The following is a 57671-nucleotide window of genomic DNA, read 5'->3' on the forward strand; positions in this document are numbered from 1 at the left end:
CACAAGGTGGTGGTTTTGACCAAGAAATGAATCGTCTACCGACTTACGCGCCCATCACCAATGAAGCGACTAATGGCTTAAGCAATAAAACCGCTACCATCGCGATGGCGCGCACCAACGACCCTAACTCGGCGACTCGTCAGTTTTATATCAACCTTGTCGATAATAACTTTCTTGACTACAAACAGCGTCCGCCAGGTTACGCAGTATTTGGTGAAGTAACCCAAGGGTTTAATGTCATTCAGAATATGGCTAAAAAACCAACGACTGCGAAGCGAGGCATGCGAGATGTGCCAGTCGAACCGATTATCATCACTGCGGTTAGCGTAGAAAAATAAAACTTATGGGCTCTACTTTGTAGAGCCTTATTCATCTTAAGGACCATGCATGTCATCTAATCCTTCTCATCTATCGTGGGCCGAGACCTTCCGTAGTTACCTCGATCGCCGCCTACTATGGGTTTTGATGCTTGGTTGCTCAAGTGGCTTTCCTTGGGTATTAATTGGCTCAAATATGTCGGGTTGGCTAACCGACGCAGGGCTCAGCCGTACTGCAATTGGCTATTTTGGTAGCGTATTTGCCGTTTATAGTATTAATTTTCTCTGGGCTCCTTTGGTTGACCGAGTAAAACTGCCCTTTCTGCATTCATTACTGGGCCAGCGACGCAGTTGGATCTTCTTCTGCCAAGCCATCATCTTAGCCTGCACATTAGTGATCGCAGGGATAGACCCACGTCATGACTTGATGTTTGCGTCTATGGTGGCTCTTGGAATCGCCACCGCTTCGGCAACTCAAGATATCGCCATCGATGCCTTTAGGATTGATACCTTTCCTCGTTCTCAATCGGAAAAACTGCCACAGGCGTCTGCCATGGCTGTTATCGGATGGTGGACGGGGTACTCCCTTCCGGGTTATTTAGCGTTTATCAATGCCGACCAAATTGGCTGGAATGGAGTTTACTATGGCATGGCATTTGTCGTCGGGTTGCTAATGGTGTTTACCCTACTGGTAGGTGAACCTATCACTTTGCGAGATCAATTGCAGTCAGAAGCGGAAAAACGCCATACGAATGTTGTAGGCAACCGAGTCATCTCTTGGCTAACCGTGACGCTATTCGAACCCTTCATTGATTTCTTTCGACGTAACGGTACACGCGTCGCCCTGACTCTATTGCTCTTCGTATTTCTGTTTAAGATTGGGGAAGCTTTCCTTGGCCGAATGTCGATCACTTTCTATAAAGAGATCGGTTTTACCAACGAACAAATCGGTAACTACTCAAAACTTATGGGCTGGGGGGTCACCATGCTATTTACCTTTATTGGCAGCATGGTTAACGTACGATTTGGCATCGTTAAAGGGCTAATGATTGGTGGCACTGCGATGGCGGCCAGCAATTTAATGTTCTCATGGATTGCAAATGTTGGTCCCAATGAACACCTATTTGTGGCCACCATTTTTGTCGATAACTTCACGACCGCTTTCTCGACCGTGGCGTTTGTCTCGTTTCTAACGGTGCTGACTGGTCAAGCTTTTTCCGCCACTCAATATGCGCTGCTAGCCTCTCTGGGGAACTTTAGCCGCACCGTACTGGCTTCATTTAGCGGAGAGTTAGCCGATTTACTCAATAACTGGTCACTGTTCTTTGTCATCACTGCACTGATGGTAGTACCGAGTTTGCTGATGCTGTATTCCCTTCGTCACTACTTCAATCGGTTACTGGATAAAGCACATCGAGAGAATCAATCAACTTGACGATAAAAGGGCGACTCATCGGAGTCGCCCTTTTATCGTGAGAATTATTTACGGATACAGCCCTTTACCAAACATATTAAAGATTCTGGCAACACCTTGAGTAAATAACATGGGTTCAGTCAGAACACTCAAACATAAGCAATCTTCATCTTGGGATGTGGTTGGACTGTGTTTGACTGACGCATCTTTCAACAAAAAATCGCCCGCACGGTAGTGACCATCTTCGTCACTAAACCCGCCATGCAGTACCAGAGTCGATTCATAGCCTTTGTGCGTATGCTGGGGAACCGAAACGCCTGGCGCCATGTACATCAGGTTCACTCGCGCTTCTTCTTCCAAATCAATCACCGCACTGAACACTTTGCCGCCATAGTTGCGCCAATCACCGATTCTATCTCTAAACGGATACAAGGCTTTTGGCAACGTGAAACGTCGACTATTGACCGTCACTTGATGTGGTTTACTCGGCACGAGAAGCTCTTCCCTACTCTTCTGAGGTAGAGTAAGGATCTGAGACAGCATATCTTCAGACGGTAAGTCGTCCGACGGCTCCATCGCTTGGTGTTCAAGCTTTGCGCCGAGTTGCCGCTCAAAACGGACAACCTGTTGGTGGCACTCGGGGCAAGACTCTAAGTGCACCGCAAGAGCAAGACCTTGGGTTGCATCTACATCACCTTGCGCATATTGCTGAAGTAATAATTTGTCAGGATGGAACCTCATGGCCTATCGCCCTCCATACTTAACCGAAGCTTTTCAACCGCTAAACGCAGCCTAGATTTGACTGTACCAAGAGGAATATCAAACATGTCCGCCACCTGCTGGTGAGGAATCTCCTCTATGTATACAGCCTGAACGACTTTGCGCTGTGGCTCCGGTAATAAATCTAAAAACTTTAAAACTTGCTGCTTGAGTCGGTCTTGTTCCGGCGAGTAATGCTCGACCATATCAGGGGGCGTAAAATCACTCGGCCAAATATCGTCAGCAAGCACGTGTGGTTCACGTCCTTTTTGTTTACGCATCATGTCAAAACACAGGTTGCGAGCAATCGTGTAAATCCAAGTCGACAGCGCACTTTTCTTGCCGTCGAACAGAGCGGCTTTTTGCCAAACCATCGCCAATGTGTCCTGAACCACTTCAATCGCAACTTGCTCATTGCCGATATGCTTGAAAGCAAATTGCTTCAAACGCGGCGAGAAGTGATTAAAAATCAGACCAAAAGCGTGTTTATCCTGTTGTTTTACTTGTTCCATGCACAAACGCCAGTCTTCCCGACTAAACCCTTGTGGATCTTTATTTAACATTGCAGCACCCTTTGCCCCTTGGCGATAACCCTGCACTCGTAAATTGTACGTACAAAGTTCAGAACTCGATCATTGTGAGTATAGCTATTTTTCGACCTCAATCGCCTGATCCAAGAAATCCAACGCCTGCGAACAGTCTGGCTGCAACGTTAAGTGATCAAACTGTCGCCTTTTCAGCGGTAACAATTCTAACCAGCGCTGTGCAACCCAACTCTCGTTATCAAAAAAGCACTGGTCATAAAGCTGTCCTAACTCGGGAATCTGCTGGTAAATGGACTGTAGTTGACGACTCAATGTTTGATGATCCGGGTTGAGGTCGCGGTCAGGCCACGCAGACAACCATTCCACTCTCGCGATACGCAATCCGTCAGGTTCAAAGCGCACTTGCTGAATTAAAAACCGCTTAAGTCCTACGACGGTAATCCCCAGCAAACCATCATCGAGCGCCTCAAAATCAACAATACGTACTAAAGTACCAGTGGCTGACAGCGAGCCGGATGATGAATCAGGCTCAGATTCAAACAGGCAAATACCGAACGTATTGTCCCCTTTACTCGCCTCCGTGACTAACCGCTGATATCTCGGTTCAAAGATTCTTAGTCGCATCTTTCCTTCAGGCAAAATCACCGCGCCTAGCGGAAACAACATAATGTCAGACATTGGGCACTCCTCACACTCTTTGACACGTTAATACGTATTCCGGTCATATAGCGATCAATTACTCAATGTGTTGATTATTTGATAAACATAAAAATAAGAACAACCGCTTGCGCAATCGATTTCGGTATCAAAATTAATGCAAAAACATGAAACAAGACCGTCGCAGTACAACCTTTGTTTAATAGTGAGACACTCGTCACTTATTAAAGTCATGTTTACATACATTTAGGCTTCAATTTGAGATTGAAATCGCTATTATTCGCAGGATAACAACTCGGCAACAAGAAACGAGTGCAGCAAGAACGGTGATTCCACTTTCACTTTTACAAACATAGAGAACTCCTTATGCGTAAATCACTTTTAACTCTAAGCATGCTAGCAGCAATGTCAGCGCCAGCTATGGCCGCTGATTACTCTGATGGCGACATCCACAAAAATGACTACAAGTGGCTACAATTTAACCTAATGGGTGCTTTTAACGAGCTACCAGGTTTCCCTGACGGTTCTGATCACGATTACCTAGAGATGGAATTTGGCGGTCGCTCTGGCCTGTTTGACCTCTACGGTTATGTCGATGTATTCAACCTAACGAACGATCCAGGCAGTGACAAAGACGGGCAAAGCAAACTGTTTATGAAATTTGCGCCTCGTATGTCTTTAGATGCATTGACTGGTAAAGATCTGTCTTTCGGCCCAGTCAAAGAGCTTTACATTGCTTCTTTGATTGAATGGAGCGGTGGTGCTAGTGGTCAAGACACTAACAACCAAAAAATTGGTCTAGGTTCTGATGTTGAAGTGCCATGGTTAGGTAAAATTGGTCTAAACCTTTACTCTACCTATTCAGGTAACGATCGCGACTGGAACGGCTATCACCTAGCAACTAACTGGTTTAAACCACTGCACTTCTTTGAAAACGGCTCATTTATTTCTTACCAAGGTTATATTGACTGGCAATTTGGTATGAAGTCTGAGTACGCAGGCCATGCCACAGGTGGTACAATGTTTAATGGTCTATATTGGCACTCAGATCGCTACGCGGTCGGTTACGGTCTAAAAGGCTTTAAAAACATCTACGGTATTAAAGATGGCTCTGGTGTCGATTCTACCGGCTTCGGTCACTACATCTCTGTGACTTACAAGTTCTAAGCTTTGTTAATGCTTGTAAAAAAATGGCGCCCTTGGGCGCCATTTTTATTTGCTTTCTGGTTATGAATTATTATCCTTGCCTGCATTAGTTGGCATCGAGAACAGTCTGTGAATATTGTCGTGGTTGGCCCTGGTTCTATCGGCACCTTATGGGCATACAAATTAAAACAAGCCGGGCACAAGGTGAGTATTCAGAGTCGTGTTGATGGCGATACATTAAGTCTGACGCTAAATGACCAGCGACCTGTGACTTTGCCGAATAACCACTTAAGACAGGTTGCTGATGCCGACCTTATCTTAGTCACGCTTAAAGCCTGGCAGGTCTCATCGGCACTGAATCAAATCAGGAGTCACATCGCACCAGAGGCGATGATTCTGCTGCTTCACAATGGCATGGGGACGGCAGAATCTGTCAGTCAGGTCTTTTCCAGTAACCCTATGTTACTGGGCACGACGACACATGGGGCGTTTCAACCGCAAAAACACCACTCACAACATGTTGGTGTCGGCCAAACGCTGATTGGCGCACATAACCACCAAGCATTGCAATGTGGGTTTATCGCTGACGTATTAAACCATGCGCTGCCCGAGTGTATTTGGCAAAACAATATTCAAAGCGCATTATGGAATAAATTGGCGATAAATTGTGCCATTAACCCACTCACCGCGCTGCATAACATTCGAAATGGCGCGCTAAGTAAAATGCAATACCAAGAGACGCTTGACCAGGTTGTATTCGAAGTCAGTCAAGTCATGGCATGTGAAGGGTTTGCAGTTGCTCAACACGCGCTTCGCCAACAGGTCGATAGTGTTATTGAGAAAACCGCAGAAAATTATTCCTCAATGCAGCAAGATATTTTTTATCAAAGACCGACAGAAATCGATTTTATTAGCGGGTATTTACTCAATTGCGCGCGTAAACATAGCATTGAGACACCAGCAAACCAAAAGCTCTACACTGCCATCAAACAGATTGAAAACATCGGGAGTTGCTCATGAGTAAACACGTCCTCGTTCTTATCGCTCAAGGAACGGAAGAAATGGAAGCCATTACGATTATCGATATGATGGTACGCGCAGGATATCAAGTCACAACAGCCAGTGCTGATTTTGAAGGAAGACTGGCACTAAAAGCCTCCCGTGGTGTTACGCTAACCGCAGATTGTGCCTTAGTCGATATTGCCGATAATCAATTTGACGCCATCATTCTTCCCGGCGGCGCAGAAGGGGCACAAACGTTTAGTGACAGTACGCTGCTTGTCGAAATGGTTCGCCAACAGATGTTCGAAGGTAAACTCGTCGCGGCCATATGTGCTGCTCCCGCCTTGGTATTGCAACGCCATCAACTCTACCCGAACGCCTTGATGACAGGCCACCCAAACTTTCGTCAGCATATTCCCGAAGCGCGTTGGCGTGACAAGCGAGTAACCATTGATATCAACCATAATCTCATCACCAGCCAAGGTCCGGGAACTGCACTGGAGTTTGCGATGGAAATTATTATTCATTTTTCAGGAAAAGCTCATGCGTGGACGGTCGCAGAGCCAATGGTTACTCTACCGACCCTTCACTACCATAAGATGGGTCAGCAAGAATGCTAGAAACAGTCAGTATTAGAGCGCAATTTCCAGCACTAGCGCAGACAGTTAATCATCAACCACTGATTTATCTAGATAGTGCTGCGACGACTCAAAAACCCGATGTCGTTATCGATGCGATAGCTGACTACTATCGCCAGCAAAACGCAAACGTACACCGCGGTAGTCACAGCTTAACCGCCAATGCGACAACCCAGTTTGAGCATGCACGAGACATCGTTCGTCAATTTATTGGAGCCCAAGCGATAGAAGAGATCATTTGGACTCGCGGTGCAACCGAGGCAATTAACCTAGTTGCGCAGACCTATGCTCGTAATCACTTATCCATGGGTGACGAAATTTTAGTGGGAGAGATGGAGCATCACGCCAATATTGTTCCTTGGCAGATTGTCGCGCAGCAAACTGGGGCAAAAGTGGTTAAAGTGCCGATGACGGACAATTGCCAACTCGATATGGATGTTTTTCAATCTCTGCTAAACCACAAAACAAAGATTGTCGCGCTGGCACACATCACCAATGTGACGGGCACGCGACAACCAATAGAACAGTGTATTGAACTGGCGCATCGGTTTGGTGCTATGGTACTGATCGATGGCGCTCAAGGTATTGTGCATGAAGCTGTGAACGTCGTTGAGCTCAATGCCGATTTTTATGTTTTCTCTGGTCATAAGCTTTATGCGCCTGCAGGTATTGGCGTTCTGTATGGCAAGCGAGACATACTTGAAGCGATGCCACCTTGGCACGGGGGAGGGAAAATGGTCGAAAAAGTCAGCTTTGAACATACCTCTTTTTCTGCACTTCCCGGAAAATTCGAAGCAGGCACGCCGAATGTGGCAGGAGCCATTGCTCTTGGCAAAGCCATTGAATGGTATCAAGGCTTTAAGCTCGCCGATATTGAACAGCACATCGCTCAGTTGCAACACATGGCTTACACACAACTTAGCTTAATCGATGATATCGACATCATCGGCTACCAACCGGGCTCATCACTTTTAAGTTTTGTTATTCAAGGTGTTCATCATCAAGACTTGGCGACTTTACTTGATCAGCAAGGGATCGCCGTTCGCTCTGGCCATCACTGCGCACATCCCTTTATGGATGCGCTTAACATCACAGGTACGGTACGAGTTTCGTTTGGTATTTATAATACGGAACAAGATGTGACACGCTTGGTTGCTGCCGTTCACAAGGCGTGTGATTTGCTATAGCTACGGCTGACGGTCCATAAAAAGAAAAGCCTCCCGATATAGAGAGGCTTACTTAAAATATCAAAGCTCTACAAACTTCAAATCAGTGAGAAAATACTTCAGACTGCGGGAAGAAAAATTCGATCTCACGCGCGGCTGACTCAGGGCTGTCTGAACCATGTACCGAATTTTGACGCATATTCAGTGCATAATCGTTACGTAGAGTACCGCAAGCCGCTTCTTGTGGATTCGTTTTCCCCATCAATTCTCGGTAGCGCGCAATCGCATTTTCACCTTCAAGAACTTGAACCATAATCGGCCCTGAAGTCATAAACTCTTTCAGTGGCGGAAAGAACTCTTTGCCTTGGTGTTCAGCGTAAAAACCGCTTGCTTGCTCATCGGTCAAATGCACCATTTTCGCCGCCACAATTTTCAGGCCGGCTTTTTCGATTCGCTGATAAATTTCACCGATCAAATTACGTTCTACCGCATCGGGTTTAATAATTGAAAATGTTTTCTCTAGCGCCATAGGGTATTTTCCTTTTGAATTGTAATAAATTTTCTTGGAGCAGAAATGTGTCTGCTTATCCTTAGTTGACTTTGGTTATTGAGCTAAAATGCGCGCTAAGGTACGAATACCCGTTCCCGTTGCGCCGGCTGCCCATTTATCTGTCGCTGATTTACGGTAAGTTGCCGCACAGTCAATATGTAACCAACCTTGCTTGTAATCTTCAACGAAATACGACAAGAAAGCCGCCGCGGTACTTGCACCTGGGGAGTAATCGCCACTACTGATGTTACACAAGTCAGCAAAATTCGACGGCAACATATCACGGTGGAAGTCCGCTAACGGCAGAGGCCAAAGCCCTTCGTTCTCTTGCTGCGCAGCCTTCAGCGCTTGCTGAGATAACTCTTGGTCAAAACTCATCAATGCATGGTAATCATTACCAAGCGCATTTTTAGCGGCACCGGTAAGCGTTGCACAGTCAACAATCAGCTGTGGCTTTTGCTCACAAGCGTAAATCAAACCATCAGCCAGAACGAGACGACCTTCCGCATCAGTGTTTTGTATTTCAACCGTTTTGCCATTCTTATAAGTGATAATATCGCCCAATTTAAGCGCACGACCTGAAATCATGTTTTCCGCGCAGCACAAAATGAGTTTTACACGCTTGTTAAGGCCACGCATAATCGCCAGTGCAAGGCCACCGGTTACGGTTGCCGAACCACCCATGTCTGACTTCATCGCTCCCATCATATTCGATGGTTTAAGGCTGTAACCGCCGGAGTCAAAGGTAATACCTTTACCGACTAAACACGCGTAAACCGGCGCGTTTTCATCACCGGTTGGGTTGTAATCCAACTGCAGCATGGCAGACGTACGCTCAGAACCACGTCCTACTGCGTAGATGCCTTCCCAACCTTCAACCAGTAAATCTTTATCTTTGACAATTTTGATGCTCACAGTGCCTTCAGGTGCAACCGACTTGATAAATTCAGATGCCATCGTTGCCAATTGACGAGGTGCCACTTCTTCTGCCGATTTATTGATAAGGTCACGCGTAAAGTCGGCCGCCTTGATGCGAGCTTGAAGTTCAGCACTGTCAGCTTCGCTTAACTCAGGTAACGTCAACTCATTATTCAGTTTTGGGTTACGGTAAGCTTGAGAGAATGCCCAAGCCGCTTCTAAATTCCAACCCTCGCCTTGCAAAGCAATTTGTTTAATTCCTTGCGCGTCCAACTTGCGAGCGGCGCGCTGAATGGCGGCAAGATCAAAACCTTGATCTAGGTGAATAACCGCACCATTTTCATTAAATGACAACGTCGCTTTTTCACCCCAGTGCGGTAAAGCGGCCTCTTGGCTTATAAATACAGACATCTGTGTAGACATGGTTTCTCCTTGTCTTTGTGTAGCGTTGCCTACGCTTTTATTATCTAAACCCTAGGATGTTAGCATTATGTAGGGTAACTATGTCAACTTGATAAAAAAGCGGACTATTTAGCCCGCTTTTTTTAGTGCAAATTGTTAATAATGTGAGATTAAGAAGATAATCTTCTAGTCCATCTCATCCATCCAGCAAAGAATGATGGCTTCCAGAATCTTCTCATTTGAACGATTCGGATCATCATCAAACTCTTCGAGCTCGGTAATCCATTGATGCAAGTCGGTAAAACGTACGTTTTTCGGATCTACATCAGGATATTGGTCACAAAGTTCTATCGCGATATCGCGAGAATCAGTCCATTTCATTGTTTCACCTTACCGGTTGTCTTAATGATCTTCTTTTGCCAAGTTGATGGTGTACTTTGGAATCTCGACCACCAAGTCTTCATCGGCAATACGCGCTTGGCAGCCAAGACGAGACTCAGGCTCCAATCCCCATGCTTTATCCAACATGTCATCTTCCAGCTCATCACTCTCTTCCAGTGAATCAAAACCTTCTCGGATAACGACATGGCACGTCGTACAAGCACAAGATTTTTCACACGCATGCTCGATACCGATGCCGTTTTTTAGTGCCACATCCAGTACCGATTCGCCCGTTTGAGCGTCTAAAACCGCACCCTCTGGACATAAATCTTCATGAGGTAAAACAATAATCTTAGGCATATAACTAAAAACCTCTATTAAATATCATTCACAGACTGACCAGCGAGAGCAGCACGAATCGATTTATCCATTCGGCGAGAAGCAAAGTCTTGGCTGGCTTTATCTAAGTCTTTAATGCCTTGTTCAATGGCATCTGCATCATCGCCATTTCTCACTTCAATCAGTGACTCTATGACTTTAACTAATTGTTGGCTTTCTTGCTCACTCAGCAGTTCATCGCCATCGGCTTGCATCGCCGCTATCAAGCCTTCAATCACTCGATCAGCTTCAACGCGTTGCTCTGCAAGCGCTCGTGCCTGCATATCTTCTTTCGCGTAAGTCATCGAGTCATTGAGCATGTCCGCGACTTCCGTATCACTTAACCCGTAGGACGGTTTAACTTGAATATCAGAATGCACGCCAGTGCTTTTCTCCATCGCGGTGACAGACAAAAGACCATCTGCATCAACTTGATAAGTCACACGCACATGCGCAGCGCCCGCCGCCATGGGAGGAATGCCTTTTAATGAAAAACGGGCCAGTGAGCGACAATCATCAACCATTTCACGCTCACCTTGCACTACATGGACGCTCATGCCTGTTTGCCCATCTTTAAAGGTGGTAAACTCTTGAGCTCGTGCAACAGGAATCGTGGTATTGCGTGGAATGATTTTCTCAACTAAGCCGCCCATGGTTTCAATTCCTAAAGAGAGAGGAATAACATCCAAAAGTAGCATTTCAGAATCGGGCTTATTGCCGGCAAGAATATCGGCTTGAATGGCCGCGCCTATCGCGACGACTTCGTCAGGGTTAATGCTCGTCAATGGCGTGCGGCCAAAGAAATCACCGACCATATCACGAACTGCAGGCGTGCGTGTTGAACCACCAACCATGACCACTTCAAGGACTTCATCACTGTCTACGTGTGCATCTTTCAATGCTCGGCGACAAGACAATAAGGTCTTTTTAACCAGCGGTTCAATCAGCTCGTTCAATGTGTCCCGAGTCAATTCGCCTTCCCAACCAAGTACTGAAATCGAGGTGGTTTGAGACTGAGATAGCGCAATTTTGGCCTCAGTCGCGACATTGAGCAAAATTCGATTTTGCTCAGCCGACAGTGGACGCTCGATAGTGATTTGCTCGAGTAAATGCTCAGCAATCAAATGATCGAAGTCGTCACCACCTAATGCTGAATCTCCGCCCGTTGAAAGTACTTCAAACACGCCTTTAGACAAGCGAAGGATAGAAATATCGAATGTGCCACCACCTAAATCGTATACAGCGATTACGCCTTCTTGACCAGAATCAAGGCCATAGGCAATGGCTGCAGCCGTAGGTTCATTTAGTAGGCGTAAAACATGAAGGCCCGCCAACTTAGCAGCATCTTTGGTACCCGCTCGCTGTGCATCGTCAAAATAGGCAGGCACGGTAATCACGACACCGGCTAATTCGCCCCCTAAGCTTTTTTCAGCACGCTGTCCAAGCGCTTTAAGTATGTCTGCAGAGACTTGAATCGGATTTCGGCTTCCTTGAGCGGTGTTCAGCAGAGGTAATCCAGATTCACTGGCCGTAAAACGGTAAGGCAACGTGGGGTAGCGAGATTGAATATCCTCGAGCGAACGACCAATCAAACGCTTCACGGAAATTATGGTGTTTTGAGGGTCCAATTCCGCTTGCTGTTTCGCTTCATAGCCAACAACGGGTTGCTGTTGAGCGTAGCTAACGACAGACGGCAAAATACTTCGGTTGAGATCGTCCGCTAACGTGTTCGCTTCACCACTTCTTACCGAAGCAACCAGCGAATTGGTAGTACCTAAATCGATACCAGCGGCCAATTTGTGTTCGTGAGGCGCCGAACTTTGTCCGGGTTCTGCGATTTGGAGTAACGCCATAATTGGTCCTTTATTACAATCTAGCCCAGGAGTTTATCTTCGACTAGCTCTATTTCTCTCTTTAACTTGGCAATGAATTTGAGCTTTCGTACACGATCAGCCGCTTGGGACCAAAGTTCATCGCCCAACTCTTGCTCAACAGCAGCAAGGTGCTGCTTGTACATTTTAGAGACACGACTATCGAAATCGAGTAATTTTGATTCAGGGTCTGATGAATGAGCAATGCTTTCGAGTTGCTCGCGCAACTCCATCTGCTCCATCAGAAACATGGGATCTTGCATCGTTTGCTGTTCGCTACGAATGTCCACCCCTTGCTCAGCCAGTAAATACTCAGCACGAGTAATTGGGTCTTTTAAAATCTGATAAGCATCATTGATTTGTGACGCTTTTTGCACCGCTTGTAAGCGTTCGCTATCCGATCCGGTAGCAAAGTTATCTGGGTGGAAACGCTTCTGCAGTTCACGGAACTGTGAAGAAAGAAGGCTACCATCCAGCTGGAACTGAGTTGGTAGCCCAAATAATTCAAAGTGATTCATGGAGTGTCAGGTCCTTTGCGAGATGTCTGACTGCTGTGCAACAACCAGACACTTAGTTATTAAACGTTAAAGCTTTCACCGCAGCCACATTCACTTTTCGCATTGGGGTTATTGAACTCAAAACCTTCGTTTAGCCCCTCTTTGACATAGTCAAGTTGAGTACCATCTAAGTAAACAAGGCTCTTTTTATCAATGATCACTTTTACGCCAGAGTGCTCAAAGACTTCATCTTCGTCTTCATTGAGCTCATCAACAAACTCCAGCACGTAAGCCATTCCCGAACAGCCAGTCGTCTTGACCCCAAGGCGTAAACCAATGCCTTTACCACGGTTTTCAAGGAAAGCTTTTACTCGAGAAGCTGCTGCGTCTGATAATGTGATGGCCATACTGCACCTTAAACTGATTCTATCGATGGAATGGGAGCAAGAAAGCTCCCATTATAAACGGTTTTACTGATGTTTCTTCTTATAATCAGCAACAGCCGCTTTAATTGCGTCTTCTGCAAGAATTGAGCAGTGAACTTTCACTGGCGGCAACTCAAGCTCTTCTGCAATTTCAGAGTTTTTGATTGCTGCAGCATCGTCGATCGATTTACCTTTTACCCACTCAGTAACCAGTGAGCTCGATGCGATAGCACTACCACAACCGTAAGTTTTAAACTTAGCATCTTCAATGATGCCTTCTGGCGTCACTTTGATTTGAAGCTTCATGACGTCACCACACGCTGGAGCACCAACCATGCCGCTGCCAATCGCTGGATCTTCATTATCAAATGAACCAACGTTACGTGGGTTCTCGTAGTGATCAATTACTTTTTCGCTATATGCCATAATAAGTTACCTCGAATCCTCTAGTTCTATCCTTGAGACGATTAGTGATGCGCCCATTCAACAGAGCTCAAATCAACACCCTCTTTGTACATATCCCATAGAGGAGACATTTCACGTAGCTTGCTAACGGCTACGCGGATTTGTTCAATTGCATAATCCACTTCTTCTTCGGTCGTGAAACGGCCAAAAGAGAAACGAATTGAGCTATGAGCTAATTCATCATCCAAACCCAGTGCACGTAGTACATAAGACGGCTCTAGACTGGCTGACGTACAAGCACTGCCAGAAGACACTGCTAAATCCTTCAGTGACATCAGCAAAGACTCGCCTTCTACAAAGGCAAAGCTGATGTTTAAGTTGTTCGGAAGACGTTGCTCCAAATCACCGTTAATCGTCACAGCTTCCATATCACTGACTCCAGCCAGTAAGCGATCGCGCAGTGCTTTACCGTGATTGTAATCTTTTTGCATGTCTTCTTTTGCGATACGGAATGCTTCGCCCATACCAACAATTTGATGTGTCGGTAGTGTACCTGAACGGAAACCACGCTCATGACCACCACCATGCATTTGTGCTTCTAAACGAATGCGTGGCTTACGACGTACATACAAGGCACCAATACCTTTAGGGCCATACACTTTGTGTGCTGACATTGAGATCAAGTCAACTTTCATCTCTTGTACATCAATAGGTAACTTACCCGCTGATTGCGCGGCATCAACATGGAACACGATTTTACGGTCGCGGCACAATTCACCAATCGACGCGATATCTTGAATCACACCGATTTCGTTATTTACGTGCATGATCGACACCAAAATAGTGTCATCACGCATTTCTGCTTCTAACTTCTTGAGGTCAATTAAGCCATTTGGTTCAGGCTGAATGTAAGTGACTTCGAAGCCTTCACGCTCAAGTTGACGACAAGGGTCAAGAACCGCTTTGTGCTCGGTTTTGCAGGTAATGATGTGCTTACCTTTTTTACCGTAAAAATGCGCAGCACCTTTAATCGCTAAGTTATCAGACTCAGTCGCGCCAGACGTAAAAATGATTTCACGCGGGTCAGCATTAAGAACATCTGCAATTTGCTCACGAGCGGTATCAACTGCTTCTTCAGCCTGCCAACCGTAACGATGTGAACGCGACGCTGGGTTACCAAAAGTACCGTCCATCGTCATGTACTGAACCATTTTCTCAGCTACACGAGGATCAACTGGACAAGTCGCTGAATAATCTAAATAAATAGGCAGTTTCATTTTCTACTCCAATGTAACTTGCAGACCCGCTTACGAGCGGACATTAACTCCGATAGGCGCGCTACTTGTTGTTGTATTGGCTGCGCCATGACTAACCGCCAAATCGATATCTTGTCGGTCGGATATTTCGAGAACTTCGTTATCAACCATCAACTCACCAAGAGTGATGTTATTTAAAAAGTCGCTAATACGAGAACTTAAATCACGCCACAAAGTATGAGTTAAGCAACGAGAGCCACCTTGACAATCCGCTTTACCATTACACTTTGTCGCATCAACAGATTCATCTACAGCCGCGATGACAGTACCGATAGCAATAGTTTGCGCATCAGCACCCAAGCGATAACCACCACCTGGCCCACGAACGCTCGCGACGAGTCCAGCTTTGCGAAGCTTTGAAAACAGCTGCTCAAGATAAGAGAGTGAAATACCTTGTCGCTCAGAAATATCCGCAAGAGGTACTGGGCTTTGCTGCGAGTGAAGCGCCACGTCTAACATGGCAGTTACTGCATATCTTCCTTTTGATGTTAGTCTCATATTACACCATATCCACATCGTTTATGTGGTATGGATTTTTTCATACCCGAGTAATTTGGTCAAGTATTTATTTGACTAATTTACTCAGGTATTTTGGGTTATTCTTTTGTCGTGCCACGTATTACCGCTTACTGCCTATCGATTTCTCAACCGCAGTTAAAATACCACGCAAAGTATTCAACTCTTGAATCTCTGGTCTCGCTCGCGAAAACAAGCGGCGCAACTTATTCATCACTTTTCCAGGCTGGTCTTTAGAAGTAAATTGAGTGTCGATCAGTACCTTTTCAAGGTGTGAGTAAAATAATTCCAACTCTTTGTTACGTGGATACTCGGCTTGGTACTGAGAAATATTGCCAGAATACGCCCGCTCCTGACGTTCTAAATACGCCATTCTTACTTCATAACTTAAGGTTTGTACCGCCATCGCAAGATTGAGAGAGGAATACTCAGGATTTGCAGGTATCGCAACGTGATAATGGCACTTTTGCAATTCATCATTGGTTAAGCCCGTTCTCTCACGACCAAACACTAGAGCAGAATGACTGTGATGCACTGCTTGCTCAATCATTTTACGTCCGCAATCTCTAGGTTCCAGCATTGGCCATTCCAGCGTTCTTGAACGAGCACTAGAGCCGACGACCAAAGTACACTCTTCAACAGCTTGCTCTAGTGACTCAACCACCTGAGCATTAAGTGCGATATCACTAGCGCCAGCTGCGAGCGCAATCGCCTGAGCATCGACTTCACACTGCGGTGCCACTAAGACCATTTCACTTAAGCCCATCACTTTCATTGCTCGAGCCGCTGAGCCGATATTACCGGAGTGAGAAGTGCCAACAAGGACGACTTTGACATGATTAAGCATTGATGAATCCGCAGTAGCCAATAAATGAGACGCGGATATTAACACATACCTGACTCAATTGGTCAGTCTCTAAAGAGCTTAGCGTTTAAAAGTGCAAAAATTAACCACTTCCCTTTTACTGTCACTCTGTTATACTCGCCGCCGTTTTCTGTTCTTTAACATCCGTTGGGAAATTCGTATGCATCCTATGCTTAATATTGCGATTCGCGCTGCGCGAAAAGCAGGCAACCATATTGCCAAATCTCTAGAAAATGCTGAAAAAATTGAATCAGTACAAAAAGGCTCTAATGACTTTGTTACTAACGTAGACAAAGAAGCAGAAGCGATCATTATCAATACCATCAAGCAATCTTACCCTGAACACAGTGTTGTGGCAGAGGAAAATGGCTTAATTGAAGGTAAAGACAATGACGTGCAATGGATCATCGACCCACTGGATGGCACGACCAACTTTATCAAAGGTCTCCCTCACTTTAGTGTCTCTATCGCTGTACGTATCAAAGGCAAAACAGAAGTAGCCTGTGTATACGACCCTATGCTTAATGAACTGTTTACCGCTCAACGTGGTGCCGGCGCTCAGCTGAACAGTGCTCGTATTCGAGTTAAACCACTTAAAGACCTACAAGGTACTGTATTAGCAACGGGCTTTCCGTTCAAACAAAAGCAGCACTCTGAAAGCTACCTAAAAATCATTTCTGCACTTTTCGTCGACTGCGCTGATTTTCGTCGTACAGGCTCAGCAGCGCTAGATCTCTGCTATGTTGCAGCTGGCCGTGTTGATGGTTACTTTGAATTAGGCCTAAAACCTTGGGATCTTGCGGCAGGTGAACTGATTGCTCGTGAAGCGGGAGCTCTTGTTACTGATTTCGCTGGTGGCACTGATTATATGAAATCAGGAAATGTCGTCGCAGCCAGCGCACGTGGCGCTAAAGAATTACTCAAACATATCCGTGAAAACGGTAATGAAGCGATTCTAAAATAAGTTAATCAGCCCGTCACAGCTGAAAGCCGAGCAACGCTCGGCTTTTTTGTATACATCGAAAACAATCAAAGCCGTCAGTACAGATTGATGAACGTGTTTTCAGATCTCAGAGACAAACTTGATTGGGATCTACTCCTATTTCAAGCACCTAACACCTTAAGTAGCTCTCCACCGGGGATAAGGAATTCGGCTACAGAACTAATATAAATGAAAATAGCTCTAGCAATTCTTCTAAAGCCGCATATATGGCAGGATGTGCCAGGACAATTTGCCTACCACCACACTGATATAGGTATTAGTGACCTTCAGGTATACAACACCAACGTAGAAACGAAAACGCCAAATTAAACATGTAAAAAGCTCTGTTCTTTCGAATGAGGCTTCTTAACTATGGCAGGGGTTGACTGGGTCGGCACACCGAAGATTCGATGGGACTTGCCTACAAGCTCCCAACACGCGCCAATTTTAGGTATGGGCGGAATCCGCTGCTATGTCACTCAGACATAGACACGCAACAACAAATTTCGGATGTAAAAAAGCCCCGTTCTTTCGAACGAGGCTTCTTAAATATGGCAGGGGTGGACTGGGTCGGCACACCGAAGATTCGATGGGACTTGCCTACAAGCTCCCTGCACGCGCCAATTTTAGTCATTAGCGGAATCCGTTGCTATGTCACTCAGACATAGACACGCAACAACAAATTTCGGATGTAAAAAAGCCCCAGTCTTTCGACTGAGGCTTCTTAAATATGGCAGGGGTGGAGAGATTCGAACTCCCAACACGCGGATTTGGAATCCGCTGCTCTGCCAATTGGAGCTACACCCCTGTAGTTCGTGTTTTATGAGACGACTCTCATTCTTTATAACAAAGAATAGTGGCGGAGCGGACGGGACTCGAACCCGCGACCCCCGGCGTGACAGGCCGGTATTCTAACCAACTGAACTACCGCTCCACTAAATTGAGTCTCTAAATAAAGTCTTATATAGATTTGCTTTATTTAGGCATTTGTCGCTGTGCGTAGAAGATTTTGAAATGAGAAGCGCAGTGTGCAAGTGCACATGAGCATCGCAATTATCAAAAGCATCAAGCTACAGTAGACAAATTGCAAATCAAAGCCTGGCGATGTCCTACTCTCACATGGGGAAACCCCACACTACCATCGGCGCTAATTCGTTTCACTTCTGAGTTCGGCATGGAAATCAGGTGGGTCCAAATCGCTATGGTCGCCAAGCAAATTCTTTTTTAAACCCGCTCATTCAAGCAAGTTTATCTGTTTTACTTTCACTTTTTCTAAAAAAGTGAAAACAAAAAGTTTGGAAAGCTGTTTTCGTTCTGTTTCTTACACATTCAATTCTGTTCTTGCTTTGAGCCCACAAAACCCCTTGGGTGTTGTATGGTTAAGCCTCACGGGCAATTAGTACAGGTTAGCTCAACGCCTCACAACGCTTACACACCCTGCCTATCAACGTCGTAGTCTACGACAACCCTTTAGGACGCTTAAAGCGCCAGGGAGAACTCATCTCAAGGCTTGCTTCCCGCTTAGATGCTTTCAGCGGTTATCAATTCCGAACTTAGCTACCGGGCAATGCGTCTGGCGACACAACCCGAACACCAGAGGTTCGTCCACTCCGGTCCTCTCGTACTAGGAGCAGCCCCTTTCAATTCTCCAACGCCCACGGCAGATAGGGACCGAACTGTCTCACGACGTTCTAAACCCAGCTCGCGTACCACTTTAAATGGCGAACAGCCATACCCTTGGGACCGACTTCAGCCCCAGGATGTGATGAGCCGACATCGAGGTGCCAAACACCGCCGTCGATATGAACTCTTGGGCGGTATCAGCCTGTTATCCCCGGAGTACCTTTTATCCGTTGAGCGATGGCCCTTCCATTCAGAACCACCGGATCACTATGACCTGCTTTCGCACCTGCTCGAATTGTCATTCTCGCAGTCAAGCGGGCTTATGCCATTGCACTAACCTCACGATGTCCAACCGTGATTAGCCCACCTTCGTGCTCCTCCGTTACTCTTTGGGAGGAGACCGCCCCAGTCAAACTACCCACCAGGCACTGTCCTCATCCCCGATTAGGGGACCAAGTTAGAACATCAAACATACAAGGGTGGTATTTCAAGGATGGCTCCATAACCACTGGCGTGATTACTTCAAAGCCTCCCACCTATCCTACACATGTAGGCTCAATGTTCAGTGCCAAGCTGTAGTAAAGGTTCACGGGGTCTTTCCGTCTAGCCGCGGGTACACTGCATCTTCACAGCGATTTCAATTTCACTGAGTCTCGGGTGGAGACAGCGTGGCCATCATTACGCCATTCGTGCAGGTCGGAACTTACCCGACAAGGAATTTCGCTACCTTAGGACCGTTATAGTTACGGCCGCCGTTTACCGGGGCTTCGATCAAGAGCGTCGACCGAAGTCTAACCCCATCAATTAACCTTCCGGCACCGGGCAGGCGTCACACCGTATACGTCATCTTACGATTTTGCACAGTGCTGTGTTTTTAATAAACAGTTGCAGCCACCTGGTATCTGCGACTTCCGATAGCTCCATCTGCAAGAGACTTCACCGTCAGAAGCGTACCTTCTCCCGAAGTTACGGTACCATTTTGCCTAGTTCCTTCACCCGAGTTCTCTCAAGCGCCTTGGTATTCTCTACCCGACCACCTGTGTCGGTTTGGGGTACGATTCCTTACAATCTGAAGCTTAGAGGCTTTTCCTGGAAGCATGGCATCAATGACTTCACCACCGTAGTGGCTCGACATCGTGTCTCGACCTTAGAAAGAGCCGGATTTACCTAACTCTTAAGTCTACGCACTTGAACCTGGACAACCGTCGCCAGGCCCACCTAGCCTTCTCCGTCCCCCCATCGCAATTGTAAGAAGTACGGGAATATTAACCCGTTTCCCATCGACTACGCCTTTCGGCCTCGCCTTAGGGGTCGACTTACCCTGCCCCGATTAACGTTGGACAGGAACCCTTGGTCTTCCGGCGAGGAGGTTTTTCACCCCCTTTATCGTTACTCATGTCAGCATTCGCACTTCTGATACGTCCAGCATGCGTTACCACACACCTTCAACCGCTTACAGAACGCTCCCCTACCCAATACAATAAATTGCATTGCCGCAGCTTCGGTTTATTGCTTAGCCCCGTTACATCTTCCGCGCAGGCCGACTCGACTAGTGAGCTATTACGCTTTCTTTAAATGATGGCTGCTTCTAAGCCAACATCCTAGCTGTCTAAGCCTTCCCACATCGTTTCCCACTTAGCAATAATTTGGGACCTTAGCTGGCGGTCTGGGTTGTTTCCCTCTCCACGACGGACGTTAGCACCCGCCGTGTGTCTCCCGGATAGTACTTACTGGTATTCGGAGTTTGCAAAGGGTTGGTAAGTCGGGATGACCCCCTAGCCTTAACAGTGCTCTACCCCCAGTAGTATTCGTCCGAGGCGCTACCTAAATAGCTTTCGGGGAGAACCAGCTATCTCCGAGTTTGATTGGCCTTTCACCCCTAGCCACAAGTCATCCGCTAATTTTTCAACATTAGTCGGTTCGGTCCTCCAATTGATGTTACTCAATCTTCAACCTGCCCATGGCTAGATCACTCGGTTTCGGGTCTATATCCAGAGACTAAAGCGCCCAGTTAAGACTCGGTTTCCCTACGGCTCCCCTATGCGGTTAACCTTGCCACTGAATATAAGTCGCTGACCCATTATACAAAAGGTACGCAGTCACACCACGAAGGTGCTCCTACTGCTTGTACGTACACGGTTTCAGGTTCTATTTCACTCCCCTCACAGGGGTTCTTTTCGCCTTTCCCTCACGGTACTGGTTCACTATCGGTCAGTCAGGAGTATTTAGCCTTGGAGGATGGTCCCCCCATCTTCAAACAGGATATCACGTGTCCCGCCTTACTCGTTTTCACTCAAAATGATGGAGCGGCTACGGGGCTATCACCCTTTATTGCCAAGCTTTCCAGCTTGTTCACCTGCATCATTAAAAGCTTAAGGGCTAATCCGATTTCGCTCGCCGCTACTGTCGGAATCTCGGTTGATTTCTTTTCCTTCGGGTACTTAGATGTTTCAGTTCCCCGAGTTCGCCTCTTACAGCTATGTATTCACTGCAAGATAAGTGCTTATGCACTTGGGTTTCCCCATTCGGAAATCGTAGACTCAAGTGGCTCTTACTGCCTCATCTACGCTTATCGCAAGTTAGTACGTCCTTCATCGCCTCTGACTGCCAAGGCATCCACCGTGTACGCTTAGTCACTTAACCATACAACCCCAAAGGGTCTTGCGTATGGCCCATTTGATTTCACTTTTTAAAGTGAAGACAAATAAGCAACCAAGGTTTGTGTCTCTCATTATTTGAATGAGCGAGAGACATTCGATTTTGCCGGACTCAAATATGAACAACATAAATGTTGTTCCCAAGAACACTTGAATGTGTATTTTGGTACCTACTCTCATAGAGAATAGGATTTGAGAACTTTTATTTGAATAACAACGCTTATCAAAAGATAAGGGGATTGTTGTTATTCGTCAGCTTTCCAAATTGTTAAAGAGCAAAGTTTCCTTTCTATTGAAAGAAACCATGTTTAAAAACACTACTTCTAATGCGTTTAAAGATGGTGGAGCTAAGCGGGATCGAACCGCTGACCTCCTGCATGCCATGCAGGCGCTCTCCCAGCTGAGCTATAGCCCCATTTGTATGGCTAAACCATAAAATAGTCATTTTTTCTTGTGCGCGGAGTGAAATGAGCAAGTTTACATAGGGTAAACGACGATTTTCACAACAAAACAGAAGGAAAAATTGGTGGGTCTGAGTGGACTTGAACCACCGACCTCTCGCTTATCAGGCGAACGCTCTAACCACCTGAGCTACAGACCCAATTTTCTAACTCGATATTCTTGCTTAATACCTCGTTGTACTGCCTATCCTCGCTCAGTTACATACTGATGTATGCGCCTTTACTCGTCAGTTGTACGACTCGATTTAAACAAAAATTTCTTCGTTATCATCTCTTTTACATAAACCGTATCAATCTGTGTGAACACTTATCGCAATAATCTTTCGTATTAAGGAGGTGATCCAGCGCCAGGTTCCCCTAGCGCTACCTTGTTACGACTTCACCCCAGTCATGAACCACAAAGTGGTAAGCGTTCCCCCGAAGGTTAAACTACCTACTTCTTTTGCAGCCCACTCCCATGGTGTGACGGGCGGTGTGTACAAGGCCCGGGAACGTATTCACCGTGGCATTCTGATCCACGATTACTAGCGATTCCGACTTCATGGAGTCGAGTTGCAGACTCCAATCCGGACTACGACGCACTTTTTGGGATTCGCTCACTCTCGCAAGTTGGCCGCCCTCTGTATGCGCCATTGTAGCACGTGTGTAGCCCTACTCGTAAGGGCCATGATGACTTGACGTCGTCCCCACCTTCCTCCGGTTTATCACCGGCAGTCTCCCTGGAGTTCCCGACATGACTCGCTGGCAAACAAGGATAAGGGTTGCGCTCGTTGCGGGACTTAACCCAACATTTCACAACACGAGCTGACGACAGCCATGCAGCACCTGTCTCAGAGCTCCCGAAGGCACCAAGGCATCTCTGCCAAGTTCTCTGGATGTCAAGAGTAGGTAAGGTTCTTCGCGTTGCATCGAATTAAACCACATGCTCCACCGCTTGTGCGGGCCCCCGTCAATTCATTTGAGTTTTAATCTTGCGACCGTACTCCCCAGGCGGTCTACTTAACGCGTTAGCTCCGAAAGCCACTCCTCAAGGGAACAACCTCCAAGTAGACATCGTTTACGGCGTGGACTACCAGGGTATCTAATCCTGTTTGCTCCCCACGCTTTCGCATCTGAGTGTCAGTATCTGTCCAGGGGGCCGCCTTCGCCACTGGTATTCCTTCAGATCTCTACGCATTTCACCGCTACACCTGAAATTCTACCCCCCTCTACAGTACTCTAGCCTGCCAGTTTCAAATGCTATTCCGAGGTTGAGCCCCGGGCTTTCACATCTGACTTAACAAACCACCTGCATGCGCTTTACGCCCAGTAATTCCGATTAACGCTCGCACCCTCCGTATTACCGCGGCTGCTGGCACGGAGTTAGCCGGTGCTTCTTCTGCAGCTAACGTCAAGCAATGCATCTATTAAATACATTGCCTTCCTCACTGCTGAAAGTGCTTTACAACCCGAAGGCCTTCTTCACACACGCGGCATGGCTGCATCAGGCTTGCGCCCATTGTGCAATATTCCCCACTGCTGCCTCCCGTAGGAGTCTGGGCCGTGTCTCAGTCCCAGTGTGGCTGATCATCCTCTCAGACCAGCTAGGGATCGTTGCCTTGGTGAGCCCTTACCTCACCAACTAGCTAATCCCACCTGGGCATATCCTGACGCGAGAGGCCCGAAGGTCCCCCTCTTTGAGCCGAAGCTATCATGCGGTATTAGCCATCGTTTCCAATGGTTATCCCCCACATCAGGGCAATTTCCCAGGCATTACTCACCCGTCCGCCGCTCGACGCCGTTAACGTCACCCGAAGGGTCAGTTAACTCGTTTCCGCTCGACTTGCATGTGTTAGGCCTGCCGCCAGCGTTCAATCTGAGCCATGATCAAACTCTTCAATTTAAAGTTTTTTTTGGCTCAATGAATACTGATTACATTACATAGTAATGTTGAATTGACTGTGCTCGATACCCTTCTTATAAAAGAGAGTATCAAATTGGTCACTCAGTTCATTGAAACCTCAGTTGATTCTCTAGAATCATCTTTGATTATCATCAACGAGTGCCCACACAGATTGATAGGTTTATATTGTTAAAGAGCTTGTTTTGAGTGCTTCTCAAAACGGACGGTCATTTTAACCAGTTAACTCTATGAGTCAACAGTTTTTTCTACTCTTATTTTTGATTAAATAACAGAAGAAATGTGACCTTATTGTTACTTTCGGAAACTCTAATTTCCTAAGCAACGGAGGCGCATTATAGGGAGGAAAAATCGCTTGGCAAGAGCAAAACAGCCAAAAAAGTAACTTTTCCGGCTGATGGGTCAAATAATAAGCAAAAACCTGAGTTGGAGCCTAATTTAGGCTCGTTCTAGATACTGAACACGGCCAATTAACTCTTCGACAGAATGTTGAACATCCTCGACTAAGGAATGGTAAATATCGCTATCGTTCTGTTGGAATACAATCCGCCCATTGATGAAGCTGGTTTTGATTTCCACAGGCTCACCACATAATAAGGGAGCCATAAGAGGAGAATGAACACCAGAAAATCTCGGTTTGTGAATATCATAGATAACGAGATCAGCCGCAAAGCCGACTTCGATTTGTCCCACTTGATCCAACCCAAGAATGGATGCGCCGCCCTGAGCCCCCCATTTCAGAACTTGCTCAGCGTTGGTTGCTGAAGGACCGTGTTGGGCTCGATGGATTAACCACGTTAAGTTGAGCTCTTGAATCATCGACCCCGATTCTGACGAAGCAGAGCCATCCACGCCAATAGAAATCGGCATACCGGCCTTTTCCATCTCTATAATTGGTGCAATACCACTGCCTAACCGACAATTTGACGTCGGACAATGAGCAATACCAGTTTTCGTCTCTGCTAATATTTTAATATCCTGCTCCGTTGCTTGCACAATGTGCGCAAACCAAACATCATCACCGAGCCAGTCACAGCTTTCAGCAAAGTCGACTGCCGTTTTTCCATACTTCGCTAAAGTTTGTTCGTTATCAAACCCCACCTCCAAAAGATGCGAGTGCATACGTAACTTATGGCTTCTTGCATATTCAGCCAACAGTTTTAAATCATCGGGTGTCGCTGAGTGGGCGATCGTCGTCGGAGCAACCACCAACTTTCTCATCGCATCTCCCCCTTCCTGATGATATCGACTTCGTGTTCGCTCTAAACGCTCTAACATTAATTCAGTAGACTCAGGAATCACCCCGGCTTTAGCAAGCCCTTTATGTGAACCTTTAACCGTGGCTCCTCCACGGCACAGTACAAAACGAATTCCCATATCTTCTGCGGCTTGCCACACCGCTTCTTCCATCTCTTTGCTCGAATTGGCATGGTACAAGTAATGATGGTCTGCACAGGTGGTGGTCCCTGAACGTACAAGTTCATAGAACCCCAAGCGAGCTGCGTGATACATCATCTGCGGGGTAATTTGCGGCCAGTATCGATAAGGGACACTGGCTAACCATTCACCCAAGCCCTGATTCAGCCCCTCGGGAACCCCCTTAAGAATCGATTGCGCGAGGTGATGATGTGTATTGACCAGGCCTGGATAAATAACACAACCCTGCGCATCGACGACTTTTTCGCCTTGTTCGGCAAGTAAATGATTTCCGAGTTCTGCGATTTTGCCATTACGAATACGGATATCAGACACATTAGACTGAGCGCAAGCAATCGCACTTGCATTTTTTACTAAATAGTCCACAGACCACTCCTCTTGATAAAACCAATAGAAACCAGCCTTCGCTGTTTCTAATGAGCAATGTCCCGGAGTGGTAGTAACTCCTAACCGCTTCTACTCATCCTCATTGGGAAACCTAGCACGATCTCAGCTTCCTACTGTATACAATGCAATTAATAGACCATTGTTCGGTGCTTCAATTGAGAGACACCAGCCTCAACTTTGCACCAAAATGATTCAAAAACACCCAACCAACAAACCAAAAAGGTGCGAAATGATAACATTCATTAAAATTAAATTAACAAAAGTGTATACAAAAACACCTCATTCATTGCGCATTAACACTTTACTCGTTAAGGGTTTGTTATTCGCTTTAGCGCAAGTCCACAAAATATGGCACACAGTTTGCTCTGTATTTATCTGAAATGCGTGAGTAGAAGCGGTTAGATGCCACCAATGTGCATCGGGACATTGCTCATAGTTAGTCACAGTGTGAGGCACTCTGTGAACGGTGCATCACACTTGTAAAGTGCAAGGGAATACACGGAGCAACTATGAAGCCACTTTTAAAACTCAAAACTTTAACCCTCTCTTTATCTGTTCTTGTCACCTCCGCGAGTAGCTTCGCAATGGATAAAGTGACTTTCCAACTAGATTGGTTACCTGGTGGCGATAAAGCCCCTGTTTACGTTGGCGTAGAACAAGGTTTTTTTGCTGAGCAAGATCTTGATGTCACCATTTTACAAGGGAAAGGCTCAACGGACGCCATCACCAAAGTGGCCACGGGTATCGCAGATTTAGGTTCATCCGATATCGTTGCTCTCCTAGTCGCAAAAGCGAATGACAACGTGCCGGTCAAAGGGGTCTATTCAATATTTAGCAAAGCCCCTTATGCGTTCTATGCGTTAAGCGGCTCAGGGATTGACTCTGTCGATGACGTCTCAGGTAAAACCATCGTCACCTCACCTTTCACCTCTGCGAATGTTTTTTTGCCTCTATTACTTAAGAAGAATGGTATCGATGAAAACAGCGTCAAAGTTTTAAAAGCGGATCCTGGCGCACTAAACCCGATGCTGATTACAGGACAATCGGACGTCATGATCTCTTGGATTACTGATGCAGTGAAAAATCAGCAACAAGCAAAACAAGCTGGCAAAAAAATCGATATCTTCCCTTGGTATGATGCAGGTCTAGAGTTCTACTCTTCATCTGTGATCGCTAGTGACCGCATGATGGCGGAACGACCTGATGTGGTGAAACGTTTCTTAAAGGCATTTGATAAAGCCGTAGCCTACACGTGGGAAAACCCAGAAAAAAGCGCGCAAGCCGTTCACGATGTCGTTCCAGAAGTCGACACGCAACAAGCTGCAGATACCATTAAATCGATTCGCTATTTGGTCATTAACGAAGTCAGTGAACGTGATGGAATTGGCGCCTTTACCCCTGTACGTTTGGCTGAGACGTGGAAATGGACGGCAGAAGCACAAGATATCGAGCTTGAAAAACTCAACCCAGAAAATGCCATTTCACGTGAGTTCTTTCAAGGAGTGAACTAATGCAGCCTTTTGTGTCATTTAACCAAGTCGGTCACACCTATCACTCAGAGAAACAATCGGTCAAAGTCCTTGATAACGTCAATTTTGATGTGAGGAAACATGAGTTTGTTGCGATTGTTGGCCCTTCTGGGTGTGGTAAATCGACACTATTACGAGTTTTATCTGGGCTCATTGAGCCCAGTGAAGGTCAAGTTCGCGTATTTGGTCATCCTGTCAGTGGGCCTCGAGAAGATATCGGCATCGTGTTTCAAAAATCGACACTGCTTCCTTGGAAAAATGTACTGGATAATGTTCTGTTTCCGCTCAAGCATAAATTTGGTCATGTCAGTAATAAAGACCGCAAACACGCCCAGTCTTTACTTGAAAAAGTGGGGCTTGCAGACTTTACCACCAGCATGCCAAATGAACTGTCAGGTGGTATGCAACAGCGCGTTGGAATTGCTAGAGCTTTGCTTCTAAACCCAGATATTTTGATTATGGATGAGCCTTTTTCGGCACTTGACGCGTTAACTCGTGAGGAAATGGGCTTTGAACTGCAACGGATTTGGATGGAAAAACCCAAAACCGTTCTGTTTATTACGCACTCGATCTCAGAAGCCGTGTTACTCGCCGACAAAGTACTCGTGATGGGCCCTAGACCCAGTACGGTCCTCGAAGAAATTCAAATCAATCTTCCACGTCCACGTACCATCAATACACTGCAAGAAAAAACATTCAGCGACTACACCACAAAGATTCGTGAATACTTTTACCGTCCTGCCGTCATGGAAACCACGGCTAGCGCTGATAAAGATAATGTCGCTCCGCTGCGTCGCCGCGCGTAATTACATAGAGTAAGGATACAATATGAAACGCTTAGCCTCTTATTGGTCACATAACGGTTTACCATTGCTGGCGATTTTGGCGCTGATTCCTTTGTGGGAGTTGATCTGTCGAGTTTTTTCCGTGCCGACCTTCATTCTTCCAGCGCCGTCAGATATTTTCATCGCGTTTAATCAAGTCTCGGCAGATCGCTGGTTGGACAACCTTTGGGCCACACTACGCATTGCGCTGCTAGGATTTGGGCTGTCTTTTGTTATCAGTATTCCACTCGCGATTATGATGGTCAGTTCAAAGTTTCTCACTCGAGCTGTATTTCCGTTATTGGTGGTGATTCAATCGACCCCAGTTGTCGCCATCGCGCCACTGTTGATTGTTATTTTAGGTACTGGCGATGCACCACGACTGGCTATTACGTGCCTCATTACCTTTTTCCCATTGGTGGTTTCCGCGACCACAGGCATGTTAGCCACACCGCCAGAGTTGATTGAGTTATCTCGCTCTCTGAACGTCAATACGAAGAAAACCATCTGGCAAATTCGTTTACCTTATGCAATTCCACATATTTTCAGTGGTATCAAAGTCGCCATTACACTCGCTGTCATTGGGGCGGTGATTGCCGAGTTTGTCGCTGCAGAAAAAGGCTTAGGCTATTTAGTTCAATTTTCAACTTCATACTTCAAGATTCCACAAGCGTTCGCCGCTTTAATGTTCCTATCACTGGTCAGCATGCTGCTGTTTAAATCCGTTAGTTGGATACAGAAAGGCTGCTTTGCATGGAGCTTATCTGACGAAGAAAAACAGCGTTCATAGGGAGAGAGCATGCTGGATAAAACACTGGATTTAAAATTTTTACGTTACAGTTTTTCATTGGCAGAAGACGCAAAAAGCAAAGGTATTCATCCTTTTGCTGCCGTTCTGGTTAATGCGAATGGCGAAATCTTATTGGAGAAAATCAATGGCTACCTTCCTGATTTGGATATGACTGGACATGCTGAACGTCTGATTATGACCAAAGCCAGCAAGCGCTACCGTCCGGATTTTCTCTCGCAGTGCACCTTGTATATTTCCGCAGAGCCTTGTGCGATGTGTGCTGGTGCGATTTATTGGGCTGGTGTTGGACGCGTAGTTTATGGACTCAGCGAGGAAAAACTCAAATCAATCACCGGAAATCATCCAGAAAACCCGACGTTAGCACTACCTTGCCGCACGGTATTTGACTCTGGTCAGCGTAAAGTTGAGGTTATCGGCCCGCTACTGGAAGAGGAAGCGGCCGAAATTCAACACGGGGTGTGGTAACACTAACAACCCAAAGTACGGAGTAGAAGCGGTCTGTAATCGTTGGTGATTGCTGGACATTGCTCCAATCACAAGCAATTGCTTAAATTGGAGAACAACACAATGACTCAAACTTCTTATGCTTTAGACGAACTTAACTTTGAAACAACCATTGGAGGGCGCGGTGTTGAAGCCGATGTCGATGCCATTCCTATGATTGACCTTGACAATTTTGAGCAGCGTCGCGAGGAGATCACTGAGCAACTTTGGCATGCGGCCACACAAGTCGGCTTCTTTCAACTGACGAATCACGGTATCGCGCTAAGGGATATTGAAAAAGCATTCCAAGTGAGTGAAGCGTTTTTCTCTTTACCCAATCAAGAGAAGCAACAATTCCCGCTCAAGGAAGGGCTCAATGCAGGTTGGGAGTTTAAACAACAAGTTCGTCCTTCCACCGGTTCCGCCGATCAAAAAGAGTCTTACCAGATCACGTTACCGCACATGGAGGACTTATGGCCAAGTGACGTTTTAGTACCCGAGTTCAAATCTCACTTGTTATCGATGGAGTTTCAAGCGTGGCAACTTGGCATGAAGGTGCTGTCTTGCTTTGCTGACAAGCTGGGTTTTGAACGTGACTTTTTCACCCAAGCCCATCAGCGAGACTCTCAAAATTATTTGAGCACATTGCGAATGCTGCACTATTTGCCAATGAAAGACATTCCCACAGAAGGGGAACATTGGCGTGCGGGGGCACATACCGATTTTGATTGCCTGACAATGGTCTTTCAACAAGAAGATCAAGGAGGGCTACAAGCCGCTGCAGGCAAAGACGCAAAACAAAACTTAGTCTGGAGTAATGTGATCCCCAAAGCTGGTGTGATTACCTGTAATATTGGTGACATGCTCATGCGCTGGAGTGATGATGAACTAAAATCAACGCTTCACCGAGTACGCATGCCAACAGAAAGCGAAAACCAAGGTTCACGCTATAGTATGGCGTTCTTTTGTCAAGCTAACCGCGATCAAGTCATTCAAGGGCCGAAACAACGTTATCAGCCAATGACCGCGCAAGAATATTTAAAAATGCGCATTAATGCCAATTTCGCTTAATCAAGTGATATAAAAAAAGCCATGCATCCGCATGGCTTTTTTACTCTTAACAGGCTTATTGTGTGGCAACAATTTTACCATCGACTGCATCAAGTTTAACTGGCATCCCCGGAACCACTTGACCAGCAAGGATTTGCTTCGCGAGTGGGTTCTCGACACTTTGTTGTACGGCACGTTTTAGTGGTCGCGCGCCATACACCGGATCAAAGCCAACTTCCGCAATCATGGCTAGCGCTTCATCCGATACTTGTAGCTCATAGCCTTGATCTTCCATACGTTGCGACAAACGCGCCAACTGGATCGAAGCGATAGACTTGATGTGATCGGAGCCCAATGGATGGAATACCACCGTCTCGTCCACTCGGTTTAAGAACTCAGGACGGAAATGCTGAGCGACAACTTCCATTACCTGATCTTTAATGCCTTGGTAATCCAGTTTAGCGAAGTTTTCCTGAATGCGAGTCGAGCCTAAGTTTGACGTCATGATCACCACGGTATTACGAAAATCGACCGTGCGACCTTGACCATCCGTTAACCGCCCATCGTCCAATACTTGCAGTAGAATATTGAACACATCAGGGTGTGCTTTTTCCACTTCATCAAGCAAGATAACCGAGTACGGTTTGCGTCGCACCGCTTCCGTTAAGTAGCCCCCTTCTTCGTAGCCAACATAACCAGGAGGCGCACCGACAAGACGGGCCACAGAGTGTTTCTCCATAAATTCCGACATGTCGATTCGAACCATGTTGTCTTCACTATCAAACATAAAGTTAGCCAGTGTCTTACACAGTTCGGTTTTACCTACCCCTGTTGGGCCTAAAAATAGGAACGAGCCAATCGGACGGTGCGGATCGGATAATCCAGCTCGGCTACGGCGAATCGCGTCCGCAACGGCCTCAACCGCTTCCGTTTGACCAATCACCTGTTGATGCAGCACTTCTTCCATGCGCAGCAACTTATCTTTTTCTGCTTCAAGCATTTTCGAAACCGGAATCCCGGTTTGTTTCGATAGCACTTCTGCGATTTCCGCATCTGTTACTTTGTTTTTGAGCAGCGTCATCTCTTGCATTTCTGCTTGTGTCGCTAGGTCGAGCTGTTTTTCAAGCTCTGGAATACGACCATATTGCAGCTCGGACATGCGGCTTAAATCACCAGCACGACGCGCAAACTCCATATCCATACGCGCTTGTTCAAGCTCGGACTTAATGTGTTGAGTGCCAGACAGTGCCGCTTTTTCGGTGTTCCAAACTTCGCTGAGCTCTGCCAATTCACGCTCTTTATCTGCCAACTCATCATTCAGCGTCACCAAACGACGCTCACTGGCATCATCATGTTCATTGGTTAGCGCTTGCTGCTCAATTTTAAGTTGAATGATTTTACGCTCTAAACGATCAAGTGCTTCCGGTTTGGAGTCGATCTGCATACGAATGCTTGAAGCCGCTTCATCGATTAAGTCGATGGCTTTATCCGGCAACTGCCTGTCAGAGACGTATCGATGTGAAAGCGTGGCTGCTGAGACAATTGCCGGGTCCGTGATTTCAACATGGTGGTGCAGCTCATAACGCTCTTTTAATCCGCGTAGAATCGCCACTGTGTCTTCAACACTCGGTTCATCAACCAACACTTTTTGGAAACGACGCTCCAATGCTGGGTCTTTTTCGATGTATTGGCGATACTCATCCAATGTCGTTGCACCAACACAATGTAGCTCACCACGAGCCAGAGCTGGCTTGAGCATGTTACCGGCATCCATTGAGCCTTCACCTTTACCGGCGCCGACCATTGTATGGATTTCATCAATGAATAAGATGACGTTGCCTTCTTCTTTGGCAAGCTCATTCAGTACCGATTTCAACCGCTCTTCGAATTCACCGCGGTACTTCGCTCCCGCAACCAGCGCGCCCATATCCAGAGACAGAACACGTTTGGTACGTAACCCTTCGGGGACCTCATTGTTGACGATGCGCTGAGCCAGTCCTTCGACAATCGCTGTTTTACCCACACCAGGCTCACCAATGATCACTGGGTTGTTTTTCGTTCTGCGCTGTAACACTTGAATGGTACGACGAATCTCATCGTCACGGCCGATCACAGGGTCCAACTTGCCTTGTTCCGCTCGCTCAGTGAGATCAATAGTAAATTTTTCTAATGCTTGGCGAAGCTCTTCAGCATTAGGGTCATCGACGGTTTGTCCGCCGCGCACTTTCTCAATCGCATCACTGACTTTTTTCTCGGTCAACCCAAGCTCTTTTAATAATGAGCCCAGCGGGCCGCGGTCTTCCAATGCAGCGAGAAGAAAAATCTCCGATGAGATGTATGCATCTTTGCGCTTTTGAGCAATCTTGTCACAAAGATTGAACATGGAACCCATGGATGATGACAACTGCACATCGCCACCAATGCCACTCACTTTTGGCAAGCGATCAAGAATTTCTCCCAGTTTTGAACGTAACTGAGTGACGTCGATGTCCATCATCGTCAGCAGAGGCCGAATTGGGCTGCCATTTTGATCGAGCAAGGCCACCATCAGGTGTGCAGGTTCGATATATTGATGGTCACGCCCAAGTGCTAATGACTGAGCATCAGAAATCGCAATTTGAAACTTGCTGGTAAATCTATCGAGACGCATATCTACCTTCCTAACCTCAATTAAGATAATCGTGATTTAACAACAAAGAAGATGGATACTCGATGAGTGATTTTCAAGGTCTATGAGTGAGGTTCAATCAAAAGAGCGACTTGCTCCAGAATTATTCCTCAATCCAGATGAAACTGGCCTGACGTCCGGTCACGCCATCACGACGATATGAATAGAAGCGGTTTGAATCTTGGTAGGTGCATAAACCGCTATTATAAACAGCATCTACGCCTGCTCGGTTGAGCCTTTGAGTAGCAAGTCGTGGCATATCTGCCCACCACTTCCCCGTTTGTCGCCCACTACGAAACGCCAGATGTGCGTTTGCATCTTCATTCATAAACTCGTCGCGGACATCGTCACCGACTTCAAATACAGCGGGGCCTATTGCTGGCCCAAGCCAAGCAACAACCTCTCCCTCAAAGTAGTCAAGTGCATTTTCGACGATGCCGTGCGCTAAGCCGCGCCAACCCGCGTGGACAGCGGCCACACCCCGTCCTTGGCGGTCCGCTAATAGCACTGGCAAGCAATCTGCGGTCATAGCACTACAAACCACGCCAGGCGTTGTCGTAAACACACCATCCGCATCAATCACTTTACTGGTTGGCGCATTCAGCGCCACCACCTTGGTTGAGTGGGTTTGATTTAACCATACAGGCGCACTAGGCATGCCTGCTTGTTGCATTAAACGCTGACGGTTGTGTTCGACTTTGATCCAATCATCCCCAACATGAGCACCAATATTGAGCCCCCGGAACTCACCGAGGGAAACGCCGCCGTCTCGTGTTGACGACACGGCTTGAACATTCTTAACTTCAGGCCAATTGGGAGTGATCAAATCCATGCTTAAAACTCTTCTTCGAGACCAAATTGTTCGGTATCAAGACGCAGAGCTTCGGTCATCGCGACCATGTCATCTGGAATCGGCGCATGAAACTCAAGCTCTTCACCCGTTACCGGGTGTTCGAAACGCAACATGGCTGCATGCAGCGCTTGGCGGTCAAATTGGCGAATCATCTCGGTAAGCTCTGCACTGGCGCCTTTCGGGATTCGTGCTCGACCACCATAAGCGGTATCACCTAACAATGGGTGCTGCAAATAAGACATATGCACACGAATTTGGTGAGTACGCCCAGTTTCTAGACGCAGGCGAATACGCGTATGCTCACGAAAATGTTCAGCCACACGATAATGAGTAATCGCCGGTTTTCCCGTCGGCGTAACCGCCATTAAAGTGCGCTTGGTCGAGTGACGTCCAATTGGCTTTTCAACCATGCCGCCCGCCGTCATACGTCCAATCGCAATCGCTTCGTATTCACGAGTAATTTTGCGTTTTTGCAGTGCGCGCACCAAACGTGTTTGTGCCGGTACTGTTTTAGCCACCACCATCAAACCCGTGGTGTCTTTATCCAGACGGTGCACAATGCCTGCTCGCGGAACTTCCGCAATATCAGGGTAATGGAAGAGTAACGCATTCAGCACCGTACCATCAGGTGTGCCTGCACCAGGGTGAACTACTAAATCACGAGGTTTATTAATAACGATGATATCATCGTCTTCGTAAACAATATTCAGCGCAATATCTTGTGCTTCCCAACGCTCTTCATCTTCAAGTTCGGCTTGAACAGTGATGAGTTCCCCCCCCATCACTTTAGTGCGAGGCTTGGTGATCACCTGACCATCAACCTGAACTTTACCTTCAAGTAACCACTCTTTGAGACGTGAACGAGAGAAATCGGTGAATAATTCGGCGATCGCTTGGTCTAAGCGCTGACCTAATTGGCTTTCATTTACGGTGTGTGTTAATTCAATCTGCTGAGCCATATCGAACTTTTTTAAAAACTGTGAGACTAATGCTCACTAGTATGGAAAAATAATGCCGTTATTGTATCTGTTACTTCGCTGAATGTAACGGTGCTTAAGAAATATTTACCTAAAGGAACCGACTCCTGACATGAAACTGCGTACTTTATCTGGCTTGTTGGCCGTGTCTCTATTAGTGGGCTGCTCAAGCAGCGACAAAGAAGTTGTGCCAGATAGCCCACCTTCTGAGCTGTATTCTGAAGCCCAAATTTCTCTGCAAGGAGGAAACTGGATGACGGCAATTGAAAAGTTAGAAGCGTTGGATTCACGTTATCCATTCGGCGCCTATTCAGAGCAAGTTCAACTTGATCTTATTTACGCGTATTACAAAAATGATGACTTAGCGCTAGGTTTAGCGACAATTGAGCGCTTTACGCGTTTGAACCCAACTCATGAAAAGTTAGACTGGGTATTGTACATGCGCGGCCTGACCCACATGGCACAAGACCGCAATTTCATGCACGACATGTTCGGTATCGATCGTAGCGATCGCGATCCTGAACCAGTAAAAGCCGCATTTGCTGACTTTAAACGTCTGCTCGAACGCTATCCAAATAGCCCCTACGCAGAAGACGCGCATAAACGCTTATTTGCGCTAAAAAATCGTCTTGCCAATTATGACCTTGCTACCGCTGACTTCTATCTGCGCCGTGAAGCTTGGATCGCCGCGATTAACCGCTCTCAAGAGCTGCAAAAAACCTACCCAGATACCCAAGCGGCTCGCGAATCATTGAATATTCAATTGAAAGCTTACCAAGCATTAGGAATGGATGATGCGGTCAAACATACGCAAACCCTGATGAAGCTCAATCCGGTTAAAAAGTAACGCAGCTTTTTTAGCCTAGGGTCCAACACAAAAAAACCGCAGACGAAGCTGCGGTTTTTTTATGTCTAAATTCGATGGAAAACAAAAACAGAATTGTCCACTTGAATAGCCGGAAAATTCAAACATTCACCGACGTGATCAAACTCAAATTCCTTTATTGTTCAAAGACTAAGCAACCGTCTTTTCAAAGCCGTAAAAACTCCCTAAAAACGGATAATTTCTAGCGTGCTACTTACTCAAACGTAGCGTTATTTTTTCTCTTCGACAAGCTTTTTTGGGGTAAAACAGTAAGACTCTTTGCTTCGGATCACAATCCAATTTGATGCCCAAAAACCCGACTTTATACGTGATCTAAGTCACATCTTTTTTACCTTGAAGCAGTAATCTGAAGTTAACCCATGAGGGATTCTACAGAGGAAATGCAATATGAAAGTAAACATCACTGGTAAAAACATCGATATCACCTCTGCAATCCGCAACCATATTGAGGCCAAGTTCAAAAAGCTAGAAAAGTGGCAAGTGGACATCATTGGTTGCCAAACTTCATTCAGTGAAGAACCGAATAAACAGAAGCGTTTTGAAGCGGTTATCACCATTCCGAAAGGCAAACTAGTTGCCTCTGCTCAAAATGAAGATCTGTATGCGGCCATTAACGAAGTTGAGCAAAAATTGGAACGTCAACTGAATAAACTTCGTCATAAGCCTGAGGCTCGCAGAGCGGAAAAGCCAGTGCTTGAAGAAACCGTAGAATAAAAGGATGACTTAAATAGCGCCGCAAGGCGCTATTTTTTTCTTGACGCTTTACAGTCCCTTGCTTATTGTGTTTGACGAATTAACCGATGTGCTTTTGAACATGAACTCACTCATTCTATTCTTTTTTGATTTCTTTTTTATCCGCCATTTCTAGTGGGGGCTAAATCGTTTCATAAAGAGTAATCAAAAACGAATAGAGACGAAGCCTCCCAAACGGGGGGCTTTTTTTATATAAGGATTAGTAATATGGCTCAGCAGAAATACTCCCTTGAAGAAATTCGCCTTCGCTTAAATGAACTGGATGACAATTTACTCAAGCTGTTTTCTGAACGTCGTCAATTGAGTATTGAGGTCGCCAAAAGCAAAGTTGAGACGTCAAAGCCAGTACGCGATGCTGAGCGTGAACAGCAACTGTTGGTCAAACTGATTAATGCTGGTCACGATAAATACCATCTTGATGCTCAATATATTACTAAGCTATTCCATACCATCATTGAAGATTCCGTACTGCTTCAACAATCCTACCTGCAGAATTTAGCCAACCCAGAGTTAAGCCGAAAACCCCTAGCTCGCGTCGCTTTTCTTGGGGCAAAAGGCTCATATTCCCATTTAGCCAGCCGTGAATATTTTAGTCGTAAAAATATGGAGCTGATTGAAGTCAATTGTGGGCACTTTAAAGAAGTCGCCTCCACGGTTGAGTCTGGCCATGCCGACTACGGCGTATTGCCAATTGAAAACACCAGTTCAGGGTCAATCAATGAAGTCTACGACTTGTTGCAGCATACAACCTTATATATCGTCGGCGAACTTACGTTACCAATAGAACACTGCCTCGTCGCAACCAACGATATTCGTCTTGAAGACATCAAAGTACTCTACTCTCATCCGCAACCTCATCAACAGTGCAGTGAGTTTTTAAGTCGCATGGAGGGAGTAACCTTGAAGTCCTGCGCCAGCACCGCAGATGCCATGAAAAAGGTCAAAGAGCTAAACCGAAATGATGTCGCCGCTATTGGCAATGCGAGCAGTGGTAAATTGTATGGTTTGCAATCATTACAAAGCCAAATCGCCAACCAAACCGAAAACCACACTCGCTTTATTGTTGTTGCCCGCAAGCCTGTGGAAGTCTCGAGTCAAATTCCGGCGAAAACCACATTAATTATGTCAACAACTCAACATGCCGGTTCTTTGGTCGAGACATTACTTGTGCTCCAACGCTACGGCATCAATATGACGAAACTAGAATCAAGACCGATTATGGGGAACCCTTGGGAAGAAATGTTCTATGTCGATCTTGAAGCACAGCTCAACTCAGAACATATGCAAAAAGCCTTAGCTGAGCTGACTAAAATCACTAAACACTTAAAAGTGTTAGGTTGTTACCCAAGTGAAAACGTCAAACCAACCCAGATAAAACTCTAATTTCGTCGTTTTGAAAAATAATAGATAGCATAAATGAGAAAACCCCAATTTAACCAATGGATTTATAAATTGGGGTTGTTTGTCCAACCAAAGCTGCTATCTTATCGCGGCTAATAATTATCCAAACGTTGTTATGAGATTCGGACTTCACGTTACTTTTTGTTGTTGTTTCAGTACGTTTGCTCTTGCAGAGCCTCCCCCTCTCAATATTTATATGTGGGAAGACAGTTTATCTCCTCAGGTACGTCGTCATTGGGAAGACCTCACCAACCAAAGGATAAAAATCGCAAACTTTGATAACGACGATGAACGTAACTTGTTGATGATGAATATCCCCAAACTCCCTTTTGATATTACGGTACTCGACAACATTTCAGCGAACCTTTATGGCAAAGCGGGTTCATTCGAAGATCTCTCCTCCCTTGAAAATCCTCAGAACAATAATCCCGTTTGGAATAAAGCATGTGGTCGTTATGCCGTTCCTTATTTTTGGGGGCGGATTGGTATTGCCTATCGGAAAGACAAAGTTTTCCAGCCACCAACGACTTGGAAAGAATTTCTATCGCCTCCTCCTGAGTTATCTGGGCATATTGGTCTACTTACGGACACGGTCGACACCCTGTTACCCGCGTTTTCGAGCCTTGGGCTTTCACCGATCAGTGACGACCCGAGTGAACTACAGCAAGCCTTTAAAAAAATGCAGGCTTTTTTACCCAATATTCTGACGTTTGAATACATTCTTAGCTACGTTCGCAGCCACAGTGACTCAAGTAATGTCACCATGGCGATGGCCTACAGCGGCGATAACTACGCACTGAACCGTTATCTAAAAAAAGACCTATGGGGGTTCATTGTACCTGATGACCATCCTTATATTTGGGTCGACTGCTTAGCCATCAACAAAAACTCAAGTAATAAGCAGCAAGCAAAAGCTTTTCTTGAGTATTTGTCCATTCCTCAAGTTGCCGCCGACAACGCGAAGTTTGTCCGTGCAGCAACGCCCAATTCGAGCGCTCTAAAATTGATGCCTGAATGGTATCTAAATGATTCGACTCTGTTTCCCAAGCACCTTTCACATACTCAAGGTCAACTTGATGCGAGTTTGTCGGCTCAAAACATCAATTTAAGGGCAAAAATACTTTATAAACTCCTTAAAGATCATGAAACTCAATACTAGAGTGTTATTACTGGTCACCCCAGTAATTTTACTGAGCTCAGTTATATCGAGCTACAGCATTTATTACAGTCAAAAAGACTCATTAATCAAACGTGAGTACAGTTACTTACAGCTGACAATGGAAAAGTTAGCGGGTCAGTTTCGTCAGTCACTTGCTGCACTCAATAGCTATTCGCTCACATTAACTCAAAGCGATATTGTTGAGCACTATCTGCGCGAACAAAGTAATCCATACAGCGAAATGGATTTGTACGAAAACCTGCAAGATACGATAGCGTCGATGCACCAGAGCAAAAATGACAGCGTGTCAGTTGCGATTCTGGATAGCCAGTATAGCGAACAGTTCTATGCGGATAATCAAGGTGACCCTTTTACCGCCATTGACCCCAATATTCGCCAATTTGTACAAAGCCAGCATCAGGACAAACAGAGCCAAACTTATGACATCGGTTTTATTCATGATGAAGCCGGCAATGACACTTTAGTGCGTTTTGATGTACTTGATAAACAAACCTTAAAAACGCCGCTGAGCTATAATCGCGATCAAATCTATTTTGTGGTTGTCTATATTCAGCTTGAGCAGTTCGACACGATGCGTCGTAACATTGAGTTAGACAATGACACCAGTTTGTTTTTCACTGAGAGTCCGATTCAATCAACCGATTTAACTCAGTCTGTTGAGCTGATGCCATCGTTATTTGCGGTACTCTCTCCGGCACAATATCTGTTGAACAACAAACTAAAGCACATTGAACGTAAGCTCATGCTTTCTTATGCGCTTTCCGCCAGTATCACACTGTTTATTTTGCTGTACCTGCTCTATCAACGAGTGATAAGACCGATCACACGGCTCGATCAGCAACTCAAACAAGTTGAACAGCGTAAGCGTTGGAATATTCAAAAGCTAACCTCTAACGATGAAATCGGCCGTTTATCAGTGCGTGTGCATGACATGTATAACGAGCTCAACTCAAGCTATCAAAAAACCAAAGCGATGGCCGAAAATGATCACCTGACTCAATTAGCCAATCGCTATCAATTCCAGCAGCATCTCAAAGAGAAACTGCTGGAACCACAATCGGCAGCGCCATTCACCGCGTGGATTTTGTACATCGACCTCGATAATTTCAAATACGTCAACGATAAATATGGCCACCACCTCGGTGACTCACTGCTGGTTGATTTTGCCGAACACATTCGCAAACTCAGTTTTGTCTACCAGCGTCGCTACAGCTTGCAATGCTTACCCGCACGACTTTCCGGTGATGAATTTGCGGTGTTTTTGCTCTCAACCACTCATGATCGTGAAATTGCTGAAAATTTAGCCAAAGACATTCTTGAACCCATTGAACATGGCGTTGACTCGCCGCTAAGTAACTTCCCGATTACGGCCAGTATTGGTATTGCGTCGTTTCCGGATGATGCTGATGACATCACTAAGTTGCTATCGCACGCCGATACAGCGATGTATCAAGCTAAGCGCGCGGGTAAAAACCAAGTAGCCCATTATTCACAAGAGTTGGATAAAACCGTTCGTCGCCGGGCTCGGCTAGAACAAGCGCTGCGTAATGCAGACTTTGATAACGAATTCTCCCTATGTTATCAGCCTTATTTCGATCAAAGCGGTGAGGTGATCAAAGGTGTGGAATCCTTAATTCGCTGGCATTCGCCTTCATTGGGTGAAGTAGCACCAGGCGAATTCATTCCAATTGCAGAACAAACCGGTATGTTTGGATTAATTGATCGCTGGGTGATTAAGCGCGCCTTTCAAGACTTCCACCAGCTGACCTATATTCTAGGCTCGCAAATGGACTTGTCGATTAATCTCTCTTCGGCCGAGCTTGATTCAGCGTTGCTTGCCAAGTACATCATCAATACAGCGCTGACCTATCACATACCAGCAGGCAATATCGACTTTGAAATCACCGAAACGTTTGCCAGTGATTCACAGAGTTACTCATTGCTGCACGAACTGTCGGTGATGGGCTTTAAATTGGCCATCGATGACTTTGGCTCTGGGTATACCTCCATCACTCAGTTGGTTGAATACCCGGTCCACAAAATTAAATTTGACCGCGAATTTTTGACCACGCTGGTCAAGACCAATAAGCGTCAAGTGCTTAAACCGCTTGTCGCGCTTTGCCACTCTCAATCAATGATCGTCACAGCCGAAGGCGTCGAAAGCCGCGAGCTTCAATGTTGGCTAACACAAAGTGGCTGCGATTATTTGCAAGGCAATTTGTTATCTGTACCATTAACGATTGAAGAGCTTGCCCAACGTTATAAACAGACTCAAGGAGAGGCTAATGCCAGTCAGAAAAGTGGTTATCGCTTCGCTTAATCCAGCAAAAATTGCTGCAGTGGAAAGTGCTTTTCAAAGTGTCTTTCCTCAAGAGGTGTTTGATTTTGAAGGAGTCAGTGTTGCAAGCGAAGTCTCAGACCAACCGATGAGCGACCAAGAAACATATGATGGAGCACGTAACCGTGTTAGCAACGCGAAAAAGTTGCTCACAGATGGCGCGTTTTATGTTGGTTTGGAAGCGGGGATTGAAGGCGATAAAACCTTCGCTTGGATGATTGTAGAGTCCCGCCATCAGCGCGGAGAGTCGCGCTCGGCTAGCTTGGCACTGCCACCTTTGGTCATTGAAAAACTCGCCCACGCCAACGAATTAGGCGATGTGATGGATGAGGTGTTTGATACCGATAACATTAAACAAAAGGGAGGCGCGATCGGCTTACTGACACATAACCTGCTGACTCGCAGCTCGGTCTACCATCAAGCGCTTATTTTGGCGTTGATCCCCTTTGTTCACCCTGAGCATTACCCTGCCAACCTCTGATCCAAAACGGGAATGTGACAGACACAAAAAGAGCGGCCCAGCCGCTCTTTTGTGAATAATGACTCAGTTAAGCCCTAAGCAATTTTTCAATCAGCGCTCTTTGCTGCTCATCTTTCGATTTCAGTTCGTTGGAGCCGCGAGTAATGGTCGCAACACCAACACCAAGCATCTGGCTGATTTGCCGTTGAGACAACTCCCCTTTGAGTAACTCGCAAAAGATATTCACCCGCGCAATCAGCGCTTCTCGCTCATCCGCCGTTAATAGCATCGTCAATAACATGCCATGCTGATCTTGATCTGCGCTTTGCTTAATCAAATCGACAATTTGCTGCCAGTCTGTGTACTCAGGTTGCTGTGACATAGTTCCTATCACCTACTCAATACTTGGTATTGATCTCATGTTGATTGAGGAACGCACCATCCACACCCAGCAAGTCTCGATAATAGGTCTCAAACATTAAAATGTTTTGTACATAACCTCGCGTTTCGTTAAATGGAATCGCTTCAATAAACGCGTACGCATCGAGTTTACCTTGGGTGCGCTCCCGCCAAGTTTTCACTCTATTAGGACCTGCATTATACGCAGCAAACGCGAAAATTCGATTGTTATCGTACTGTTTGAGGAGCCCCTCTAAATAACGGCTACCAATTTCAATGTTTTTACCGACATCAAACAGCTGCTCACCGCCATTGTAACTGAGCTTGTATTTGCGGGCGGTGTACTTCGCGGTGGCGGGCATGATCTGCATTAAACCGCGAGCTCCAACTGGCGATCGCGCCTTCGCATCAAACGCACTCTCCTGACGAGCTAGCGACATCAAAGTCACAGGGTCAATGCCGGTTTTCTCACCGTAGAAATTAAACCACCACTGGTGAGCCGCCGGAAAACGTAACTCTAAATTATCCCACATTTTTGCCTGAATACTCGCGGTGACCGTGAGATTATGCCAGTGCTGAGTGGCCGCATAGGCGGCAAGCATCTCTTTTTTATCTGCCGTATCAACATTCAACAGTAACCATTGCCATTCACTTTTCGCAGCAGCAATTTTATCGCGGGCGATCAGCTCATCAATACGTACTAATGTCGATTGATACGGCTTGATTAACTGCTCGTTCAAAGTCAGTGTTTGCGTTGGATAATGAATGGATTGATGGATAGCGGAAGCAGCAGCGACGCTATAAAAGTTACGTTGGCCAACGATTTTCTCTAAACGCTGCTGACCTTTAGTGGGATAACCAAGGGCGATATCAGCTCGACCATACCAATACTGCCAGCGCAGTGAAATTTGCTCCGCTTCTGGCAGGTGATCGATCCACTTTTTCACCTCCCGCCAGTTAGCGTTTTGAATAGCCAAACGGGTACGGCGCGCAATGAGGTTGGTATCTTGCGTAGTTTTAATTGCCTCATCACGCCATTGTGCAAGCGCTTTTGAATCGGTGTTCATCGAATAATACGCGATGTAGTCCGCCATTTTCTGCTGTTGCTCAGCAGAAAAATCTTGTGCTTTAACGACGCCATCAAGTGCTTGTCGAGCTTGGTCAGCATCACGCCGGGTTAACGCTCGCATAGCGAGATAGGTTTGCTGACGATAAAACGCACTTTTCGGCGACTTTTTAGCAAACGATGCGACTGACGCCGGGTCATTAAATAACGCCATCATGGCTTGCGCTTGTTGGCTCGTCTTGCTACCCGTGATCTGTTTTTTCAAGTAGCGCATCATACTGGCATTGCGCTCTTCAAACGCTTTTACCATGCGAGCGAGTATCAGTTCATCGGTTTGCAGCCCCGCACTTTTCCAAGCAGAAAACAGATCGTCACATGCATTGGAAACACTGTGGCCACTTAACCATAATTTCTCAGCGCCTTGAAAAGCGAGCTCACGATCACCTACTTTATAATTCGCGTAATAGTAGTGGCACTGATAGGTTTCGCCCTTCGGCTCATGTGTTTGATATTCAAGGAAGGTTGACCACTTATCATTCATCGCCAGGCTTAATAAATAACGGGGCCCCACACGATTAGCAAACGGAAAGTCTTGATGCTCAGCGACAAAACGTTTCACTTCATTCGGTGAGCGCTTTTCGATATCAACCAAAAATGCCCGATAATCGATATAAGGGGTTAATGGATAATCCGCAATTTCAGAACGCATCGCTTGGTACCGTTCCACTTGTCGTTTGTCGAGCATGGTTTGCGCGGCATCGTAGCGGTCACGTTGTTGTTTGAGCGTTAAAGCGTGAGAAGTCAGTGGAATCGTTGCGCCGCAAATTAACGTACATAAGCCGGCAAGAAGGCGTTGCGGGCGCGAAGGATTACGTCGATACATTAAAGATCCTTGGTGCTCTGTTTAGGTGAATGCCTAGTCATTAAGGCTCATTCTATACAAGGCTGTAAAGCCTCAACGCCCGTTTCGTGATAATTTCACGTAACCGTGACATAACTGACGCTTTACTCAATCAATTAAGTCATTTTTCATTGATGTTGCGAATAAATTTTACCTCGCACAATTGGTGGGTAACAAAAGCTCAGCGATTAAGTTAAAATGCCTTACTCTTTGACATTCAAACAGACAATTTAGGAACGATCGGCGATGGCTGAATACGTATATACTATGTCGCGGGTGAGCAAAATCGTGCCACCTAAGCGTCAAATCCTGAAAGACATTTCACTGAGCTTTTTTCCAGGTGCCAAAATTGGTGTTCTTGGTCTGAACGGTGCAGGGAAATCAACACTGCTGCGTATCATGGCAGGGATTGATACTGACATCGATGGCGAAGCGCGTCCTCAACCTGGGTTGAACGTGGGTTACTTGCCACAAGAACCTGTACTAGACGAATCCAAAACCGTACGCGAAGTGGTGGAAGAAGCCGTTTCTGATGTCGCTGATGCTTTAAAACGTCTGGATGCGGTTTATGCGGCTTATGCCGACCCTGATGCGGACTTTGATGCACTGGCTAAAGAGCAAGGCGAGCTTGAAGGTTTGATTCAAGCCAAAGATGGCCACAATCTTGAAAACGCGCTTGAGCGCGCAGCAGAAGCACTGCGCTTACCAGAATGGGATCAAAAAATCGCTCACCTCTCGGGGGGGGAACGTCGTCGTGTTGCCATTTGTCGTCTATTGCTTGAAAAGCCAGACATGCTGCTGCTCGACGAACCAACCAACCACCTAGATGCGGAATCCGTTGCTTGGTTAGAACGCTTCTTAGTTGATTACACGGGCACTGTTGTCGCTATTACCCACGACCGCTACTTCTTAGACAATGCAGCGGGCTGGATTTTGGAACTTGACCGTGGTGAAGGTATTCCTTGGGAAGGGAACTACACCTCTTGGCTGGAGCAAAAAGACGCTCGCCTACAACAAGAAGCTTCACAAGAAAAAGCGCGTCAAAAAACCATTGAGAAAGAACTGGAATGGGTTCGTCAGAATCCAAAAGGTCGCCAAGCAAAATCCAAAGCACGTATGGCACGCTTTGAAGAACTGCAAAATAACGATCACCAGAAGCGTAACGAAACCAATGAGCTGTTTATTCCGCCAGGTGAACGTCTTGGTGACAAGGTTATCGATGTCAATAACCTCACAAAGTCATTTGATGGTCGCGTATTGATCGACGATCTGTCCTTTAGTATTCCGAAAGGCGCAATCGTCGGTATTATCGGTGCAAACGGTGCTGGTAAATCGACGTTATTCAAGATGCTCAGCGGCACTGAACAACCTGATTCGGGTAGTATTGAATTGGGCGACACGGTGAAACTGGCTTCTGTTGAGCAGTTCCGTGACTCAATGAATGACACAAACACGGTATTCCAAGAGATTTCTGAAGGTTCGGACATCATTAAGATCAACAACTTTGAAATACCGGCGCGAGCTTACTGTTCTCGTTTCAACTTCAAAGGTTCTGATCAACAAAAGGTCATTGGTGAACTGTCTGGGGGTGAACGAAACCGTGTTCACTTAGCCAAGCTATTAAAAGCGGGCGGCAACGTATTGCTACTCGACGAACCAACCAACGATCTTGATGTGGAAACTTTGCGTGCGCTTGAAGAAGCACTACTGGAATTCCCTGGTTGTGCCATGGTGATTTCGCATGACCGTTGGTTCCTTGACCGTATCGCGACGCACATCATCGATTACCGTGATGAAGGCCAAGTTAACTTCTACGAAGGGAACTACACCGAGTACATGGAATGGCTGAAGAAAACCTTGGGTCCAGAAGCGGCAGAACCGCATCGTATCAAGTACAAACGAATCACCAAATAATCGGTGTAAACTGTGTTCTAAAGCCGCTGAATATCAGCGGCTTTTTTGTGCTGACAACTGAATAAAATTGAGCCCCGCTCACACTTCCCTAGCTCGAAAGTGTGATTCTTTTGCTAACCTTTAGAAAAAAGGATTGGGATTAAATTATGAAAGAAAGACGACGCTTTTCACGCATTGTATATCATGCAACGGCAAGCCTTACTCAAGGCGACTTACACTGCACAGGACAACTGAAAGATGTGTCATTGCATGGCTTATTGCTCACGGTGAGCGAAACGCCGCTCCCGTTTAATGGAGAGTTATTGATCGATGTCGCGTTTACTCTGCCAGGGTCTGAAATCGAACTCACCATGACCGCGCAAATTGTTGAACAGATTGGCGCATTACTGCGAATGAGGATCGACCATATTGATATTGAGAGTCTCAGCCACCTGAAGCGTCTTGTGGAACTTAATGTCGGTACTGATGAGTTACTGCACAGAAATTTAGAACATCTCTCAGATATTGGTGACGAAGAGCACTTTTGATGCGCAACTCAGTCAAAGGTAATAATTAAAAAAGAGCGCAGTGCGCTCTTTTTATTGCCTCGAATGATCTCAATCAACCTCGATGAATAGAGTCATTCGCTTGTTTAAGCAAGTTCTGGCTCTCGGTCATAAATTGCTGAGAGTAATCGCCAAACCACTCACTGACCTGAGCAAAGCTTTCAATAAATGCTTGCTTATTTCCCCCTTCCAGCAGTTTGACGGCTTCGCCTAAACGCTGATGGAAACGCTCTATCATTTCAATATTCTCTTGAGACGAGAAGATAATATCACCATACAAATTTGGATCTTGAGCGAATAAACGTCCAACCATGGCAATTTCCAAGCGATAAATCGGAGAACTTAATTGCAGCAAGCGGTCAATATTGGGATTTTCTTTGCTTAAGTGCAAGCCGTAGGCAAACGACGTAAAGTGGCGTAGCGCTTGAATCAGTGTCATGCCGTGATCGTGGTCTTCTGCACTCATTTGGCATAGGCTCGCTCCCCAAATCGAAAACTGCTTGAGTAACCATTGGTATGCCGACTCGTCACGCCCATCACAATGCACTATCACTTGTTTAGCAAGGCTCGGCACATCCGGACCAAACATTGGGTGAAGACCAACAACTGGGCCAGCATGAACGTCTAACATCGCTTTCAGCGGTTTGCTCTTAATCGACGTTAAATCGCATAAGATGCAATCTTTAGGCAAATTGCCGAGTTTCTCAATCACGCCTTGTGTCAGGTGAATCGGCACCGTCACAACCACAAGGCCAGCATCACAGAGTAACTCATCTGCTTTGTGCCAATCTTTACTGCCGAGTACTTTTACCTCATAGCCAGAAAGACGGAACATACGGCTAAATAACCCACCGAGCTGACCATGCCCACCAATAACCACCACAGAACGTAATTCAGGATTTAGGCATTTAAACCCCGAGTCTTTTTCGCTGGCATAAGACTCACGCATCGTTCGGCGCAAAATATCTTCGATAAGTTGCGGAGGAACTCCGATTCTCTCAGCTTCTTCACGGCGAGAAGCAAGCATTGCGGCTTCTCGATCCGGTGCATAAATAGGCAAACCGTGACGGCTTTTAACTTCACCAACCTTTTCGACTAATGCCAGACGCTGAGATAACAAATCAAGAATTTGCTTATCAACGGCATCAATACCATCACGTAACTCATTCAGTTCTACAGCCATTTATGCTCCCTTACCCTTGTAGACGATTTTCCAAAAATGGGGTTAACTCACTATGTGCTTTGCGCAGTAATGTTTCTGTGGTCTCCCAGTTTATACACGCATCGGTGATAGAAACACCATACTCCATTTGATCAAAAGGTAAATCTGAACTTTGGTTGCCTTCATTGATATGGCTTTCGATCATAAGCCCAATAATAGAGCGGTTGCCTTCACGAATCTGTGCCATCACATCTTCTGCCACTAAGGTCTGGCGACGGAAATCTTTACGCGAGTTGGCGTGACTGCAATCCACCATCAATGAACAATCAAGAGAATGCTGAGCCATTTCTTGTTCGCACTCTGCCACAGACACAGAATCATAATTGGTTTGTTTACCGCCACGTAAAATAACGTGTCCATTTTGGTTGCCCTGCGTCGTCAGCAACGCCACTTGACCTTCACGGTTAATCCCCATAAAGCGATGGCTTGAGGAGGCGGCTTGCATGGCATTTATCGCCGTGGAAAGGCTACCATCAGTCCCATTTTTAAACCCAATAGGCATAGAAAGACCACTCGCCATCTCTCGGTGCGTCTGTGATTCAGTAGTACGTGCACCAATTGCCGCCCAGCTAAAAGTATCCGCTAGGTATTGTGGGCTAATGGGGTCCAACGCTTCAGTGGCTAATGGAATTTCCATTTCTGCCAATTCAACCAATAATTGACGGCCGATGTGCAAGCCGTGCTCGATATCAAAACTGCCGTCTAAATGTGGATCATTGATCAACCCTTTCCAACCCACTGTGGTTCTCGGTTTCTCAAAGTAGACACGCATAACAAGGTAAATTTGATCACTTAACTGCTCTGATAATGCTTTCAAACGGCGGGCATAATCTTTGGCAGCATCTAAGTCATGAATAGAGCAAGGACCACACACCACCAGCAAACGGTGGTCACGCTTATGAATGATATCCGCGATGGTTTGGCGAGATTCACGAATAAAGCGACGCGCGTTGTCACTAAGTGGGATTTTGTTTTTCAGTTCCTGAGGGGTAATCAGCACCTGCTGTTCACTGATATTAATATCGCTGAGTTCGCTCTTATTCATGACTTTACCTTGTACATTTAAATCTACAGTTATTTCTATCCGGCCGTTACTACGGAGTGAGATGATAAAATAACAGCCTGAAAAACATTTTCAAGTGTAAATAATAAAAAACATTTAATGTAAAAATAAATTTACACTAACCATTGATACTTTCTCTTATCTAAAAATCCGCGTCAAAGGCTTTGCATTGCTTAATTTTGTTTTAGAATGGCGAAAACCACAGGAAGTCTTGATATGGATTTAATCCTCTCGCTATTACAACAGATGTGCGTGTATCTGGTCTTAGCTTATATGCTAAGTAAAACGCCCCTGTTTTTGCCACTGCTTAGTATTTCGAATCGACCGGTTCACCAATTCAGTGTTTACGTAATGTTTTCACTATTTTGTGTCATGGGGACCTATTTTGGCCTGCAATTCAATGATGCCATCGCTAATACTCGCGCAATAGGAGCGGTCATGGGGGGGCTATTTGGTGGTCCTGTTATTGGTTTTTTGGTTGGCTTAACCGGAGGATTGCATCGCTACAGTTTGGGCGGTTTTACGGATATAGCCTGCGCGATTTCCACTACCGCTGAAGGCTTAATTGGTGGGCTATTACATACCTATTTAGTACGCCGAGGGAAGGCATCTCATCTCTTCAACCCAACCGTAGTTTTCTCGGTCACGTTAGTCGCTGAAGTCATACAAATGTTGATCATTTTGCTGGTCGCCAAACCGTTTGATCAAGCATTTCATTTGGTGTCTGCAATTGCAGCGCCAATGATTATCGCCAACTCCGTGGGCGCCGCCTTATTTATGAGTATCCTCCATGACAGAAAAACCATCTTTGAAGAGTACTCGGCTGCCTTTTCGCGGCGAGCATTAAATATAGCCGAACGCTCAGTGGGGATTCTGGCTGCGGGATTTAACACGGAAAATGCCGAAAAAATTGCGCGTATCGTCTATGAAGAAACCAATGTCGGCGCAGTCTCCATTACCGACCAAGAAAAAATACTCGCCTTTGTTGGCATCGGGGATGACCACCATAAGCCCAATACCCCCATCTCTTCACAAAGCACTCTGGATGCGATAAAAAACAATGCCATCATCCATTTAGATGGTAAAGAAAAACCATTCCAATGCTCGTTGTCCAAACAATGCAAGCTCGGCTCGGCATTGATTATTCCCCTTCGCACCGGCGACCGCGTCATTGGCAGCATTAAACTTTATGAACCAAAGCGAAAATTGCTGTCGACGATTAATATGTCGATGGGTCAAGGGATTGCTCAACTGCTTTCCAGCCAAATTCTGTACGGTGACTATCAACAGAAACGCTCACTGCTAGCACAAGCCGAGATCAAATTGCTACAAGCTCAGGTGAACCCTCACTTTCTATTTAATGCGTTGAATACCATCAGCGCAGTGATTCGCCGCGATCCAACCAAAGCCCGTGAGTTAATTCAGCACTTATCACAATTCTTTCGTAGTAACTTGAAACAAAAGGTCGAAAGCGTTTCACTACGCGATGAACTGGCGCATGTCAATGCCTACCTAACGATTGAAAAGGCTCGCTTTAGTGACCGCCTTGAAGTTGAAATAGATATTGAAGAGTCGTTACTCGACAAATTGCTTCCCACCTTTACCCTGCAACCTCTGGTTGAAAATGCGATTAAGCATGGCGTATCCAATTTATTGGATGGCGGAAAAGTGAAAATTTACAGCCAAAAAGTCAGCCAAGGTTATCGTGTTGTGGTTGAAGATAATGCAGGAAGTTACGCCAAACCCGAACAAGACCACAGTGGTTTAGGATTGGAAATTGTCGATAAACGCTTAACCAATCAATTTGGTCAAGTCTCCGCATTGGATATTCAAGTCGAACCCGACCATTACACTCGAATGAGCTTTATCATTCCCAACCGCTTTTGATAAGGAGCGCGCATGTTTTCTGCACTGGTTATCGATGATGAGTTGTTTGCACGTGAAGAGTTGATTGAGCTGCTTGAAGAAACAGGGCTTATCGAAGTGATTGGCGAAGCAAGTAATGCGATTGAAGGCTTAAAGAAAATAAACCAGCTCAAACCTGACGTCGTCTTTCTCGATATTCAGATGCCGCAGATCACTGGCGTCGAGTTGTTGGGCATGTTAGATACCGAAACCATGCCGCATGTGGTGTTTGTTACTGCCTACGATCAATTCGCGATTCAAGCTTTTGAAGAAAATGCCTTTGATTACCTGCTTAAGCCTGTCGATACTGACCGATTGAACAAAACCGTGCAGCGCTTAGTAAAAGCCGATCAGCCAAGCCCTGCCCCCTATCATGCGATTACTCCGACACAACTTGAGCATGTCCCATGTTATGGGCATAACCGTATTGTTATCGTCAGCAGTAAAGACATTGAATTTGCTTACTCCGATGTCAGTGGCGTTCATATCCAGACGGCCTCACAACTGACCACCAGCCAATTGACGCTCAAAGTGCTCGAAGAAAAAACCGTACTGATTCGTTGCCACCGCCAGTATCTTGTTAACCTGAGTGCGATTAAAGAGATTAAATTACTTGAGAACGGGTTGGCAGAAATCATCACAGTCAGTGAGCATAAACTGCCTGTCAGTCGCCGTTACCTAAAATATTTAAAAGAGCGTTTAGGCTTTCACTAATTATGAGAGGTATCAGAGAAAAGACCCAGCCGCAATGATCGCAGCCGGGCATTATTGCTTAACGGATGGAGAGTTATCTATCCAATACGCGCTTTACAGCGGCATCTGCTTGCTGCCATTGGCTGGAGCGCTTTAACTCCGACAAGGTGAATGACTGTTTTTTCAATAGTGCAGAAGCCTGTGGCACGCTCGAAATAGGTAAGTGATCCAAGACTTCGACTTGTGCATCGCGCTGGTTACACACCAACAACATGTCACATCCAGCTGCCAAAGACTGTTCAGCCCTCTGCGCAGGCCCTCCCATTACCGATGCTCCTTCCATGGTTAAATCATCGGAAAAAATAATGCCCTTAAAACCCAACTGCTCACGCAAAATCTGTTTAAGCCAATACGATGAACCACTGGCGGGTTGGGCATCATAATGCGGATAAATCACGTGTGCTGGCATCATGGCATCGAGCAGTCCTTCGTCGATTTGCTGTTTAAAAATCGCCATATCTTGCTCAATAATCGTTTCACGATGGTCAAACGGGGTTTCAAGATGCGAATCTGCAATGACGCCGCCATGGCCAGGAAAATGTTTGCCTGTCGTCGCCATGCCCGCTGATTTCATACCGTGCATAAACGCACTACTGTATTGCTTGATGGTCGACAGGTCGTCACCAAAAGCGCGATTGCCAATCGCTTTACACTCATGACCTTGGTCCAGTACGGGAGCAAAACTTAAATCAATATCATGAGCAATGAGCTCGGCCGCCATCAACCATCCGGCTTGCTGCGCAATCCGCTCGCCATTTTCAACTTGAGCATAACGCTGAGCGGGTGGAATCAATGAAAAGCCCTCGCGAAAACGCTGAACGCGCCCTCCCTCTTGGTCAACACCAATTAAGATGGGTCGTTTTGCTGCTTTTCGAATCGCCGTATTGAGCGCTAACAACTGTTGATTATCATGATAATTACGCGTAAACAAAATCACCCCGCCCACGGTTGGGTGCTCAAGAATCTCTTTATCTTCCGCGCTCAGTTCATAACCAGCCACGTCTAACCACAACGGTCCCATAGTTTTCTCATGCTATCTTTGAATTTGACGAATTTTCGAGATTATTCGCTTTAACAATCCATTACAATAGACCCGACTAACATTTGCGAAGCGAGATAAAGATGAAACAACTGTATATTGGCGTCATGTCTGGCACCAGTATGGATGGTGTCGACACCGCACTGGTCGCGATTGAAGGCAATCATATTGAACTCATCGCTCACCACGACACGCCCATGCCGCAAGCGTTAAAACAACGTCTGATGTCAGTGTGTATTGGCCAACAAACCAATTTGGTCGAAATTGGCGAACTTGACCACCTACTTGGCCACCTATTTGCTGAAGCCGTTAATCAGCTATTGGAACAAAGTGGTTATCAAGCATCACAGATTCGCGCGATTGGAAACCATGGGCAAACGGTTTATCACCAACCCAGTGGCAACGCACCTTTTACCCTACAGCTTGGCGACGCCAACATCATCGCCACCGTAACGGGTATTGATACCATCGCCGACTTTCGTCGCAAAGATATCGCGCTAGGCGGCCAAGGTGCCCCACTGGTTCCTGCTTTTCATCGCACTATTTTTCAATCTCAGGACTCCAATATCGTTGTTCTTAACATTGGCGGAATCGCTAACATCTCTGTACTGCCTGCAAGTGGCAGCGTTCTCGGCTATGACACTGGGCCGGGGAATATGTTAATGGACGCCTGGTGTCTAAAACACACAGGCAAGGGGTTTGATAAAGACGCACAGTTTGCTAGTCAAGGCCAAGTCTCGCAGAAGCTATTAGACTCTTTATTAAATGACCCCTACTTTGCGCTCCAGGCCCCAAAAAGTACGGGTCGTGAATACTTCAATTTGGCTTGGCTTGAGGCGCATTTGGTCACCCATGATCTTTTAGCTCATGATGTGCAAAAAACGCTTTGTGAACTGAGTGCACAGACCATTGCCAATGAAGTTAAACGCTTTACTAAAGGGCCGAACCCACAGCTATTAGTGTGTGGCGGCGGAGCAAGAAACCCATTATTAATGAAGCAATTAGAACAGCTTCTTAATGATTGGCAAGTGAGCTCAACCAGCAGCAAAGGGGTTGATAGTGATTATATGGAAGCCATGGCTTTTGCATGGCTGGCCGCGCGCCGAATGGATGGCCTACCCAGTAATTTGCCGGAAGTAACCGGAGCCAGTAAGCTAGCGTCGTTAGGCGTGATGTATTTTGCCAATTAGTAAGGATAGTTATGACCAATGATGCTCTGATCACAGCGCTCTCTCACCTCATCTCAGAAGAGCGTAACCCGGAAACCATGGATATTGATTTACTCTCGTCATTAGAGATTGTCGAACGGCTAAATCAACAAGACAAATTGGTGCCGATTGCTGTCGAGCAAGTGATCCCCGAGATAGCCAAAGCGGTCGATGCCATTACCGCCGCCTTTCAGCAAGGTGGTCGTTTGATTTATATGGGCGCGGGAACCAGCGGTCGTTTGGGCGTGTTAGATGCCTCCGAGTGTCCTCCTACTTTTGGTGTCTCTGATCAATTAGTGATTGGTCTTATTGCCGGGGGTCAGAAAGCCATGTTTAAAGCTCAGGAAGGGGCCGAGGATTCACTCGAACTCGGGGTTCAAGATCTGAAAGCCATTGACTTTAGCGTCAAAGATATTGTCGTCGGAATTGCTGCCAGTGGTCGAACCCCATACGTCATTGGTGCCCTTGAATACGCGAATGACATTGGCGCGACAACCGTTGCCCTCTCTTGCAATCCGGATTCAGCCATTGCCGATATTGCACACATTGCTATCAGCCCTGTGGTGGGCCCTGAAGCATTAACCGGTTCAACACGCTTGAAGTCAGGCACAGCACAAAAATTGGTGCTCAACATGTTGACCACCGCTTCGATGATTCGCCTAGGGAAGAGTTATCAAAACTTAATGGTGGATGTGAAAGCAACCAATAAAAAGCTCATTGCTCGTGCTGCTCGTATCGTTATGCAAGCGACCGAGTGCGGTGAACCTCAAGCGATTCAAGCACTAGAACAAACAGATTACGATGTAAAGTTAGCCATTTTAATCTTGTTAACTGGGCTCGATGTGCACAGTGCCAAACAACAACTGGCAAATCAAAATGGCTTTCTGCGGCGAGCGGTTGAAAAAAACTGAGTCGCACCGAATGCAAATGATTGGCTAGTCGTCGTATAGCCAATCATCAAAGGCTTGCTGCTCCTTGTCTTTAATTTCATCCTTGGCACGCTTCTTCATTTCATTGGGGTCGGTAAGGTCTTTAACGGTGTCGACTTTATCCTCCAATGGATCCGTCACATCATCCACTTTACGCTTGACGCTGTTTTCAACATAAGTCCCCTCCTGCAACTCATTGACCGTGCGCTTGGTATCATGAATCGTATTTTCAACTTTATGCTTCTCGTGTTTGACTTTGCGATGCAGTTTGATGGTGTCTTTGACTGGGTCAACCGCCAAAACGGAAGGAGACAGCGGCACTAAAAGAACCGCTGCCAATAGAGAAGTAACTCTGAACATAAGATGGCAACTCGCTTAGCTAATGTGGGTGCTATGGATAATTGGCTCCAAACCTAGCAAAGCGATCAATGAAGATCTGTCAGAAAAAACGGCACTTCAGTCATCGTTCAAAAATAAGACAAATCAATGATTGAAGTCATTCCAGCCACGCTGCCACTCCATTCGAAACTTTTGCGCGATGGGTGTTCCCTCACAAACCCCTTGGTAATATTGACCAGAAAAACCAACTTGATAAGCGACATCAGGATCACAGTACTCATTTACGCCATCAAGGTAACCTTGGTAGTACTCTCCTTGATTCCCCTCTCCTAGCGACTGAAGATTACTTTGCGTTCGTTGGGTGTGGCCTTTTATGCCATCCTGATAGCCCACTTGATACCAATTGCCTTGAGCGGCGAGTTGCTGCGGGCTTTGACTACACGCAGCCAGTAAGCCTGCGATAATGGTGATGATGAATATTTTCATAATGACGGACTCCTTTCATTGCTTTGTCGATGGCGCAATACCACCGATAGAGCCGATTTGACCGCTGAGTAGCATAACACGACCACTGCCCTTTGTAGGTGACCACTTAAAATTTGATAAAACCGCTCACTAAGCTAATCAACCATTCACCACTCAATACGACCACTCAGTGTATTAGCCAATGCGAATACACTCCTTTAAGCGTAGTATCGCTGACGAAGTTATAGAACTGTTAATTACATAATTACAAAGGACGAGAACAATGTTGTGGTTTCTAACCTGTGTAGTCGCGCTAATCCTCGGCTACGTTATCTACGGTGCTTTCGTTGAAAAAGTATTTGGTATCAATGAAAAACGCCAAACACCGGCACACACAAAACAAGATGGTGTCGACTATGTCCCGATGTCAACCAAGAAAGTATATCTAGTACAGCTACTTAACATTGCCGGGGTCGGTCCAATTTTTGGTCCTATCATGGGGGCGCTTTATGGCCCTGCCGCGATGCTATGGATAGTACTAGGTTGTATCTTTGCTGGCGCCGTACACGATTACTTCTCAGGTATGTTGTCTGTACGCAACGGCGGCGCATCGGTTCCTAGTATTACTGGTCGCTACTTAGGCAACGGCGCAAAACACTTTATGAATCTTTTTGCTATCGTGTTGTTGCTTCTCGTCGGTGTGGTGTTTGTTTCCGCTCCAGCAGGAATGATCACGAACCTTATCAATGATCAAACCGACTGGACCATGACGATGGGTACGATGGTTGGCATTATCTTCGCCTACTACATTCTAGCGACGATTGTACCCGTCGATAAAATCATCGGCCGCTTCTACCCACTGTTTGGCGCTTTACTTATCTTTATGTCTGTCGGCCTAATGACCGCTATCGCATTCTCAAGCGAGCACACCGTCATGGGTGGTTTTGCAGTCAGTGATATGTTCGCTAACCTCAATCCAAATGACATGCCTCTATGGCCTGCGCTCTTTATCACCATTGCTTGTGGTGCTATCTCTGGTTTCCACGCAACTCAATCGCCGCTGATGGCTCGCTGCATGGAAAATGAGAAAAATGGTCGCTTCGTATTCTTTGGTGCCATGATTGGTGAAGGGATTATCGCCTTAATTTGGTGTGCGATTGCGCTTTCATTCTTCGGTTCACTAGACGCTTTACAAGAAGCCGTGGCGAACGGTGGCCCAGGTAACGTGGTTTACTCTTCATCATTTGGCCTATTAGGCGTCTTTGGCGGTATCATTGCTTTCCTTGGTGTGGTTATCTTGCCGATTACCTCAGGAGATACGGCATTCCGTTCAAGCCGTCTTATTTTGGCAGAGTACTTTAACGTTGAGCAAAAAAGCCTACGTAACCGCCTACTAATGGCTGCTCCGCTGTTCATCATCGGTGGTATTCTGACCCAAGTTGACTTCGGTATTATTTGGCGCTACTTCGGTTTTGCAAACCAAACGACAGCAGTCATGATGCTGTGGACGGCATCGGCTTACTTGCTACGCCATAACAAGCTGCATTGGATCACAACCATTCCTGCTGCCTTTATGACTTCAGTCTGTGTGACCTTTATCCTAAATAACAGCACTCTAGGCTTCGGGCTTCCAATGGTGACATCAACCATTGCTGGTATTGTCTTTGCTCTTGCAGTGACCACCTACGTGATTAAAATTTCCAAAGGTAAAGGCGAAAGTGATTTGCCAAGTGAAGAAAAACCACAAGGTATCACTAAAACGGCTTAATCCCCCTCTCATCTCCTGATGAAAAAAGGGCTCCCATTGGGAGCCCTTTCTAATTGATTTGGTGATGGTCGCGAGCCTAATCAATTTGCTTAATTTGTAGCTCCTTTGGAACCTCAAAGAACATATTTTCTTCGCGTCCCGAGATTTCTTCAACACTTTCACCGCCAAGCTGTTTAATCCGCTCAAGGATCTGATTCACTAACTCCTCTGGCGCCGATGCACCCGCAGTGACTCCTACGCTTTGCTTGCCGACAAACCATTCAGGCTCAATGTCTTCTGGGCAATCCGTCAAATAACCAGGTGTACCCAGTTTTTCTGCTAATTCTT

The 57671-nt window shown here is 46.1% G+C and carries 51 protein-coding genes, 4 tRNA genes, 3 rRNA genes and 1 other annotated feature (2 of these 59 running past the window's edge); of the genes, 25 read left to right on the plus strand and 33 right to left on the minus strand.

The features are described from left to right. Together M1D72_RS18300 and M1D72_RS18305 are read left to right on the plus strand one after the other, a co-directional pair. A protein-coding gene (locus M1D72_RS18300) for a peptidylprolyl isomerase (RefSeq protein ID WP_456296115.1) crosses the window boundary here: on the plus strand, positions 1-338 show its 3' portion. The gene continues 208 nt to the left of window position 1, outside the view; 338 of the gene's 546 nt are visible here — the last part of the coding sequence; the start codon falls outside the window, past its left edge; the stop codon is at positions 336-338. 49 nt (positions 339-387) lie between these two features. Beyond that, a complete protein-coding gene (locus tag M1D72_RS18305) occupies positions 388-1752 on the plus strand; it encodes an AmpG family muropeptide MFS transporter (RefSeq protein WP_456296116.1) in 1365 nt (454 codons plus the stop codon). Between the two features lie 48 nt (positions 1753-1800). On the opposite strand, the gene M1D72_RS18310 is transcribed toward M1D72_RS18305, so the two are convergent. The 3 genes from M1D72_RS18310 to M1D72_RS18320 all read right to left on the minus strand — a co-directional run bounded on the left by M1D72_RS18310 (position 1801) and on the right by M1D72_RS18320 (position 3713). Then, on the minus strand, positions 1801-2472 hold the full coding sequence (locus M1D72_RS18310) for a ChrR family anti-sigma-E factor (protein WP_456296117.1): 672 nt from the start codon (positions 2470-2472) through the stop codon (positions 1801-1803). Then, positions 2469-3053, minus strand: coding sequence for a sigma-70 family RNA polymerase sigma factor (locus M1D72_RS18315; RefSeq protein ID WP_456296118.1), 585 nt, complete (start codon positions 3051-3053; stop codon positions 2469-2471). The genes M1D72_RS18310 and M1D72_RS18315 overlap by 4 nt, the downstream gene beginning before the upstream one ends. A gap of 84 nt (positions 3054-3137) precedes the next feature. Further along, entirely contained in the window at positions 3138-3713 is a 576-nt protein-coding gene (locus M1D72_RS18320; RefSeq protein WP_456296119.1) for an LON peptidase substrate-binding domain-containing protein, read from the minus strand. Between the two features lie 345 nt (positions 3714-4058). On the opposite strand from M1D72_RS18320, the gene M1D72_RS18325 reads away from it, so the two are divergent. The 4 genes from M1D72_RS18325 to csdA all read left to right on the plus strand — a co-directional run bounded on the left by M1D72_RS18325 (position 4059) and on the right by csdA (position 7665). After that, entirely contained in the window at positions 4059-4859 is an 801-nt protein-coding gene (locus M1D72_RS18325; RefSeq protein ID WP_456296120.1) for a nucleoside-specific channel-forming Tsx family protein, read from the plus strand. Positions 4860-4967: 108 nt separating this feature from the next. Then, a complete protein-coding gene (gene panE / locus M1D72_RS18330) occupies positions 4968-5858 on the plus strand; it encodes a 2-dehydropantoate 2-reductase (RefSeq protein WP_456296121.1) in 891 nt (296 codons plus the stop codon). Further along, positions 5855-6460 (plus strand): DJ-1 family glyoxalase III, encoded by a 606-nt coding sequence (locus tag M1D72_RS18335; RefSeq protein ID WP_456296122.1) that lies wholly within the window; start codon positions 5855-5857, stop codon positions 6458-6460. The genes panE and M1D72_RS18335 overlap by 4 nt, the downstream gene beginning before the upstream one ends. Continuing rightward, positions 6454-7665 carry a cysteine desulfurase CsdA gene (gene csdA, locus M1D72_RS18340; protein WP_456296123.1) on the plus strand — a complete coding sequence of 404 codons (1212 nt, stop codon included), beginning with the start codon at positions 6454-6456 and terminating at the stop codon, positions 7663-7665. Before M1D72_RS18335 ends, csdA begins: the two co-directional genes overlap by 7 nt. A gap of 82 nt (positions 7666-7747) precedes the next feature. On the opposite strand, the gene ndk is transcribed toward csdA, so the two are convergent. The 11 genes from ndk to trmJ all read right to left on the minus strand — a co-directional run bounded on the left by ndk (position 7748) and on the right by trmJ (position 16150). Then, positions 7748-8173, minus strand: coding sequence for a nucleoside-diphosphate kinase (ndk, locus tag M1D72_RS18345; protein ID WP_390188882.1), 426 nt, complete (start codon positions 8171-8173; stop codon positions 7748-7750). Positions 8174-8248: 75 nt separating this feature from the next. Continuing rightward, positions 8249-9535 carry an aminopeptidase PepB gene (pepB, locus tag M1D72_RS18350; RefSeq protein WP_456296124.1) on the minus strand — a complete coding sequence of 429 codons (1287 nt, stop codon included), beginning with the start codon at positions 9533-9535 and terminating at the stop codon, positions 8249-8251. Positions 9536-9700: 165 nt separating this feature from the next. Continuing rightward, entirely contained in the window at positions 9701-9895 is a 195-nt protein-coding gene (gene iscX, locus M1D72_RS18355) for a Fe-S cluster assembly protein IscX (RefSeq protein ID WP_390188880.1), read from the minus strand. 21 nt (positions 9896-9916) lie between these two features. Next, positions 9917-10255, minus strand: coding sequence for an ISC system 2Fe-2S type ferredoxin (gene fdx / locus M1D72_RS18360; RefSeq protein WP_390188879.1), 339 nt, complete (start codon positions 10253-10255; stop codon positions 9917-9919). 17 nt (positions 10256-10272) lie between these two features. Next, positions 10273-12126, minus strand: a complete 1854-nt coding sequence (gene hscA, locus M1D72_RS18365; RefSeq protein WP_456296125.1) for a Fe-S protein assembly chaperone HscA — start codon at positions 12124-12126, stop codon at positions 10273-10275. 20 nt (positions 12127-12146) lie between these two features. After that, positions 12147-12662 carry a co-chaperone HscB gene (hscB, locus tag M1D72_RS18370; RefSeq protein ID WP_390188877.1) on the minus strand — a complete coding sequence of 172 codons (516 nt, stop codon included), beginning with the start codon at positions 12660-12662 and terminating at the stop codon, positions 12147-12149. A gap of 59 nt (positions 12663-12721) precedes the next feature. Next, the gene (gene iscA / locus M1D72_RS18375; RefSeq protein WP_390188876.1) at positions 12722-13048 is read right to left on the minus strand and encodes an iron-sulfur cluster assembly protein IscA; all 327 of its coding nucleotides are present in this window, start codon (positions 13046-13048) and stop codon (positions 12722-12724) included. Positions 13049-13111: 63 nt separating this feature from the next. Next, on the minus strand, positions 13112-13492 hold the full coding sequence (iscU, locus tag M1D72_RS18380) for a Fe-S cluster assembly scaffold IscU (RefSeq protein ID WP_390188875.1): 381 nt from the start codon (positions 13490-13492) through the stop codon (positions 13112-13114). Positions 13493-13533: 41 nt separating this feature from the next. Further along, positions 13534-14748 carry an IscS subfamily cysteine desulfurase gene (locus tag M1D72_RS18385; RefSeq protein WP_390188873.1) on the minus strand — a complete coding sequence of 405 codons (1215 nt, stop codon included), beginning with the start codon at positions 14746-14748 and terminating at the stop codon, positions 13534-13536. 30 nt (positions 14749-14778) lie between these two features. Beyond that, positions 14779-15285: a Fe-S cluster assembly transcriptional regulator IscR gene (gene iscR / locus M1D72_RS18390; protein WP_390188872.1), complete on the minus strand. Its 507-nt coding sequence runs from the start codon at positions 15283-15285 to the stop codon at positions 14779-14781. A 121-nt stretch (positions 15286-15406) separates the two neighbouring features. After that, positions 15407-16150, minus strand: a complete 744-nt coding sequence (gene trmJ, locus M1D72_RS18395; RefSeq protein WP_456296126.1) for a tRNA (cytosine(32)/uridine(32)-2'-O)-methyltransferase TrmJ — start codon at positions 16148-16150, stop codon at positions 15407-15409. Positions 16151-16328: 178 nt separating this feature from the next. On the opposite strand from trmJ, the gene suhB reads away from it, so the two are divergent. Continuing rightward, complete coding sequence (gene suhB, locus M1D72_RS18400; RefSeq protein ID WP_390188870.1) at positions 16329-17132, plus strand: inositol-1-monophosphatase; 804 nt, start codon at positions 16329-16331, stop codon at positions 17130-17132. Positions 17133-17881: 749 nt separating this feature from the next. Here suhB and M1D72_RS18405 read toward each other — a convergent pair. From M1D72_RS18405 to M1D72_RS18440, 8 genes are all read right to left on the minus strand, one after another. Then, positions 17882-17958, minus strand: a tRNA-Trp gene (locus M1D72_RS18405). A 49-nt stretch (positions 17959-18007) separates the two neighbouring features. Then, positions 18008-18084, minus strand: a tRNA-Asp gene (locus M1D72_RS18410). A 162-nt stretch (positions 18085-18246) separates the two neighbouring features. Further along, a 5S ribosomal RNA gene (gene rrf, locus M1D72_RS18415) occupies positions 18247-18363 on the minus strand. Between the two features lie 162 nt (positions 18364-18525). Next, positions 18526-21416: ribosomal RNA gene (locus M1D72_RS18420) — 23S ribosomal RNA — on the minus strand. 353 nt (positions 21417-21769) lie between these two features. Beyond that, positions 21770-21845 (minus strand) — tRNA-Ala (locus tag M1D72_RS18425). A gap of 109 nt (positions 21846-21954) precedes the next feature. After that, positions 21955-22031, minus strand: a tRNA-Ile gene (locus M1D72_RS18430). A 189-nt stretch (positions 22032-22220) separates the two neighbouring features. Continuing rightward, positions 22221-23773 (minus strand): 16S ribosomal RNA (locus M1D72_RS18435). Together the 16S, 23S and 5S rRNA genes with 4 tRNA genes alongside form the textbook arrangement of a ribosomal RNA operon. A gap of 456 nt (positions 23774-24229) precedes the next feature. Next, entirely contained in the window at positions 24230-25594 is a 1365-nt protein-coding gene (locus M1D72_RS18440) for an amidohydrolase family protein (RefSeq protein WP_456296127.1), read from the minus strand. A gap of 530 nt (positions 25595-26124) precedes the next feature. Between M1D72_RS18440 and M1D72_RS18445 the strand changes: the two genes are divergently transcribed. The 5 genes from M1D72_RS18445 (at position 26125) to M1D72_RS18465 (ending at position 30333) form a co-directional block, all read left to right on the plus strand. Continuing rightward, positions 26125-27126, plus strand: a complete 1002-nt coding sequence (locus M1D72_RS18445) for an ABC transporter substrate-binding protein (RefSeq protein ID WP_456296128.1) — start codon at positions 26125-26127, stop codon at positions 27124-27126. Then, entirely contained in the window at positions 27126-27950 is an 825-nt protein-coding gene (locus tag M1D72_RS18450) for an ABC transporter ATP-binding protein (RefSeq protein WP_456296129.1), read from the plus strand. The genes M1D72_RS18445 and M1D72_RS18450 overlap by 1 nt, the downstream gene beginning before the upstream one ends. Before the next feature lie 22 nt (positions 27951-27972). After that, complete coding sequence (locus tag M1D72_RS18455) at positions 27973-28758, plus strand: ABC transporter permease (RefSeq protein WP_456296130.1); 786 nt, start codon at positions 27973-27975, stop codon at positions 28756-28758. Positions 28759-28767: 9 nt separating this feature from the next. Then, positions 28768-29244, plus strand: coding sequence for a nucleoside deaminase (locus M1D72_RS18460; RefSeq protein ID WP_456296131.1), 477 nt, complete (start codon positions 28768-28770; stop codon positions 29242-29244). Between the two features lie 102 nt (positions 29245-29346). Beyond that, a complete protein-coding gene (locus M1D72_RS18465; RefSeq protein WP_456296132.1) occupies positions 29347-30333 on the plus strand; it encodes an isopenicillin N synthase family dioxygenase in 987 nt (328 codons plus the stop codon). A 55-nt stretch (positions 30334-30388) separates the two neighbouring features. Here M1D72_RS18465 and clpB read toward each other — a convergent pair whose 3' ends face one another. The 3 genes from clpB to rluD form a co-directional block, all read right to left on the minus strand. Beyond that, positions 30389-32962, minus strand: coding sequence for an ATP-dependent chaperone ClpB (gene clpB / locus M1D72_RS18470; protein WP_456296133.1), 2574 nt, complete (start codon positions 32960-32962; stop codon positions 30389-30391). 121 nt (positions 32963-33083) lie between these two features. Then, on the minus strand, positions 33084-33812 hold the full coding sequence (pgeF, locus tag M1D72_RS18475) for a peptidoglycan editing factor PgeF (protein WP_456296134.1): 729 nt from the start codon (positions 33810-33812) through the stop codon (positions 33084-33086). A gap of 2 nt (positions 33813-33814) precedes the next feature. Beyond that, positions 33815-34792: a 23S rRNA pseudouridine(1911/1915/1917) synthase RluD gene (gene rluD, locus M1D72_RS18480; protein ID WP_456296135.1), complete on the minus strand. Its 978-nt coding sequence runs from the start codon at positions 34790-34792 to the stop codon at positions 33815-33817. A 130-nt stretch (positions 34793-34922) separates the two neighbouring features. Here rluD and bamD point away from each other — a divergent pair, with 130 nt between their 5' ends. From bamD to yjjX, 6 genes are all read left to right on the plus strand, one after another. Next, positions 34923-35657 (plus strand): outer membrane protein assembly factor BamD, encoded by a 735-nt coding sequence (gene bamD, locus M1D72_RS18485; protein WP_390193377.1) that lies wholly within the window; start codon positions 34923-34925, stop codon positions 35655-35657. A 426-nt stretch (positions 35658-36083) separates the two neighbouring features. Continuing rightward, positions 36084-36410 (plus strand): ribosome hibernation-promoting factor, HPF/YfiA family, encoded by a 327-nt coding sequence (gene hpf / locus M1D72_RS18490; RefSeq protein ID WP_390193378.1) that lies wholly within the window; start codon positions 36084-36086, stop codon positions 36408-36410. A 102-nt stretch (positions 36411-36512) separates the two neighbouring features. Beyond that, positions 36513-36641, plus strand: a sequence feature (Phe leader region). 15 nt (positions 36642-36656) lie between these two features. Continuing rightward, positions 36657-37832, plus strand: a complete 1176-nt coding sequence (gene pheA / locus M1D72_RS18495; RefSeq protein ID WP_456296136.1) for a prephenate dehydratase — start codon at positions 36657-36659, stop codon at positions 37830-37832. A 214-nt stretch (positions 37833-38046) separates the two neighbouring features. Continuing rightward, positions 38047-39009, plus strand: a complete 963-nt coding sequence (locus tag M1D72_RS18500; protein WP_456296137.1) for a polyamine ABC transporter substrate-binding protein — start codon at positions 38047-38049, stop codon at positions 39007-39009. Further along, positions 38993-41350 (plus strand): putative bifunctional diguanylate cyclase/phosphodiesterase, encoded by a 2358-nt coding sequence (locus M1D72_RS18505; RefSeq protein ID WP_456296138.1) that lies wholly within the window; start codon positions 38993-38995, stop codon positions 41348-41350. The genes M1D72_RS18500 and M1D72_RS18505 overlap by 17 nt, the downstream gene beginning before the upstream one ends. Beyond that, positions 41316-41849: an inosine/xanthosine triphosphatase gene (gene yjjX, locus M1D72_RS18510; RefSeq protein WP_456296139.1), complete on the plus strand. Its 534-nt coding sequence runs from the start codon at positions 41316-41318 to the stop codon at positions 41847-41849. Before M1D72_RS18505 ends, yjjX begins: the two co-directional genes overlap by 35 nt. 67 nt (positions 41850-41916) lie before the next feature. Here yjjX and trpR read toward each other — a convergent pair whose 3' ends face one another. Then, positions 41917-42210 (minus strand): trp operon repressor, encoded by a 294-nt coding sequence (gene trpR, locus M1D72_RS18515; RefSeq protein WP_390193386.1) that lies wholly within the window; start codon positions 42208-42210, stop codon positions 41917-41919. 16 nt (positions 42211-42226) lie between these two features. After that, positions 42227-44176: a murein transglycosylase gene (sltY, locus tag M1D72_RS18520; protein WP_456296140.1), complete on the minus strand. Its 1950-nt coding sequence runs from the start codon at positions 44174-44176 to the stop codon at positions 42227-42229. Positions 44177-44440: 264 nt separating this feature from the next. Between sltY and ettA the strand changes: the two genes are divergently transcribed. Beyond that, positions 44441-46108: an energy-dependent translational throttle protein EttA gene (gene ettA / locus M1D72_RS18525; RefSeq protein ID WP_456296141.1), complete on the plus strand. Its 1668-nt coding sequence runs from the start codon at positions 44441-44443 to the stop codon at positions 46106-46108. 146 nt (positions 46109-46254) lie between these two features. Further along, positions 46255-46635: a PilZ domain-containing protein gene (locus M1D72_RS18530; protein ID WP_390193391.1), complete on the plus strand. Its 381-nt coding sequence runs from the start codon at positions 46255-46257 to the stop codon at positions 46633-46635. Between the two features lie 73 nt (positions 46636-46708). Here the strand turns inward: M1D72_RS18530 and tyrA are convergent, their stop codons facing one another. Further along, positions 46709-47836: a bifunctional chorismate mutase/prephenate dehydrogenase gene (gene tyrA / locus M1D72_RS18535; protein ID WP_456296142.1), complete on the minus strand. Its 1128-nt coding sequence runs from the start codon at positions 47834-47836 to the stop codon at positions 46709-46711. Between the two features lie 10 nt (positions 47837-47846). After that, complete coding sequence (locus tag M1D72_RS18540; protein ID WP_390193395.1) at positions 47847-48920, minus strand: 3-deoxy-7-phosphoheptulonate synthase; 1074 nt, start codon at positions 48918-48920, stop codon at positions 47847-47849. 234 nt (positions 48921-49154) lie between these two features. Here M1D72_RS18540 and M1D72_RS18545 point away from each other — a divergent pair, with 234 nt between their 5' ends. Both M1D72_RS18545 and btsR read left to right on the plus strand, forming a co-directional pair. Next, the gene (locus M1D72_RS18545) at positions 49155-50825 is read left to right on the plus strand and encodes a LytS/YhcK type 5TM receptor domain-containing protein (RefSeq protein ID WP_456296143.1); all 1671 of its coding nucleotides are present in this window, start codon (positions 49155-49157) and stop codon (positions 50823-50825) included. Positions 50826-50837: 12 nt separating this feature from the next. Further along, positions 50838-51557, plus strand: coding sequence for a two-component system response regulator BtsR (btsR, locus tag M1D72_RS18550; protein WP_456296144.1), 720 nt, complete (start codon positions 50838-50840; stop codon positions 51555-51557). Between the two features lie 73 nt (positions 51558-51630). Here the strand turns inward: btsR and nagZ are convergent, their stop codons facing one another. Further along, positions 51631-52617, minus strand: a complete 987-nt coding sequence (nagZ, locus tag M1D72_RS18555) for a beta-N-acetylhexosaminidase (protein ID WP_456296145.1) — start codon at positions 52615-52617, stop codon at positions 51631-51633. A gap of 101 nt (positions 52618-52718) precedes the next feature. Here nagZ and M1D72_RS18560 point away from each other — a divergent pair, with 101 nt between their 5' ends. Together M1D72_RS18560 and murQ are read left to right on the plus strand one after the other, a co-directional pair. Next, a complete protein-coding gene (locus tag M1D72_RS18560) occupies positions 52719-53825 on the plus strand; it encodes an anhydro-N-acetylmuramic acid kinase (protein ID WP_456296146.1) in 1107 nt (368 codons plus the stop codon). Positions 53826-53836: 11 nt separating this feature from the next. After that, positions 53837-54754, plus strand: a complete 918-nt coding sequence (gene murQ / locus M1D72_RS18565; protein WP_456296147.1) for an N-acetylmuramic acid 6-phosphate etherase — start codon at positions 53837-53839, stop codon at positions 54752-54754. 24 nt (positions 54755-54778) lie between these two features. Here murQ and M1D72_RS18570 read toward each other — a convergent pair whose 3' ends face one another. Both M1D72_RS18570 and M1D72_RS18575 read right to left on the minus strand, forming a co-directional pair. Beyond that, the gene (locus tag M1D72_RS18570) at positions 54779-55132 is read right to left on the minus strand and encodes a hypothetical protein (protein ID WP_456296148.1); all 354 of its coding nucleotides are present in this window, start codon (positions 55130-55132) and stop codon (positions 54779-54781) included. A gap of 123 nt (positions 55133-55255) precedes the next feature. Beyond that, the gene (locus M1D72_RS18575; RefSeq protein ID WP_390193410.1) at positions 55256-55597 is read right to left on the minus strand and encodes a DUF2799 domain-containing protein; all 342 of its coding nucleotides are present in this window, start codon (positions 55595-55597) and stop codon (positions 55256-55258) included. Positions 55598-55859: 262 nt separating this feature from the next. Here M1D72_RS18575 and M1D72_RS18580 point away from each other — a divergent pair, with 262 nt between their 5' ends. After that, positions 55860-57344: a carbon starvation CstA family protein gene (locus tag M1D72_RS18580; protein WP_456296149.1), complete on the plus strand. Its 1485-nt coding sequence runs from the start codon at positions 55860-55862 to the stop codon at positions 57342-57344. Positions 57345-57420: 76 nt separating this feature from the next. Here the strand turns inward: M1D72_RS18580 and ispH are convergent, their stop codons facing one another. Continuing rightward, positions 57421-57671, minus strand: the 3' end of a protein-coding gene (gene ispH, locus M1D72_RS18585; RefSeq protein ID WP_390193416.1) for a 4-hydroxy-3-methylbut-2-enyl diphosphate reductase. It continues 712 nt past the right edge of the window; the window shows 251 of its 963 coding nt (coding positions 713-963); its start codon lies beyond the right edge, outside the window; its stop codon occupies positions 57421-57423.

The organism is Vibrio sp. AK197, assembly GCF_053903115.1.

Coding starts and splice junctions, on each gene's coding strand:
- trpR (WP_390193386.1), bottom strand. CDS start 42,210: ATGTCACAGCAACCTGAGTACACAGACTGGCAGCAAATTGTCGATTTG.
- M1D72_RS18540 (WP_390193395.1), bottom strand. CDS start 48,920: ATGAATAAGAGCGAACTCAGCGATATTAATATCAGTGAACAGCAGGTG.
- pheA (WP_456296136.1), top strand. CDS start 36,657: ATGGCTCAGCAGAAATACTCCCTTGAAGAAATTCGCCTTCGCTTAAAT.
- hscA (WP_456296125.1), bottom strand. CDS start 12,126: ATGGCGTTACTCCAAATCGCAGAACCCGGACAAAGTTCGGCGCCTCAC.
- yjjX (WP_456296139.1), top strand. CDS start 41,316: ATGCCAGTCAGAAAAGTGGTTATCGCTTCGCTTAATCCAGCAAAAATT.
- M1D72_RS18335 (WP_456296122.1), top strand. CDS start 5,855: ATGAGTAAACACGTCCTCGTTCTTATCGCTCAAGGAACGGAAGAAATG.
- suhB (WP_390188870.1), top strand. CDS start 16,329: ATGCATCCTATGCTTAATATTGCGATTCGCGCTGCGCGAAAAGCAGGC.
- M1D72_RS18310 (WP_456296117.1), bottom strand. CDS start 2,472: ATGAGGTTCCATCCTGACAAATTATTACTTCAGCAATATGCGCAAGGT.
- M1D72_RS18455 (WP_456296130.1), top strand. CDS start 27,973: ATGAAACGCTTAGCCTCTTATTGGTCACATAACGGTTTACCATTGCTG.
- murQ (WP_456296147.1), top strand. CDS start 53,837: ATGACCAATGATGCTCTGATCACAGCGCTCTCTCACCTCATCTCAGAA.
- rluD (WP_456296135.1), bottom strand. CDS start 34,792: ATGGCTCAGCAGATTGAATTAACACACACCGTAAATGAAAGCCAATTA.
- nagZ (WP_456296145.1), bottom strand. CDS start 52,617: ATGGGACCGTTGTGGTTAGACGTGGCTGGTTATGAACTGAGCGCGGAA.
- M1D72_RS18530 (WP_390193391.1), top strand. CDS start 46,255: ATGAAAGAAAGACGACGCTTTTCACGCATTGTATATCATGCAACGGCA.
- M1D72_RS18450 (WP_456296129.1), top strand. CDS start 27,126: ATGCAGCCTTTTGTGTCATTTAACCAAGTCGGTCACACCTATCACTCA.
- sltY (WP_456296140.1), bottom strand. CDS start 44,176: ATGTATCGACGTAATCCTTCGCGCCCGCAACGCCTTCTTGCCGGCTTA.
- M1D72_RS18315 (WP_456296118.1), bottom strand. CDS start 3,053: ATGTTAAATAAAGATCCACAAGGGTTTAGTCGGGAAGACTGGCGTTTG.
- pepB (WP_456296124.1), bottom strand. CDS start 9,535: ATGTCTACACAGATGTCTGTATTTATAAGCCAAGAGGCCGCTTTACCG.
- iscA (WP_390188876.1), bottom strand. CDS start 13,048: ATGGCCATCACATTATCAGACGCAGCAGCTTCTCGAGTAAAAGCTTTC.
- M1D72_RS18385 (WP_390188873.1), bottom strand. CDS start 14,748: ATGAAACTGCCTATTTATTTAGATTATTCAGCGACTTGTCCAGTTGAT.
- ettA (WP_456296141.1), top strand. CDS start 44,441: ATGGCTGAATACGTATATACTATGTCGCGGGTGAGCAAAATCGTGCCA.
- clpB (WP_456296133.1), bottom strand. CDS start 32,962: ATGCGTCTCGATAGATTTACCAGCAAGTTTCAAATTGCGATTTCTGAT.
- M1D72_RS18580 (WP_456296149.1), top strand. CDS start 55,860: ATGTTGTGGTTTCTAACCTGTGTAGTCGCGCTAATCCTCGGCTACGTT.
- csdA (WP_456296123.1), top strand. CDS start 6,454: ATGCTAGAAACAGTCAGTATTAGAGCGCAATTTCCAGCACTAGCGCAG.
- M1D72_RS18320 (WP_456296119.1), bottom strand. CDS start 3,713: ATGTCTGACATTATGTTGTTTCCGCTAGGCGCGGTGATTTTGCCTGAA.
- trmJ (WP_456296126.1), bottom strand. CDS start 16,150: ATGCTTAATCATGTCAAAGTCGTCCTTGTTGGCACTTCTCACTCCGGT.
- M1D72_RS18505 (WP_456296138.1), top strand. CDS start 38,993: ATGAAACTCAATACTAGAGTGTTATTACTGGTCACCCCAGTAATTTTA.
- fdx (WP_390188879.1), bottom strand. CDS start 10,255: ATGCCTAAGATTATTGTTTTACCTCATGAAGATTTATGTCCAGAGGGT.
- M1D72_RS18465 (WP_456296132.1), top strand. CDS start 29,347: ATGACTCAAACTTCTTATGCTTTAGACGAACTTAACTTTGAAACAACC.
- pgeF (WP_456296134.1), bottom strand. CDS start 33,812: ATGGATTTGATCACTCCCAATTGGCCTGAAGTTAAGAATGTTCAAGCC.
- ndk (WP_390188882.1), bottom strand. CDS start 8,173: ATGGCGCTAGAGAAAACATTTTCAATTATTAAACCCGATGCGGTAGAA.
- M1D72_RS18445 (WP_456296128.1), top strand. CDS start 26,125: ATGAAGCCACTTTTAAAACTCAAAACTTTAACCCTCTCTTTATCTGTT.
- bamD (WP_390193377.1), top strand. CDS start 34,923: ATGAAACTGCGTACTTTATCTGGCTTGTTGGCCGTGTCTCTATTAGTG.
- M1D72_RS18575 (WP_390193410.1), bottom strand. CDS start 55,597: ATGAAAATATTCATCATCACCATTATCGCAGGCTTACTGGCTGCGTGT.
- M1D72_RS18460 (WP_456296131.1), top strand. CDS start 28,768: ATGCTGGATAAAACACTGGATTTAAAATTTTTACGTTACAGTTTTTCA.
- iscU (WP_390188875.1), bottom strand. CDS start 13,492: ATGGCATATAGCGAAAAAGTAATTGATCACTACGAGAACCCACGTAAC.
- iscX (WP_390188880.1), bottom strand. CDS start 9,895: ATGAAATGGACTGATTCTCGCGATATCGCGATAGAACTTTGTGACCAA.
- M1D72_RS18545 (WP_456296143.1), top strand. CDS start 49,155: ATGGATTTAATCCTCTCGCTATTACAACAGATGTGCGTGTATCTGGTC.
- hpf (WP_390193378.1), top strand. CDS start 36,084: ATGAAAGTAAACATCACTGGTAAAAACATCGATATCACCTCTGCAATC.
- hscB (WP_390188877.1), bottom strand. CDS start 12,662: ATGAATCACTTTGAATTATTTGGGCTACCAACTCAGTTCCAGCTGGAT.
- M1D72_RS18305 (WP_456296116.1), top strand. CDS start 388: ATGTCATCTAATCCTTCTCATCTATCGTGGGCCGAGACCTTCCGTAGT.
- M1D72_RS18500 (WP_456296137.1), top strand. CDS start 38,047: ATGTGGGAAGACAGTTTATCTCCTCAGGTACGTCGTCATTGGGAAGAC.
- M1D72_RS18325 (WP_456296120.1), top strand. CDS start 4,059: ATGCGTAAATCACTTTTAACTCTAAGCATGCTAGCAGCAATGTCAGCG.
- tyrA (WP_456296142.1), bottom strand. CDS start 47,836: ATGGCTGTAGAACTGAATGAGTTACGTGATGGTATTGATGCCGTTGAT.
- iscR (WP_390188872.1), bottom strand. CDS start 15,285: ATGAGACTAACATCAAAAGGAAGATATGCAGTAACTGCCATGTTAGAC.
- M1D72_RS18560 (WP_456296146.1), top strand. CDS start 52,719: ATGAAACAACTGTATATTGGCGTCATGTCTGGCACCAGTATGGATGGT.
- btsR (WP_456296144.1), top strand. CDS start 50,838: ATGTTTTCTGCACTGGTTATCGATGATGAGTTGTTTGCACGTGAAGAG.
- M1D72_RS18570 (WP_456296148.1), bottom strand. CDS start 55,132: ATGTTCAGAGTTACTTCTCTATTGGCAGCGGTTCTTTTAGTGCCGCTG.